The organism is Arthrobacter sp. B055-34 (assembly GCF_059090425.1).
Window position 1 is genome coordinate 277,882 of sequence record NZ_JBNHFQ010000002.1, and the last position, 56,107, is coordinate 333,988.

At 64.5% G+C, this 56,107-nt stretch carries 52 protein-coding genes and 2 pseudogenes (1 of these 54 cut by a window edge); 21 read left to right on the top strand and 33 right to left on the bottom strand.

Translation table 11 applies throughout. From position 1 onward, the window contains the following. On the bottom strand, positions 1–288 hold the beginning of the coding sequence (locus AC5RWO_RS04485; protein ID WP_498729705.1) for a putative protein N(5)-glutamine methyltransferase. 513 nt of this gene lie to the left of the window's left edge; 288 of the gene's 801 nt are visible here — the first part of the coding sequence; its start codon is at positions 286–288; its stop codon lies off the left edge, out of view. A gap of 113 nt (positions 289–401) precedes the next feature. Between AC5RWO_RS04485 and AC5RWO_RS04490 the strand changes: the two genes are divergently transcribed. Further along, a complete protein-coding gene (locus tag AC5RWO_RS04490; RefSeq protein ID WP_498729706.1) occupies positions 402–821 on the top strand; it encodes a VOC family protein in 420 nt (139 codons plus the stop codon). A 129-nt stretch (positions 822–950) separates the two neighbouring features. Here the strand turns inward: AC5RWO_RS04490 and AC5RWO_RS04495 are convergent, their stop codons facing one another. Together AC5RWO_RS04495 and AC5RWO_RS04500 are read right to left on the bottom strand one after the other, a co-directional pair. Next, positions 951–1,835, bottom strand: coding sequence for a glycoside hydrolase family 25 domain-containing protein (locus AC5RWO_RS04495; protein ID WP_498729707.1), 885 nt, complete (start codon positions 1,833–1,835; stop codon positions 951–953). 83 nt (positions 1,836–1,918) lie between these two features. Next, positions 1,919–2,500, bottom strand: coding sequence for a sugar O-acetyltransferase (locus tag AC5RWO_RS04500; protein ID WP_498730091.1), 582 nt, complete (start codon positions 2,498–2,500; stop codon positions 1,919–1,921). Positions 2,501–2,616: 116 nt separating this feature from the next. Between AC5RWO_RS04500 and AC5RWO_RS04505 the strand changes: the two genes are divergently transcribed. Beyond that, on the top strand, positions 2,617–3,549 hold the full coding sequence (locus AC5RWO_RS04505) for a 5'-3' exonuclease (RefSeq protein WP_498730093.1): 933 nt from the start codon (positions 2,617–2,619) through the stop codon (positions 3,547–3,549). Positions 3,550–3,581: 32 nt separating this feature from the next. Here AC5RWO_RS04505 and AC5RWO_RS04510 read toward each other — a convergent pair whose 3' ends face one another. From AC5RWO_RS04510 to AC5RWO_RS04520, 3 genes are all read right to left on the bottom strand, one after another. Further along, the gene (locus AC5RWO_RS04510) at positions 3,582–5,024 is read right to left on the bottom strand and encodes an MFS transporter (RefSeq protein ID WP_498729709.1); all 1,443 of its coding nucleotides are present in this window, start codon (positions 5,022–5,024) and stop codon (positions 3,582–3,584) included. A gap of 146 nt (positions 5,025–5,170) precedes the next feature. Next, complete coding sequence (locus AC5RWO_RS04515; RefSeq protein ID WP_498729711.1) at positions 5,171–5,743, bottom strand: GNAT family N-acetyltransferase; 573 nt, start codon at positions 5,741–5,743, stop codon at positions 5,171–5,173. Then, positions 5,740–6,246 (bottom strand): hypothetical protein, encoded by a 507-nt coding sequence (locus tag AC5RWO_RS04520; RefSeq protein WP_498729713.1) that lies wholly within the window; start codon positions 6,244–6,246, stop codon positions 5,740–5,742. Before AC5RWO_RS04520 ends, AC5RWO_RS04515 begins: the two co-directional genes overlap by 4 nt. A gap of 569 nt (positions 6,247–6,815) precedes the next feature. On the opposite strand from AC5RWO_RS04520, the gene AC5RWO_RS04525 reads away from it, so the two are divergent. Then, positions 6,816–7,925 (top strand): fatty acid desaturase family protein, encoded by a 1,110-nt coding sequence (locus AC5RWO_RS04525; RefSeq protein WP_498729714.1) that lies wholly within the window; start codon positions 6,816–6,818, stop codon positions 7,923–7,925. Positions 7,926–8,332: 407 nt separating this feature from the next. Continuing rightward, entirely contained in the window at positions 8,333–9,067 is a 735-nt protein-coding gene (locus AC5RWO_RS04530) for a GAF and ANTAR domain-containing protein (RefSeq protein ID WP_498729715.1), read from the top strand. 572 nt (positions 9,068–9,639) lie between these two features. On the opposite strand, the gene AC5RWO_RS04535 is transcribed toward AC5RWO_RS04530, so the two are convergent. The 4 genes from AC5RWO_RS04535 to AC5RWO_RS04550 form a co-directional block, all read right to left on the bottom strand. Continuing rightward, positions 9,640–10,371, bottom strand: coding sequence for an alpha/beta fold hydrolase (locus tag AC5RWO_RS04535; protein WP_498729717.1), 732 nt, complete (start codon positions 10,369–10,371; stop codon positions 9,640–9,642). Positions 10,372–10,567: 196 nt separating this feature from the next. Beyond that, a complete protein-coding gene (locus AC5RWO_RS04540) occupies positions 10,568–11,467 on the bottom strand; it encodes a diacylglycerol/lipid kinase family protein (RefSeq protein WP_498729718.1) in 900 nt (299 codons plus the stop codon). Positions 11,468–11,639: 172 nt separating this feature from the next. Next, positions 11,640–13,025: a protein kinase domain-containing protein gene (locus tag AC5RWO_RS04545; RefSeq protein ID WP_498729719.1), complete on the bottom strand. Its 1,386-nt coding sequence runs from the start codon at positions 13,023–13,025 to the stop codon at positions 11,640–11,642. Positions 13,026–13,171: 146 nt separating this feature from the next. Further along, the gene (locus tag AC5RWO_RS04550; RefSeq protein ID WP_498729720.1) at positions 13,172–13,426 is read right to left on the bottom strand and encodes a hypothetical protein; all 255 of its coding nucleotides are present in this window, start codon (positions 13,424–13,426) and stop codon (positions 13,172–13,174) included. A 240-nt stretch (positions 13,427–13,666) separates the two neighbouring features. Between AC5RWO_RS04550 and AC5RWO_RS04555 the strand changes: the two genes are divergently transcribed. Further along, on the top strand, positions 13,667–14,404 hold the full coding sequence (locus tag AC5RWO_RS04555) for a TetR/AcrR family transcriptional regulator C-terminal domain-containing protein (RefSeq protein ID WP_498729722.1): 738 nt from the start codon (positions 13,667–13,669) through the stop codon (positions 14,402–14,404). A gap of 26 nt (positions 14,405–14,430) precedes the next feature. Here AC5RWO_RS04555 and AC5RWO_RS04560 read toward each other — a convergent pair whose 3' ends face one another. Continuing rightward, positions 14,431–15,249: a CPBP family glutamic-type intramembrane protease gene (locus tag AC5RWO_RS04560; RefSeq protein ID WP_498729723.1), complete on the bottom strand. Its 819-nt coding sequence runs from the start codon at positions 15,247–15,249 to the stop codon at positions 14,431–14,433. Between the two features lie 115 nt (positions 15,250–15,364). Here AC5RWO_RS04560 and AC5RWO_RS04565 point away from each other — a divergent pair, with 115 nt between their 5' ends. Continuing rightward, positions 15,365–15,625: a GlsB/YeaQ/YmgE family stress response membrane protein gene (locus AC5RWO_RS04565; RefSeq protein ID WP_498729725.1), complete on the top strand. Its 261-nt coding sequence runs from the start codon at positions 15,365–15,367 to the stop codon at positions 15,623–15,625. 114 nt (positions 15,626–15,739) lie between these two features. Here the strand turns inward: AC5RWO_RS04565 and AC5RWO_RS04570 are convergent, their stop codons facing one another. The 5 genes from AC5RWO_RS04570 to AC5RWO_RS04590 all read right to left on the bottom strand — a co-directional run bounded on the left by AC5RWO_RS04570 (position 15,740) and on the right by AC5RWO_RS04590 (position 24,555). Next, the gene (locus AC5RWO_RS04570; protein ID WP_498730094.1) at positions 15,740–17,638 is read right to left on the bottom strand and encodes an ABC transporter ATP-binding protein; all 1,899 of its coding nucleotides are present in this window, start codon (positions 17,636–17,638) and stop codon (positions 15,740–15,742) included. 233 nt (positions 17,639–17,871) lie between these two features. Next, on the bottom strand, positions 17,872–19,605 hold the full coding sequence (locus AC5RWO_RS04575) for an ABC transporter ATP-binding protein (protein ID WP_498729727.1): 1,734 nt from the start codon (positions 19,603–19,605) through the stop codon (positions 17,872–17,874). 175 nt (positions 19,606–19,780) lie between these two features. Then, entirely contained in the window at positions 19,781–20,761 is a 981-nt protein-coding gene (locus AC5RWO_RS04580; protein WP_498729729.1) for a S1C family serine protease, read from the bottom strand. A gap of 97 nt (positions 20,762–20,858) precedes the next feature. Continuing rightward, positions 20,859–23,255 carry a multicopper oxidase domain-containing protein gene (locus tag AC5RWO_RS04585; RefSeq protein ID WP_498729730.1) on the bottom strand — a complete coding sequence of 799 codons (2,397 nt, stop codon included), beginning with the start codon at positions 23,253–23,255 and terminating at the stop codon, positions 20,859–20,861. Between the two features lie 148 nt (positions 23,256–23,403). Beyond that, positions 23,404–24,555, bottom strand: a complete 1,152-nt coding sequence (locus AC5RWO_RS04590; RefSeq protein WP_498730095.1) for an MFS transporter — start codon at positions 24,553–24,555, stop codon at positions 23,404–23,406. 172 nt (positions 24,556–24,727) lie between these two features. Between AC5RWO_RS04590 and AC5RWO_RS04595 the strand changes: the two genes are divergently transcribed. Further along, complete coding sequence (locus AC5RWO_RS04595; RefSeq protein ID WP_498729732.1) at positions 24,728–25,372, top strand: hypothetical protein; 645 nt, start codon at positions 24,728–24,730, stop codon at positions 25,370–25,372. Between the two features lie 12 nt (positions 25,373–25,384). Here the strand turns inward: AC5RWO_RS04595 and AC5RWO_RS04600 are convergent, their stop codons facing one another. Then, on the bottom strand, positions 25,385–26,281 hold the full coding sequence (locus tag AC5RWO_RS04600) for a dihydrodipicolinate synthase family protein (RefSeq protein ID WP_498729734.1): 897 nt from the start codon (positions 26,279–26,281) through the stop codon (positions 25,385–25,387). Between the two features lie 139 nt (positions 26,282–26,420). Between AC5RWO_RS04600 and AC5RWO_RS04605 the strand changes: the two genes are divergently transcribed. Continuing rightward, positions 26,421–27,239, top strand: coding sequence for a nitrilase-related carbon-nitrogen hydrolase (locus tag AC5RWO_RS04605; protein WP_498729736.1), 819 nt, complete (start codon positions 26,421–26,423; stop codon positions 27,237–27,239). A 437-nt stretch (positions 27,240–27,676) separates the two neighbouring features. On the opposite strand, the gene AC5RWO_RS04610 is transcribed toward AC5RWO_RS04605, so the two are convergent. Further along, on the bottom strand, positions 27,677–29,125 hold the full coding sequence (locus AC5RWO_RS04610) for an MFS transporter (RefSeq protein ID WP_498729737.1): 1,449 nt from the start codon (positions 29,123–29,125) through the stop codon (positions 27,677–27,679). Positions 29,126–29,492: 367 nt separating this feature from the next. Between AC5RWO_RS04610 and AC5RWO_RS04615 the strand changes: the two genes are divergently transcribed. The 3 genes from AC5RWO_RS04615 (at position 29,493) to AC5RWO_RS04625 (ending at position 31,083) form a co-directional block, all read left to right on the top strand. Beyond that, a complete protein-coding gene (locus AC5RWO_RS04615) occupies positions 29,493–29,942 on the top strand; it encodes a hypothetical protein (RefSeq protein WP_498729738.1) in 450 nt (149 codons plus the stop codon). 342 nt (positions 29,943–30,284) lie between these two features. Beyond that, a complete protein-coding gene (locus AC5RWO_RS04620) occupies positions 30,285–30,638 on the top strand; it encodes a hypothetical protein (RefSeq protein WP_498729739.1) in 354 nt (117 codons plus the stop codon). A 217-nt stretch (positions 30,639–30,855) separates the two neighbouring features. Beyond that, entirely contained in the window at positions 30,856–31,083 is a 228-nt protein-coding gene (locus tag AC5RWO_RS04625; RefSeq protein ID WP_498729740.1) for a hypothetical protein, read from the top strand. Positions 31,084–31,237: 154 nt separating this feature from the next. Here the strand turns inward: AC5RWO_RS04625 and AC5RWO_RS04630 are convergent, their stop codons facing one another. Next, on the bottom strand, positions 31,238–31,663 hold the full coding sequence (locus AC5RWO_RS04630; protein WP_498729743.1) for a MarR family winged helix-turn-helix transcriptional regulator: 426 nt from the start codon (positions 31,661–31,663) through the stop codon (positions 31,238–31,240). A gap of 216 nt (positions 31,664–31,879) precedes the next feature. Here AC5RWO_RS04630 and AC5RWO_RS04635 point away from each other — a divergent pair, with 216 nt between their 5' ends. Then, a complete protein-coding gene (locus AC5RWO_RS04635) occupies positions 31,880–32,182 on the top strand; it encodes a DUF4193 domain-containing protein (RefSeq protein WP_498729744.1) in 303 nt (100 codons plus the stop codon). A gap of 89 nt (positions 32,183–32,271) precedes the next feature. Here the strand turns inward: AC5RWO_RS04635 and AC5RWO_RS04640 are convergent, their stop codons facing one another. Together AC5RWO_RS04640 and AC5RWO_RS04645 are read right to left on the bottom strand one after the other, a co-directional pair. Beyond that, positions 32,272–32,433 (bottom strand): hypothetical protein, encoded by a 162-nt coding sequence (locus AC5RWO_RS04640; protein ID WP_498730105.1) that lies wholly within the window; start codon positions 32,431–32,433, stop codon positions 32,272–32,274. A gap of 402 nt (positions 32,434–32,835) precedes the next feature. Continuing rightward, the gene (locus AC5RWO_RS04645) at positions 32,836–34,551 is read right to left on the bottom strand and encodes a PucR family transcriptional regulator ligand-binding domain-containing protein (RefSeq protein WP_498729746.1); all 1,716 of its coding nucleotides are present in this window, start codon (positions 34,549–34,551) and stop codon (positions 32,836–32,838) included. A 93-nt stretch (positions 34,552–34,644) separates the two neighbouring features. Here AC5RWO_RS04645 and AC5RWO_RS04650 point away from each other — a divergent pair, with 93 nt between their 5' ends. The 6 genes and pseudogenes from AC5RWO_RS04650 to AC5RWO_RS04675 all read left to right on the top strand — a co-directional run. After that, complete coding sequence (locus tag AC5RWO_RS04650; protein WP_498729748.1) at positions 34,645–36,174, top strand: amino acid permease; 1,530 nt, start codon at positions 34,645–34,647, stop codon at positions 36,172–36,174. 46 nt (positions 36,175–36,220) lie between these two features. Then, positions 36,221–37,927 carry a flavin monoamine oxidase family protein gene (locus tag AC5RWO_RS04655; RefSeq protein WP_498729749.1) on the top strand — a complete coding sequence of 569 codons (1,707 nt, stop codon included), beginning with the start codon at positions 36,221–36,223 and terminating at the stop codon, positions 37,925–37,927. 78 nt (positions 37,928–38,005) lie between these two features. Continuing rightward, positions 38,006–38,473 (top strand): thioredoxin-dependent thiol peroxidase, encoded by a 468-nt coding sequence (bcp, locus tag AC5RWO_RS04660; RefSeq protein WP_498729750.1) that lies wholly within the window; start codon positions 38,006–38,008, stop codon positions 38,471–38,473. A 93-nt stretch (positions 38,474–38,566) separates the two neighbouring features. After that, complete coding sequence (locus AC5RWO_RS04665) at positions 38,567–38,707, top strand: helix-turn-helix domain-containing protein (RefSeq protein ID WP_498729751.1); 141 nt, start codon at positions 38,567–38,569, stop codon at positions 38,705–38,707. 21 nt (positions 38,708–38,728) lie between these two features. Beyond that, on the top strand, positions 38,729–39,037 hold the full coding sequence (locus tag AC5RWO_RS04670; protein ID WP_498729752.1) for a helix-turn-helix domain-containing protein: 309 nt from the start codon (positions 38,729–38,731) through the stop codon (positions 39,035–39,037). Positions 39,038–39,073: 36 nt separating this feature from the next. Then, positions 39,074–39,178, top strand: a pseudogene (locus AC5RWO_RS04675) (IS3 family transposase); the annotation flags it as partial. 62 nt (positions 39,179–39,240) lie between these two features. Here the strand turns inward: AC5RWO_RS04675 and AC5RWO_RS04680 are convergent. Then, complete coding sequence (locus AC5RWO_RS04680) at positions 39,241–39,825, bottom strand: RloB family protein (RefSeq protein ID WP_498729753.1); 585 nt, start codon at positions 39,823–39,825, stop codon at positions 39,241–39,243. Beyond that, complete coding sequence (locus AC5RWO_RS04685) at positions 39,822–41,237, bottom strand: AAA family ATPase (protein ID WP_498729754.1); 1,416 nt, start codon at positions 41,235–41,237, stop codon at positions 39,822–39,824. Before AC5RWO_RS04685 ends, AC5RWO_RS04680 begins: the two co-directional genes overlap by 4 nt. Positions 41,238–42,035: 798 nt before the next feature. Here AC5RWO_RS04685 and AC5RWO_RS04690 point away from each other — a divergent pair. After that, positions 42,036–42,248: an IS3 family transposase gene (locus tag AC5RWO_RS04690; RefSeq protein WP_498730096.1), complete on the top strand. Its 213-nt coding sequence runs from the start codon at positions 42,036–42,038 to the stop codon at positions 42,246–42,248. Here AC5RWO_RS04690 and AC5RWO_RS04695 read toward each other — a convergent pair. The 6 genes and pseudogenes from AC5RWO_RS04695 to AC5RWO_RS04720 form a co-directional block, all read right to left on the bottom strand. Further along, a pseudogene (locus AC5RWO_RS04695) lies at positions 42,182–43,491 on the bottom strand (ISL3 family transposase). The gene AC5RWO_RS04690 and the pseudogene AC5RWO_RS04695 sit on opposite strands and share 67 nt — an antisense overlap. A gap of 338 nt (positions 43,492–43,829) precedes the next feature. Continuing rightward, positions 43,830–45,185 (bottom strand): allantoinase AllB, encoded by a 1,356-nt coding sequence (gene allB, locus AC5RWO_RS04700; RefSeq protein ID WP_498729755.1) that lies wholly within the window; start codon positions 45,183–45,185, stop codon positions 43,830–43,832. Beyond that, entirely contained in the window at positions 45,186–46,358 is a 1,173-nt protein-coding gene (locus AC5RWO_RS04705) for a glycerate kinase (RefSeq protein ID WP_498729756.1), read from the bottom strand. A gap of 7 nt (positions 46,359–46,365) precedes the next feature. After that, positions 46,366–48,144 (bottom strand): glyoxylate carboligase, encoded by a 1,779-nt coding sequence (gene gcl, locus AC5RWO_RS04710; RefSeq protein WP_498729757.1) that lies wholly within the window; start codon positions 48,142–48,144, stop codon positions 46,366–46,368. Between the two features lie 135 nt (positions 48,145–48,279). Next, a complete protein-coding gene (locus AC5RWO_RS04715; RefSeq protein ID WP_498729758.1) occupies positions 48,280–49,158 on the bottom strand; it encodes a 2-hydroxy-3-oxopropionate reductase in 879 nt (292 codons plus the stop codon). A 65-nt stretch (positions 49,159–49,223) separates the two neighbouring features. Next, entirely contained in the window at positions 49,224–50,006 is a 783-nt protein-coding gene (locus AC5RWO_RS04720) for a hydroxypyruvate isomerase family protein (RefSeq protein WP_498729759.1), read from the bottom strand. Between the two features lie 197 nt (positions 50,007–50,203). Here AC5RWO_RS04720 and AC5RWO_RS04725 point away from each other — a divergent pair, with 197 nt between their 5' ends. Together AC5RWO_RS04725 and AC5RWO_RS04730 are read left to right on the top strand one after the other, a co-directional pair. Next, positions 50,204–50,695, top strand: coding sequence for a DUF2975 domain-containing protein (locus tag AC5RWO_RS04725; RefSeq protein WP_498729760.1), 492 nt, complete (start codon positions 50,204–50,206; stop codon positions 50,693–50,695). Then, complete coding sequence (locus AC5RWO_RS04730; RefSeq protein ID WP_498729761.1) at positions 50,695–50,922, top strand: helix-turn-helix domain-containing protein; 228 nt, start codon at positions 50,695–50,697, stop codon at positions 50,920–50,922. The genes AC5RWO_RS04725 and AC5RWO_RS04730 overlap by 1 nt, the downstream gene beginning before the upstream one ends. Before the next feature lie 77 nt (positions 50,923–50,999). Here AC5RWO_RS04730 and AC5RWO_RS04735 read toward each other — a convergent pair whose 3' ends face one another. From AC5RWO_RS04735 to AC5RWO_RS04750, 4 genes are read right to left on the bottom strand one after another with little or no spacing between them, the layout of a single operon-like run. Then, positions 51,000–51,821: a bifunctional allantoicase/(S)-ureidoglycine aminohydrolase gene (locus AC5RWO_RS04735; RefSeq protein WP_498729762.1), complete on the bottom strand. Its 822-nt coding sequence runs from the start codon at positions 51,819–51,821 to the stop codon at positions 51,000–51,002. Further along, positions 51,814–53,103, bottom strand: a complete 1,290-nt coding sequence (locus tag AC5RWO_RS04740) for a DUF6986 family protein (RefSeq protein WP_498729763.1) — start codon at positions 53,101–53,103, stop codon at positions 51,814–51,816. The genes AC5RWO_RS04735 and AC5RWO_RS04740 overlap by 8 nt, the downstream gene beginning before the upstream one ends. Further along, positions 53,103–54,707 carry a malate synthase A gene (gene aceB, locus AC5RWO_RS04745; RefSeq protein WP_498729765.1) on the bottom strand — a complete coding sequence of 535 codons (1,605 nt, stop codon included), beginning with the start codon at positions 54,705–54,707 and terminating at the stop codon, positions 53,103–53,105. The genes AC5RWO_RS04740 and aceB overlap by 1 nt, the downstream gene beginning before the upstream one ends. Positions 54,708–54,721: 14 nt before the next feature. Next, a complete protein-coding gene (locus tag AC5RWO_RS04750) occupies positions 54,722–56,107 on the bottom strand; it encodes an NAD-dependent malic enzyme (protein ID WP_498729767.1) in 1,386 nt (461 codons plus the stop codon).

Below are 56,107 nucleotides of genomic sequence, written 5' to 3' on the forward strand. Positions count from 1 at the left end.
CACGCGACGAGCCAGGTCGATGGCATTGGAAGCCAGAAACTCCGTGCGGCGGCGGGGCACAAACACGCCCGGTTCCACGGCAATCCGCAGCCCGCAAAACTCCGCCCAGCCGAGGATCTGTTCCAGCGGCAGCCCGGCGATCCGCCGGCCCAGCATGTCCTCCAGCGCCGCCGGCGTCAGGGCAGCAGCGACCAGCAGCTGCGCCTCGTCCTCGGCGAAGACACAGCCGGCCGCGCGCAGCCTCTCCGCGACAACGGCCTGGGCGCGCGATGACAGCTGAACTGGCATGGAACCAACTTTCGGTCACCCCGTAGTCTTCCCTACCTGCAGCCGCTGGTAAATAATCAACCTTGGACAGCACACCAGCATGACCAACACATGACCAACAAAGGAGTTCGATCATGGCAACGCGCCTCAACCCGTACCTCAGCTTCCGCGACAACGCCCGGCAGGCGATGGACTTTTACCACTCTGCCTTCGGCGGCGAACTGACCCGCAGCACTTTCGCTGAATTGCATGCCAGTGACGATCCGGCCGAAGGGGAGAAGATCATGCACTCCATGCTGGAAACCCCGAACGGCCTCACCCTCATGTGCGCGGACACGCCGAACGGCATGGCCTACAACCCGGGCGACAACATTTCGGTGTCCCTCAGCGGCGACGACGAAGCCGAGCTGCGCGGCTACTGGGACAAGCTGACCGAGGGCGCCACCATCGCCGAACCGCTGGAGAAGGCTCCCTGGGGCGACACATTCGGCATGTTCACCGACAAATTCGGCATCAACTGGCTGGTCAACATCGCCGGCCAGCCCCAGCAGTAGGTCCTCTGCGCGAGCAGCCCCGCGTTCGATCCGGCCGCTTAGGGCGTTCGAACGTGAGAACGTCCCTTGCTGCCCGCATTTCTGCGTGTAAGGGACGTTCTCGTGCTTTAGGGACGTTCTCGCTGAAGGCTAGATGCAGGAGTAGTCGTAATCGAAGCCGCGCGAGACAAACTGCGTGACGGAAACATAGCCGCCGGGTGTGAGCGGCGGGGAGGCGCAGTTGTTCTTGGCCCCGTTGGCTGTCCGGGCGCCGGCCAGCCAGCTAGGGAGACCGGCCAGGCTGCTGTCCGCACTGACCTGGCCGACGATCTGGCCCCACTGGAAGTTGGTCGAGTAAATCCCGACGTCGGCGCCGGTACTCTCGAAGTAGTCGGTCATGCCCTCCAGATCGGCGGCATTCGCGGCCTTGTCAGCCGACCAGCTGTTCTCGGTTTCGACGTCGAGCCACCAGAGATAGTCCTCGGGGTTGCTGATGCCGCGGATGTTCGCGTCGTCGTAGGCCTTGGCCCAACCGTACATGTAGGCGCAGGCCGCGTCTTCGGCACCGCTGCACTTACCGTAAGGATTATCGACGACGTCGGAATCGGGATCATCGACGTCCTCCGGGTAGACGTTGCTGTCCGGCCACCAGGAACCGGCGTGCCCGGCGTTGGCGGTGTTGACGTAGAGCGCCACATCAGGCTGGCCGGTGGCGTCCGTCAGTGTCTCTTCCTCCGCCCAGGCCAATTGCTCGGCAAGGCAGGGGTTGGTGTTGTTGGCCAGGCCGCCGGTCACGCCGATGATGGCGAACGCCGGATTTTCCGGAAGCGTCTTGCCGCATTGCGGCCAGGAGACATCATTGCCGAGCAGGTCGGGGCTGCCACCGCTGTCGCCCTTGCCGCCGCCTTTGTTTGGGGCGGCATCTGCAGCCGGGGCGGCGCCAAGGCCTACAGCTGACACAAGCAGGCACAGCATCAGCGCCGGCAGCCATCGTTTATATCGCCGGACACCGGACTTCGAATCTTCGTTGATCATGACGAGCCTTTCACTGCGTAAGCGGAGGAGAATCCACTGGCGAAAAGCTTCCCCCAGCCGGAGGGCGCCGTCAACATATTTCCTTAGAGTTCGCGGACCACCCGCACCGGGTTGCCCACGGCTACGACGTTTGCCGGCAGGTCCTTCGTGACCACTGCGCCTGCGCCGATCACGGTGTTTTCGCCGACCGTAACACCCGGCAGGATGATCGCTCCGCCGCCGATCCACACGTTGTCCCCGATGGTGATGGGCTGCGCTGCCTCCAGTTTGTCGCGGCGCGGCTTCGGCTCCACCGGGTGGGTTGGCGTCAGCAGCTGGACGTTGGGACCGATCTGCACGTCGTCGCCAATCGTAATCGCAGCGACGTCTAGGGCCGTGAGGTTGTAGTTGATGAAGGTCCGCGCACCGATGCTGATGTAGCGGCCGTAGTCCACGAACAAAGGAGGCCGGACCTCGGAGTCCTCGCCGATCGCGCCCAGCAGGTCTTTCAGGATCTCTCCTGCCGCGGCGCGGTCACTGGGCCAGACCCTGTTGTAACGGTCCGCGAGTTCGATCGCCCGGGTGCCATCCGCGGCGAGCTCCGGGTCGTCGGCAATGTAGAGATCGCCCGCGACCATCCGCTCGCGCATCGATCGCTCGTCACCGGCAAAGTAGTCTTCCATCAGCAGCCCCTTTCGTTAGCGCTATGGCTCCACGGTAGCCGCGGCAGCGGAGGGCTGGGCACGAGCAAACAGAAACCGTGAGGCCCTGACATCCCGGCGCATCCGTGTCAGGATCAGTTATGCCCGATCGACTGATGCTCCTTGACACTGCGTCGCTGTACTTCCGTGCCTTCTACGGCATGCCCGATACGATCCGCCGTACGGACGGCACCCCCGTCAACGCCGTCCGCGGGTTGCTCGACATGATCGCGCGGCTCACCACCGACTACACCGCGACGCATCTGATCGCGTGCTGGGACGACGACTGGCGCCCGCAGTGGCGGGTGGACCTCCTCCCCACTTATAAGGCGCATCGAGTCGCAGAAGTGGTAGCGGGTGCTCCGGACGTGGAGATCGTGCCGGCCGGGCTGGAGGCGCAGATTCCGATGATCCGCCGGGTGCTGGAACTGGCCGGTATCGCCGTCGTCGGGGCGCTCGAACACGAGGCCGACGACGTCATCGGCACCTACGCGAGCCACGCCGACCTTCCGGTCGACGTGGTCACCGGCGACCGCGATCTCTTCCAGGTTGTCGACGATGCCCGGCAGGTGCGTGTGATCTACACAGCGCGCGGCATGAAAAACCTGGAGGTCCTGACCGACGCGGTGGTCGTCGGCAAATACCGCGTGCTGCCCGAACAGTATGCCGACTACGCGCTCCTCCGGGGCGACGCCTCCGACGGGCTTCCGGGTGTCGCCGGCATCGGCGAGAAGACGGCCGCATCGCTGCTTGGAGAGTACGGTTCTCTCGACGGGCTGCTCGCGGCGGCGGACGCGGGAAGCGGACTGTCCGCTTCCGTCCGTTCGAAGCTCAACAAGGCCTCCGATTATCTGAAGGTTGCGCCCGCCGTCGTGAAGGTCGCACGCGACCTCAAGCTGCCGAGCGTCGAGGAGGCCGGCGCGCAACTCCAACCCGTCGACGGCGATTCACGTACCGAACTCGAGCGGCTGGCCACCGATTGGAACCTCGGCGGCTCCGTGAAGCGGTTCCTCGCAGCACTCGACCAACACTGAATAACGGCTCCGCCGAATACCCTGCAGACAAATCAGGCAGCGTCATCGGTATCGCCGCCAGGTGCACCCTGCACATCAGCCGCCAGCGGCGCGCTCTCCGGGGCATTGGCATACGCAACCGAGAGCCGGCGATACGACTGCGTGAGCAAAGCTGCGAGCCCCAGCACGATCGACGCGATCCCGGACACCAGGAACACCAACGCAATCCCGCGGGCGTCCCCCTCACCCAGCAGCCACCCCCAGGACTGCCTCCCGGGCTGTGAATTCATGTAGGGAATGATCCAGAACTCGGCCAACGGCGCGATCATGAACGCGGTGATCGGGGCGGCCGCCGCCTCAAACGTCATGGCGAATCCAAAGACCCTTCCCTGGGTGGCGTACGGAACCACTTTCTGGATCACGGTCTGCTCCGCGGCCTCGACCGCCGGGATGATCATCATGAAGATCCAGATGCCCACCGCATAGAGCCACCACCACTCGCGGATGGTGAACGTCGCACCGAGTACGCCGGTGCAGGCGACCAGGATCAGCATGCTGCGAATCGGGTTCTTGCCCAGCCCGAACTTGGCCACCAGCCCACCGCCGATCAGGAAACCCGTCGCCGTCACACCCAGCACCACGCCCCAGATCTCCACGGGGAAGATCGTCAGGCCGTACGGGTCCATGAGTGCCATGAACACGCCGCCAGTCAGGTTGTTGAAGGTGGTGAACAGGATCAGCGCGAACAAACCCTGGGTCGCGCGGACGGCCGCGACGCCCGCACGCAGCTCGGCGAAACTCTCGCGCTCCTGAGCACGCACGATCCTGGGTTCGGGAATCTTGAGGATAAGCAAGTGCACCAGCACTACACCGCAGGCGACCAGCGCGATGATGATCGTCCCGCCCATGCCCAGGATCCCGATCGCCAGTCCACTGAAGACGGAGGTGATCATGAACGCGAGCCCCTGCACGGTTCCGACCAGGCCGTTGGCATTGGCCCGGCGCTCGGTCGGCACCAATAGCGTCACGGTGGTGGACAGGGCGATGTTGCGCAGCTGTTCGATGACGGCGCCGATGAGCACCACGAGGGCAAAAAGCCAGAACCAGAAGCCGGTCAGGCTCAGCAAAGCGTCCTCCGGAACCAGCAGGAACATCAGTCCCGCCAGCCCAAAGCAGGCCACCGTGAACAGCGTAGAGCCCACCATTACCGCGTGCTTGCGGTAGCGGTCCACCAGCACACCGAAGAACAGGCCGAAGAACGCGACGAGCAGCATGTAGGCGCCGCCGATGAGACCGGTGGCCAGCACGGAACGGGTTTCCAGATACACCCAGAAGGTCAAACCGAACCAGAGAAAGCTGGTGATCACGTTGGCAAGGGCGGTATTGACCAGCACATGCATGAACGTGCGGTGCCCCGCTTCCGGCGGCGTCGCATTGGTGACGGCTTGCCTGTCTGCCGTTTCAATGTCTGCGGAGGACGGATCTTCCTGCGGCATGTTCCAAGCGTAAAACCGATGTAAGGCCGTTGAAAGAGCGCGGGCAGATATCCATGGCACCCCTAATTTGGTCCCGGCTATTGGAGCCCAGAGGCCTCTGGCGATACCCGCGCTGCGGAAGATCGGCCGCCAGACTGACGGCTTGTTCAGCGAAGGTCGAGCCGCATGAGTACGCGGGGGAACCCATTTAGCACCGAGTCGGTGTCGGCTGCCTTGATGAACCCAGCCCGCTCGAAGAGCTTGCGTGTTCCCACGTATGCCATGGTGAGGTCCACCTTCTTGCCTTCGTTGTCGACCGGATATCCCTCGATCGCAGGCGCCCCATGATCACGTGCAAATTCGACGGCGCCTGTGAGTAAATGGTGCGAGATGCCCTTGCCGCGATGCCCCGGCCGCACCCGGATGCACCACACCGCCCAGACGTCGACGTCGTCCACATGCGGGATCTTCCGGTTGCGGGCGAAGCTGGTGTCCGCTCTCGGATGCACGGCGGCCCAGCCGACCACCTCGTCGCCGTCGTAAGCGAGCACTCCTGGCGGCGGATCCTGTCGGCACAGACGCTCCACAAGCTGCCCACGCTCCTGCCCACGCAGCGCCAGATTGTCCTTCGATGGAATGCGATAGCTCAGACACCAGCACACGTCCGCATCCGGCCGCTTGGGGCCGAGCATCGTCTTCACGTCGTCGAACGCCGTAGCCGCACGTACCTCAATCGTCATACATTCACGGTGGCACCAACGCCCGATGCTGACAATGGCCGTCGAAGACTGCGAGTGCCGGTTAGAGGTGGCACGAGGACGAGATTGCCGTTGAGCGGGAAGAAATTGCCTCGTCTCAAATAAGTTGAACCACGTCGCCTGGAATTGCGCGGAGCCAACGAAAGTGAGACACATTTGCCGATTTGTCTCACAGGAAGTGGCGCTGGCGTCAAGTCGTCGGTTTCAGCGCTTAACGTTTGCTTCTTGCCCAGTTTGGCCCACGGGACAGTAGCTATTGCCGTGTCAAGGTCAGCCGCTGATTTGCCCTCTGCGCTCCTGTTCGCCAAGGCTACAGAGCGGGCGAAAACTGAGTAGCGATAGGGGTGTCCGAAACCGCGATCACTGATCGTGATTTCTACCGTTCCAGCAGTCTCGTGTTGGCCCTCGAAAGTTGCCACGTGGGCTACTTCCCTAAGGCTGCTGGTTTTTTCGATCTGCGCGATAACAGCCTCAATATTTTCCATGCCGCGTTCCTTTGGCCGGCGGTATGGCGCTGATGTTACCGTGTCCGTCCCCATTTCACCGGCCACATCACAAATAGGCCAACAGAGCGATAATCGCGCGTACGACGACGGCTGATGCTGTGTCCGTTTTTCGCCAATCGTCCGTTTCTTCACCAAGCCACGGCAACGGACGAGACGATGGAAGCGGCGCTGGAGTCAAGTAGTCGGCTTCAGCGCTTCATTCTGCTGCCGGAATCACGACAGGTCTCCTATCCGGTGGCTCGTATCCCGCGGTAGGCGCTTTCGACACAAATCGACGCCGCCGGAGCATCTTCGGCGCCATCTATTTTCCCGCCGGCGGCAGCGACTAGCCCGGCACGGGGTCCCTCGTCTCAAGGTACGACCGGAACGTCGGCTGGTACGAATAACCCAAGCCCGGGAGACGTCTGCCCTCCCGCTTCATCCGGCACATGCCGCGCGGCACGTGCCGGATTTACTGGCGTCCGTGCGGGACCTGAGCGTATCCTCAGGACAGGGCCGGTAGTTCATGCAGAGGACGGCACCCGGCACCTGGCAGTTCCGAGGTACCCATGGACTCCCATCCCACCGCGTCCCGGCCGGAACCAGTGACGGCCGTTCCCGGCCCGGGCACCGGCGAGCCGAATGCTGTTGCCGCCGGGTATCTCGCGCTGGCAGCCCGGATGCGCGAAGCCGGTCTGATGCGGCGGCGCCGCGGGTACTACATCACTGTGTTCACCGTCCTTATGCTCGCTCTGGCCGGTGCATGGGCCGGGTTCGTGCTGCTGGGGGCCAGTTGGTTCCAGCTGTTCATCGCCGCGGGTCTGGGGATTCTTTTCACCCAGTTCAGCTTCCTGGCCCACGAGGCGGGCCACCGGCAGGTCTTCGCCTCGAAACACGTGAACGAGTGGGCGGCCCGGGTGATCGGCACCGGCTTGGTCGGTATCAGCTACGCCATGTGGGTGCGCAAGCACACCAGGCATCATGGCTTTCCCAACCAGGTGGATAAGGACCCGGACATCCACACCGGAGCCGTCGCCTTCCACCCCGACGCGGCCGCCGCCAGGCGCGGGATCATGGTGCCGGTCACCCGGTGCCAGGGCTATCTGCTGTTCCCGTTGCTGCTGTTCCTCGGTTTCAGCCTGTACGTCGACTCGGTCAAGTTCCTCTGCCGCCGCGCGGACGTGGACCACCGGTGGTTCGAGGCCCCGCTTCTGACCGCCCGGTTCGCGCTGCTGCTCGGCGTCGTTTTCTGGTTCCTCCCCGCCGGCATGGCCGCCGCGTTCGTCGGCGTCCAGGTCGCGGTCTTCGGGTTCTACATGGGCGCCTCCTTCGCACCGAACCACAAGGGCATGCCCATCTACCCCAAGACTGCCCGGCCCGACTTCGTCACCCGGCAGGTCACCGCATCCCGCAACATCAGCGGCGGCATCATGATGGACCTGCTCATGGGCGGGCTGAACCGCCAGACCGAACACCACCTGTTCCCGGACATGCCCCGGCCCAGCCTTCACAAGGCGGCCCCTCTGGTGCGCCGGTACTGCCGCTCCCACGGCATCCCCTACACCGAAACCAGTCTGATTTCCTCCTACGGCACCATCGTGCGCTACCTCAACAGCGTTGGCGCCGCCGCCGGCGACCCCTTCCACTGCCCCGTCGCCGACATCTACCGCCCCGACTAACCCAGCTCTGCCGGCGTTGCCACTGGCGTATCGCCCAACGCCCGCACCTATGCGACTTTGCCTTTGCCTTTGCCGATTGAGTACACACGGATTCAGGGATCAACCTGCCGCTCAGTGCATGGCGGCGGCAGCAGCCCGGATGCGTTGGCGGACGATGGAACTGCTGGCGAGTATCTGGTTTTTGCCCCAACCGCGGATAGAAGAAGAGACGATGGAATGGCGTTGGAGTCAAGCAGCCGGCTCCAGCGTTATGCTCTTGGCCGCGTTGCTGAGGCTGCCGCGGGACGCCGCGGGCCGCTACCTGCCGGGCTTTTGTTCGCCTTTCGTCTCCCGCGGCCAGTCGCCTGCCCTCCTTCAAAGCAGTTAAGCTGATGGTCACGTGCAGTTGGGGGAATCAGGAGAGACACATGACGGAGAACTGGCTGGAAGAACCTCCCGCCGCCCAATGGCATGACCTGCTGCTGGACAGCCATGACATTACAAGCTTTCTCAACGACTTTACCCAGATGATTGCCGGACACCTCGCCGGAGACGGCGACGAAGTATGGTGCGCCGTAACCCTGCTGCGCGAACGGAAATCCACATGTGTTGCCAGCAGCAGCGACCGCGCCGCGGCATTGGACGAAATTCAGTACAGTTTCGGTGACGGCCCCTGCCTCACTGCGGCCCGCGAACACAGAATCGTGCATGTCCCCGACATGCGGCTGGAGAACAGATGGCCCGGCTACAAGGACGCAGCTGCCGCCAACGGCATCATCTCGGTCCTCGGCTTGCCGTTCGAACTCGAAGACGGCGCCCGGGCAGGGCTCAACGTCTACTCAGACCAACCGGATAAGTACGATGACGCCGCTATCGAGGAGATCCACAGGGAAGTCCTGATCGCTTCCAAAGCACTCCGGCTGGCAATACGAATGGCGCGCTACCAAGACAGGGAAGCTCACATGGACGCGGCCATGCGTTCCAGGACAACCATTGATCTGGCCGTCGGAATCATCATGGGCCAAAACAAGTGCAGCCAGGACAACGCGTTCAACGTCCTTAAAACCGCGTCCAGCAGCCGGAACGTCAAAATCCGAGACCTCGCCGCAAACATCGTCGCCGGCCTCGGCAAAGGCCCCGCCAAAACCCACTTCGACGGATAACCCATACGTCCTAATCAGGACAGCCGAACCATCCTGGGGACTGTGGAAATAACGTTGTGGCTTGCCGGGAGAAACGGAAGCACCCAACGCAACTGCATTGCGTCCTATCACCCGGCTATCTGACCCACCGGCATGGGCAAGGACTGCACCGAGGCTGCCGGTAGATCATCAGGGCAAATCTCGCCGCTGTTGGGTGGGACCGGCCCACCGCCCGTCCCACACGACGGGCATGAGCGCCGGGCGTAATAAGCGTCACCATGTCTGCCGGAGCCGTGCACGGCACTGGCGGGACCTCCGAATAACTACGACTGCCGGAAGGCTATTGAGCCGGCCTTTGGTCGATATCGCCTGCTCCTGCGCGATCAGGACGAGCTCGCCAGGTTCGGCCACGGTGCGATGCGACCAGGTCCGCCCGATGCCCAGTTGATTCGAGTTATTCCAATTAATCCGTTGTGTCCGCGATAGTTGGTTTCTTTACCGGGCCACGACACTAGACGGGCCGATGGACGTGACGCTGGATTCAAGGAGTCGTCTTCAGCGCCTGCAGGTTTTAGGACCCTGCTCAGGCCGCGCTAGGAATGGATGAATGCCTGGATGCTGGCGGCAGTTCTGGCAGCTGCCCCGTGCTGGACGATGTGCGGCTTGCCCTGTATTTCCAGGAAACGGCCGCGCGCTGCGATGGCGGCCAGTTTCTGGCACCAGGGCCGAGGTGCTACCGGATCGTGTGAGCCCCGGATTACCAGCACGGGCTGGGCGATCCGGATAAGCCTCGCTTCCAGATCGTAGGACATCATTACCGGAAGTTCGGTCAGATACCAGCGCATGCCGCAGCGGACGTAGTCGGTGAACACGATGGCGTTGCCCGCCGGGCTTTCCGTGAGCGAGTTGACTCCCAGCTTGAGGGCCTGGAGCAGGACGCTTCGGCGCGCTGAATCGACCACGGGGCCGATCAGCACAACATGCGAGACCAGGTCGGGGCGCAGAAGGGCAAGTTCCGCGGCGAACTGCGTGCCCATGGAATGTCCGACCACCACGACGGGTCCGGTGCCCAGCTCATCGAGTGTGCCCGCGATGACCGCGGCATATTCGGCGACGGAAATCTGCCGGTCAGGTTTGGCGGCTGCGCCGAACCCCGGCAGGTCGAAGGAATGCACATCTCCGTGTCCAGCCAGGATCTGCTGCAACCTTCGGTAATAGCGGTGGGACATCCCGATGCCGTGCAGCAGCACGAAAACCGGGGTATCCGACGTCGTGTGCGGGCCGGCTAAAGAATACACGTGTGCGTCCAGGGATCCTGTGGTCACGAGCCTTGCCGTGAGCGCGCTGTTCGCCCCCGCGCCGGTTTCGTGCGTCCATGAAAATCCGACCAAGGCCGCCCTGCTTATCCGGGTAATGCCCTGCATCAGTAGACCTTTCGTGAGCCCTGCGAAGGTGCCGGCCGAGTAGGGTTCAGTCCGTGGCCGGCGGTCGGCACCTGAATCTTCCGTTCCTGCAATGCGCTCACCCGAGAATGGGCAGGGCGGACGGGGCGCACTCAACCTTGACGAAGGTTCCGGCGTCAACGGACTTCACTTCACCGTCGATCTGGTACGGCAGGGGCTTGAGCGTGGTGAACTCGTAACTGCTCACGCTTGGCTGGTCTCCCAAGCCCTGGGTGGTGGCGCGCAGGGCCTTCAGCAGGACCCGCCACTTTGGCATATGCGGGAAGATGACCACTTCAAATTTTCCATCCGAGAGCTTATCGTCGGCCTCGCTGAGCGTGGCGTACTTCGCCATCTCGGCAATATTGGCGAAGACGATGCTGTCGAACTTCCGGCGCTTGCGGTCGGTCTGGCGTATTTCGAAGGGCTGAAACTTTGAAAACGTGCGCACCACGGAGAACATCTCCTTGAATGCGCCTTTACTGCCCTTTTCCAGATCGATCGCCATTACCGGTGTGAGGCCGAATCCGACATAGGAGTGCGCGTAGACGGCTGGCATATCCGTCCCTTGTTCTGTGTGGATGCGCAGCAGGTCGATATGGCGTACCTGGCCCTGGGCGATGGCTTCTGCCAGCGGCATGGTGCCCGTGGTCCGCCGGTGGTCATTCGCGTTTCCGGCGGCCATGACAGCACAGACCGCATCTGGGTTGCCGGCCTGCATGACACCGTTGACCACTTCGTTGTACCCGCCGTCGCCGCTAACGGACACGATAAGGACGTTCCCGCCAGCGGCGGCAGCATCGCGGGCCAGCGTGATGGCATGTCCGGCATGCCCGGTCGGCTGCAGCTTGATCTCCGTTCTGTAGGTCAGCAGCTCTCCCAGTCGGTCGCGGAGCTGCCCTGCCAGTTTGGGCGCGTCACCGGTGCTGTTGGGATTGAAGATGATGACGATTGATTCAAAAGTCCGTGCAAGATCCATAACCACTCCAAGTATTTGAGTCGGGAACCATACCGGTCACCCTCCTCCATCAAAAATTGTAAGGCCGGATGATTCCGCGGACTTTGGAACGAAAGGCCCTGTAGATATACGCAGTCTGCCGGAACGCCTGCGCCGTTGTGCCATCTATGGGCGGGTCCGGCACCAGGCCCGGCTAGGCCATGACGGATATCGGTTGGCCCGCGGCAATGCTGTGCCTTGTCTCCAGGCGCAGCTCCAGATCATTCATCACGATCGCGGCCAGGTCCTCCAGTGTGCGGGCGTCCCCGTCGGTGAATTCCCGTGGTTCGCGGTCGATCACGCAGAGGGTTCCGAGGTTGTAACCGTCGGGTGTTCGCAAGGGGACACCGGCATAGAACTGCAGCCCGAATTCCCCTGCCACCAGGGGATTGGCCAGGGTCCTGGGATCGGTGGATGCGTCCGGGATAATCCACGGGCCGTTTTGAAGAATGGCTGAGGCACACAGCCCCGGATCCCTGCCGATTTGTTCGACGTCCGTGCCGTGATGGGTTTTGAACCAGATGCGGTCATGATCCACGATGCTCACGATCGCGACGGGCACGGAGAATACCCGTGCCGCGATCGCTGCCACCCGGTCGAACATGCCGTCGGGAAGAGTGTCCAGAATCCGGTACCGGTGCACGGCCTGCATCCTGGACTCCTCATCCTCCGGCCGGGAGGAGTCAACCCGGCGCCTCCCGGCGCCCCGGGAAATTTCCTGCCGCAGTGCCAGAGAGACCTCCAGGGCGGACGGCCTGGAGGAGGGGTCGCGGGAGAGCATTGAAGTCAGCAGTCCGGCCCACCGGGGGGCAAGGCTGGCCGGGACCTGCGGAGGATGCAGCAGTCGGGCCAGTGCCGACTGGATCGGAGCACCCGGAAAGGCCACCTCGCCGGTCAGCGCTTCAAGAAGGACCAGTCCGAGTGAATACACGTCGCAGGGCGGCCCTACTGGCTCCCCGGCAGCCTGCTCCGGACTCAGGTAGTGCGGCGTTCCCGAGGCGACCCCGTCGTCGCGCCCGTCGTCTCCCAGGATCATGGCGACACCGAAATCACTCAGCTTGGCACGCGGCCTCGGATCCTGGTGGTTGTAGTCAACCAGGAGGACGTTAGCAGGTTTGACGTCCCGGTGGACGATGCCGTGGTGATGGATATAAGCCAGGCCGTCAGCAAGGTCGTGGCCAATCAGTGCCACATGCGCGGCCGAGACCGGTGACTGTGCGCGGCGACGGCGAAGATCGGGGCCGCGGACAAGCTCCATGACCAGATAGGCAACGGATGCGTTCGCCGGGTCTACGCCGGCATCGAATAGCGTTACGAGCGCATGGTGGCTCATCCCGGCCAGAATCCGTACTTCGGATTCCTGCCGGCGGGCCTGCGCGGCGTCGCCGTGCCGGCCTTCATGGAACACCTTGACCGCCACGTCCCGATCCAGCAGCTGATCGACCGCGCGGTATACGGTGGATTGTCCCCCGCGGCCGACGAGTTCCTCGACCCGGTACCGCCCGCTGAGCAGTTGCCCGCGTTCGATCATGTCCATCATCGGATTTCCCTCAAGTCAACGGCCCTGCACGCTGAACGCAGTCCCTGTGCGGGACGAACGCCAAGTCGACAGAACCAAGTCATTACTACCAGTGCCGGATTTTGCCGCGCCGGGACAGCCTCGCAGCGCGCGCCCTGAACCGGGGTTCAGGTCAGTCTTGGATAACTGGCCAGGAAGTAATCAGCGGCGGCCGGGCCTTTCATGCACAGGCCGTTGGGCCCGGCACCGACGCGGATCTTCATGGCAGCTCGGAAGGATTTCTCCGTGCGGCGCTTCGCTTGTGTGATCTGGCACCAGCTGACGTAAAGACCGTAGAAGGGATCGGGAGCGAGCGTGCAGTCCGATTCAAGATCAGGGGTGGTGGCTTCCTGCAGAAACTGGTCGAAGTGGGAATGTGCCATGGTGGCTCTTTTCCTCTTGGGTGCCTTGGTGCCGCCGTTTCGCTACAGCAGCAATGACTTCGGAGCCGTGCACCAAACTCCGAAGCGTCCGCCGGCCCCTGACTGGGGTACCGGGCGGACAGGACGACGCCGAAGCAACGTCCCTACACCGTAGACTTTAGGCGTAGACTACGGGTAATGCAAGCTCGGCGGACTGAAAAGCAGCCCACCTTCCTGCCGCTCCCATCAGGACGGAAAACGATGTTCCCCTCGAACGACACCCGGCAGGACCATGCCCTCCGCCGCAGGGCGAGGCTGACCCGCGAGGTTGTGCTTACGGCCGCACTGGAACTCGTGGACGCCGAAGGCCTGGAAGCCCTGACGATGCGCAGACTCGGTCAGGAATTGGGCAGGGATCCGATGAGCCTGTACCGCTACGCCGAGAACCGTGCCGCCCTGCTGGACGGCGTAACGGAACTCGTCCTGAACGAGCTCGCCATCGTCCCGGATGACCGGGACTGGCAGGCGCAGCTGCGCCGGATCGCCCACGACCTGCGGCTGCTGGCGCTCCGGCATCCCAACGTCGTGCCTTTGCTCGTGACGCGCCCTCTTTCCACACCGCTTGGATTACGGCCTCTGGGCACGCTGCGCCCGCTGGAGCAGATCCTGTCATTGCTGGCCGAGGCCGGGTTCGGTCCGGAGGACTCCCTGCACGTTTACCGGGCCTACTATGGCTTCCTTTACGGTCATATCCTCAACGAACTGCAGGAATTCATCGTGGACCCCGAAGAAAACGAAGCCCTGCTCCGCCTCGGCCTGCACCGCTTACCAGCAAAGGAATTTCCCCGCCTGCGCGCCCTGGCACCGGCCTTGGCCGACTACGACGGCGCCGCCGAACTCGATCAAGGACTCAGCATCCTGCTCTCAGGCCTCGCATCCCGCCTCCCGCCCGACACTCGAACAGGGCCGACTCCCTCACATATCGATAGCAGCGAGTAAGACGGTGAGCTTCCCAGGACCGAAGCTCAGTACAAGAAAATCGGCAGCCAGTCGCGGTTGTGCGCGTGCACCAGCGCAAGGAACAGGACGAAGTCGAAGATCAAGTGCACTGACACGACATACGTCAACGACTTCGTTAATTTGAAGGTGTAGCCCTGCAGCAGCGCAAACGGGAACGTCAGCAGCGGACCCCAGGCCTGGTAGCCGATCTCCCACAGGAAAGACGAGAAGATCACGGCTTGCAGAATGTTGGCGAGCCAGTCCGGAAAGTGCCGCCGCAGCAGCGTGAACGTGGTGCAAATAAAGAACAACTCGTCCCAGATACCAACAGCATTCACTCCAAGAAAGAGCCGCCAGAAGATGGTTGGGTCGGATGCGTCCGGCCAGTTTAGGTAGACTTCAGTGCTGATCAAGTACGCAGGCAGAATGAGGTAGCCGAGCGCAACAACACCTATCAGGTACAGCTTTGCCGTCAGCGGCCACTTACGGCCCGTGTTCACCGGAAACTTAATGATCTCCTCGCGGTAACCAAACCGCGATACCAGCCATGGCACCAGCACGGCCAGCGTGAGCGCGCCACCCATCAGCGCCATGTGCGGGATGCTCAAATCAGCGTTCAACGGAACCAGGCTGATGATAACCATTCCCGCTGCAACCAGCGCGAGATGCCGCACGAACTCACGGTCGATTAGCGCGGCGGTGACCAGGCTGCTCGCGAGCATGCTGTAGCCAATAAGGTTATTCTCGACGCCGAAAAGCAGCACTCCGGACACTGAGAGCAGCACCGCTGGCAGCAGCTTCCAGCTAAGCGCGGTGCGGACTGGTTCAGTCGAAATCGATGTCACTCCACAAGCATGTCAGCGTCGTCCATGGCGCGAAACCACTCGCGCGTGATCGTCTTCATTTTTGCCAATAGGTACTAAGTATGCTTACGTTTAGTGCAACTTACTAGGAGGCAACATGATTGGTTTTATCATTGCTGGGCTCGTCATCGGAGTACTTGCACGTCTGATCAAGCCCGGGAAACAGCATCTGGGCATGATCGCCACGCTGCTTCTGGGCCTGGTCGGTTCAGTCATAGGCGGCGTGATCGCGAACCTGCTGGGCACCGGTGACATTTTCGAGCTGAACATTCTCGGATTCGTTGTTGCCGTCATCGCAGCAGTACTCTTGATCGGCGTGGCCGAAGGCATGGCCGGCCGCCGGAGCGTCCGCCGCTAGAGCTAACTTCGGGTTAGAGATTGATGGCCAGTGGCCGGGTGCGATACGGGCACCCGGCCACTGGCATTTTCTGCAGGAGACACCGGTGGACAGGTCTTTCGAACTCGTTAGTCACTACACGGTGTCTGCCGCTGCAGCGAACTGGGACATGTAGAGCCGGTAGTAGGCGCCCTGGGCCTCAAGCAGTTCGGTGTGATTGCCCTGCTCCACGATCTGCCCGTCTTCCATCACCAGGATGATGTCGGCGTCGCGAATGGTGGAGAGCCGGTGCGCGATCACAAAACTGGTCCGTTCCGTGCGCAGGGCCGCCATGGCGTGCTGGACCAGCAATTCGGTCCGCGTGTCCACCGAACTCGTGGCCTCGTCCAAAATTAACAGCGACGGGTTGGCCAGGAAGGCGCGGGCAATGGTTATCAGCTGCTTCTCACCGGCGCTGACGTTGTTGCCTTCTTCGTCGATCACCGTGTCGTAGCCATCCGGCAGGGCCCGCACAAAGCGGTCCACATAGGTCGCCTTCGCTGCCTCGAGGACCTGCTCCTCGGTGGCGTCGAGGTTGCCGTAGCGGATGTTCTCCGCGATGGTGCCACCGAACAGCCAGGCGTCCTGCAGCACCATGCCCACCTTGGAGCGCAGCTCGGCCCGGCTGAGCTGGGTGATGTCCACGTTGTCCAGGGTGATCCGGCCGGAGTTCAGCTCGTAGAAGCGCATCACCAGGTTCACCAGCGTGGTCTTGCCGGCGCCGGTGGGCCCCACGATCGCCACCGTTTCGCCGGGCTTCGCGGCGAAGGACAGGTCCTCGATCAGCGGCTTGTCCGGGGTGTAGCTGAAGCTGACGTGCTCGAACTCCACATGGCCGTCTGTCTTGGCCGGCAGGGACTTGGTGGCCGTGTCCGGGTCCTGCTCCTCGGCGTCGAGCAGTTCGAACACGCGCTCGGCGGAGGCCACGCCGGACTGCAGCATGTTGGCCATCCCAGCCATCTGGCTCAGCGGCTGGTTGAACTCGCGCGAGTACTGGATGAACGCCGTCGCATCGCCGAGGGTCATGGAGCCGGAGGCCACGCGCAGCCCGCCTACTACCGCGATCCCCACGTAGGACAGGTAGGAGATGAACTGCATGACGGGCATGATCATGCCGGAGACAAACTGCGCGCCGAACGAGGCCTTGTAGAGTTCCTCGTTCTTCTCGTCGAACTGCGCCAGCGATTCCTTCTCCCGGCCGAAAACGCGCACCAGGTCGTGGCCGCTGAAGGACTCCTCAATATGCCCGTTCAGCTGCCCGGTGTTCTTCCACTGGGCGGCAAAGAGCTTCTGGCTCCGCGCACCGATCAGGCCGGCGCCCACGGCGGAGAGCGGCAGCGCGATCAGGGCGATCACGGCCAGTTGCCAAGAGACGATGAACATCATGACCGTGATGCCGATCAGGCTCAGCGCGGACATGATCAACTGCGCGAAGGCCTGCTGCAGCGCCTGCTGGACGTTGTCGACGTCGTTAGTTACCCGGGAGAGCAGGTCGCCGCGCTGGCGGGTGTCGAAGTAGTTCAGCGGCAGCCGGTTCAGCTTGTCTTCCACGTCGCGGCGCAGGTTGTAGACCACGCGCATGACCACCTTGTTCAGCACGTAGCCCTGCAGCCACATGAAGAGCGAGGACACCACGTACATGCCCAGCACCATCGCGATCAGCCGGCCCAACAGCTCGAAATCGATGCCAGCGCCGGGCGTGATTTCCATCCCGGACAGCAGGTCCGCGAACTGGTCCTGCCCCTGCGCGCGCAGCCCCGCGATCACCTGTTCCTGGCTGGCGCCGGCGGGCAGGTTGCTGCTGATGGCGCCGTTGAAAATCACGTCCATCGCGTTGCCGAGGACCCGCGGAGCGATGACATTAAGTACGACGGCGATGATCACCATCGCGAGCACCACGGCGATGGCTGCCTTTTCCGGCTTCAGCAGCCCGAAGAGCCGCTTGGCGGACGGCCAGAAGTGCTTGGCCTTCTTCGCCGGTGTGCCGCCGAACATGTCGCCGTCGGCCTCGGTGGGCTGGAACTCCTCCTCAAGGACCTGCGCCTCGGCATCGGCGGCCGCGCCGGGAGTGGGTGCCACCACCGGGTCGATGGTGGGCCCGTCGATGGGGCGGTCGATGGCGGGGCCGTCGCTGGGCGGCCCCTCGAAGGTACGCGAGCCGGTCGCGCGGCCGTCAGATGTGCGGCCGTCGTCCTGCCGGAGGTCCTTGTCCGTGTCCTTGTCCGTGCTCATGCCACCTCCTCCGACTGGGTCTGCGATTCGACAATTTCCTGGTACGTGGGCGAAATTTCCAGCAGTTCCTCGTGGGTGCCGCGGGCCACGATCTGCCCGTGCTCCATCACCAGGATCTGATCCGCCGCCGTGATGGTGGTGACGCGCTGGGCCACGATGATCACCGTGGCGTCCTTGGTCTTCGCCTTCAGGGCCGCCCGCAGCCGCGCATCCGTAGCCACGTCCAGCGCCGAGAACGAGTCGTCAAACAGGTACACCTTGGGCTTGGCCACCAGCGCCCGCGCGATGCACAGCCGCTGGCGCTGCCCGCCGGACACATTGGTGCCGCCCTGCGACACCGGCGAGTTCAAACCGTGCTCCTTGGCCAGCACGAAATCCGCGCCCTGGGCTACGGTCAGGGCTTCCCAGACGTCGTCGTCGTGCGCTTGCGGGTTGCCGAACCGCAGGTTGTGCGCGATGGTGCCGGAGAACAGGTACGGCCGCTGCGGCACCAGCGCTACGCGGTCCGTGATGTCCGTGCGCGCCATGCTGGTGATGGGAATGCCGTCGAGCAGGACCTCGCCGCTGCCGACGTCGAAAAGCCGGGGCAGCATGGAAATCAGCGTGCTCTTGCCGGAGCCGGTACTGCCCACAATGGCGGTGGTCTGCCCGGGCCGGGCGGTGAAACTGACATCGTTGAGTACCGGGGCTTCGGCGCCCGGATAGGCGAAGGAGACGTTCCGGAATTCCACCACGCCGGCCTTATCCGCCGGCTGCAGCGGCTGCTCGGGCTCGTGGATGGAGGGCTTGACGCCCAGCACCTCGCCGATCCGCTCGGCGCAGACCGAGGCGCGCGGAATCATCATGGCCATGAACGTACCCATCATGACCGCCACCAGGATCTGCAGCAGGTACTGCAGGAACGCAGTCAGCGCGCCCACCTGCATCTCCCCCGCGTCCACCCGCAGGCCGCCGAACCACAGCACGGCCGCCGTGGCCAGGTGCAGGATCATCCCGATCGCCGGGAACATCAGCACAAACAGCGAGCCCACGGCCAGGGACACGTCCGTCAGTTCGCGGTTGGCCTTGCCGAACCGTTTGGCCTCGAACGGCTCGCGGACAAAGGCCCGCACCACGCGGATGCCGGTGATCTGCTCGCGCAGCACGCCGTTGATGTTGTCGATCTTGGTCTGCATGGACCGGAACAGCGGCATCAGGCGCCAGACCAGGAAACCAACGACGACGAACAGCGCCGGCACGGATACCCACACCAGCCAGGAGAGCGCAAGGTCCTCCCGCAGCGCCATGATGATGCCGCCGATGCACATGATGGGTGCCGCCACCATGAAGTTCAGGCCCATCAGCACCAGCATCTGGACCTGCTGCACGTCGTTGGTGCCGCGGGTGATCAGGCTCGGAGCGCCGAACTCGTTGACCTCCTGGGCCGAGAAGCCGGATACCTTGTGGAAGACGCCCTTGCGCACATCCCGGCCGACGGCCATGGCCGCTTTGGACCCGAACCAGACCGCGGCGATCGCCGTCGTTACTTGGATCAGGCTGACCCCGAGCATGACTATGCCGGTGTTCCAGATGTATTCGGTATCGCCGCGGGCCACGCCCTGGTCGATGATCTGGGCGTTCAGACTCGGCAGATAGAGGGCCGCGATGGTCGCTGCGAGCTGCAGGATGACCACCGCCAGGACCAGTGACAGATAGGGCCGTAGGTAGTGACGGACCAGTTTGATCAGCATGAAGCCGGTTCCTCGGGATCGTGAGTGTTTAGCCAGGGTGCGGGGGTGCCGCGACAGACGGCGCCGGTTGCCGGACGGCGCCGCAGATAAAGCCGCACCCTAGCGTATGCCTGCGATCGGGAACTGTCTATCAGTCGAAAGGACGATCTTTGGGCGGGCGCTGAGGCTCGGTCAGTTAGACGGATTCGGTCATCTCCTCCGGCACGGCGATGACGTCCACCAGCGCGCCCGAGCGCATGACGGTGACGGGGAAGGGCACACCGATGGCGTCCGAAAAGAGCAGCTTCTGCAGGCTTTCGGCGCTGGCCACCGGACGGCGGCCGGCGCTGACCACCAGATCGCCCTGCTTCAGGCCGGCCTTGGCGGCCGGTGAACCGGGAATGACCTCGACGACGCGCAGCGCGTGGCGCTGCCCGTTGCGCAGCTTCACGGTGGCTGGCAGCTGCACCGGGGTGCTGACCAGGCCAAGGTAGGCGCGCCGGACCCGCCCGTCGGTCAGCAGTGCGGAAATGATGCGGCGCGTGGTGGCGTTGATGGGGATGGCCAGGCCCAGACCGGCGCCGGCCACGGCCGTGCTGATGCCGACCACATACCCGCGGCTGTCGGCGAGCGCGCCGCCGGAACTGCCCGGGTTGAGCGCAGCGTCCGTCTGGATGACGTCTTCGATCACCCGCCTGCTGCCGCCGGACCAGGCAGGCATCGAGCGGCCGAGACCGCTCACCACTCCTGCGGAAACGGAGCCGTTCAGCCCCAGCGGGTTGCCAACAGCAATGACCAACTGTCCCACCCGCAGCGCTTCGGCATCACCGAGCCGGGCAGGCGCCGGCGTGGCCGACAGTCCGCGGAGGACGGCCAGATCGGACAGCGGGTCGGCGCCGATGATGTCGATGTCCGCGGCGCTTCCGTCCGCAAATACTGCCCGCCCTGCATTCGCGCGGGCGACCACATGCGCGTTGGTCAGCAGGTAACCGTCTTCGGTGAATACCACGGCCGAACCGGCACCCACCCGGACCGGACCGTTGCGGCCATGGCGCGCCATCTCGATGGCAGCCACGTGCGGGGTAACGGACTCCGCCACGCGGATGACGGTCCGTGAGTAGGCATCAAGCGGGTCTTCGGCGCCGGGGGCTGGACCGGCGCCGGGTGTTGCGTTCACAGCGCACTTCCTCGAACAGTTGGTGATCTATTAAAACCACCTCGGGTCCGTGGTTGATCCGGCAGGCGCTACGCCTTCGGTGAACGCTTCGCGCCTCCTATTCAGCGTTGATGGTTATCGTCTTGGTGGCCCGCACCTGCCCAGGCACCCAGGACAGGAACTTGATGTGCATGAGGTACTTGCCGCGCGCGGGCGGGCGCAGCAGGAAGTCGTACTTTTCCGCCGCGCCGGAAGCTATCTTGCTGGTGCGGAGCGGATATTTGCTGGACCAGACGGGCGTGGACGGGCCGTTGGGATCCGCGGTGTTGCGGAAGGGACGCCCATCATGGGCAATCAGGTCGGCCATCGCCACCGGTTTCCCCTTCAGATCGGTGAATTCCGTCAGGGTAGGGAAATAGTCCACGTTGACCATACGGACCAGGGTTGGTGCGCGCCCGCTGCTCTTCAGATTCGCTTTCATGCTGGAGAAGGCCCATACCCGTCGGCCGCCCGGCCGCTTGGGAACGACTCCGCCCAGGGTATAGAAGTGCTTGGCTTTGAACCGGTTCAGGCCGGCGTCCTCGCCGGAGAGTCCTGCTGCATGGTTCTTCTCATGCCAGCTCGGGTCCACCGAGTAGGGCAGCAGCACTGTTTCGGTGGCAATGTCGTACTCCGGGCCGTCAACGAAAGCGCGTCTGGTCCCCGGCCTCGGCGGCTTCACGCGGTCAATGGCAGGGTCGACGATGACCACGCCGAACATACCCATCTCGACATGCAGTGGCGTATTGACGTGGCAATGGTAGAAATACGTGCCGGATCCACCGCGGTTCGGATTTCCTGCTTCGCCCACGTCCGGCCTGAGTTGGTAGGTGTAGTCACCGGTGACCTCAAAGGAGGTGTGGCCCACGCCGTCGTTCCTTGGATCGGGCTCAATGCCATGCCAATGGATGGTGTGCACGCGCTTGCTCGGCTCAATGGTTCCGTGGAAGATCTCGCCTTCGGTGAACCGCGCCAGCGGACCCGGCAGACCCCGGTCCTTGCTGTCAGTAGCAAAGCTCCACACTTCATGTTCAGCGCCATCCGGGAATTCGAGCTTACGGCTGAAGAAGTCGAATGTCATCGAGACGTCGGGGCGCTGCCGGAAAAGGGTTTCCGGGCTGCCCTCATGGGGCTGGTCGGAAGCGAAATCCACCTGGCTCTCGTATTTATGGTGGGCCTCGGCCTCCTGCTCTCCGGCCAGTACCCAGTCTGCGACCAGGCCGCCAGGGTACAGGCCGCCGGCCGCCGTCTGCGAAGGTTCCGCATGGCAATGCATGGGGTACCGCCAGTCTTCCTTACGGGCTTCCCAAACGGCGTCGACACAGTCCGGCGGACGCACCATCGGCAGGATCGCTTCTTTACGTTCAAGAGGCACAAGGGAAACGGTATCTTCCCACTGCTGGAGGCTGACGTGGCCGTCCGCCATCACAGTCCCCTTCTCACGCGGGAAGTCCCGCCCGTTCTCCCGGACGGTCCAGACATGATTGCCGTGGTAGTGCAGCTGGTGTCCCACGATGCCGGCATTGACCATCCGGATCAGCTGTCCGGTCCGGACCGTTCCCGTAGCCGGCGACTGGCTGAAGTTCCGTACATCCGTCAAACGGGGAAACCCGGAGGGAAGGCTGTCTTCCTCCCGCTCTTCGTTCAATTCAGGGTCATCGGAGACGCCGAGGGACCGGAAGCCGGCCTCGTCATTCAGATTGAAGTAGCGCGGAGCTACGTCGGTTCCGATGCTGTCGAGCTTGCCGCCCCGCGAGGCAACGCTGGCCCACTCCGGCACCACGTTATGGCACATCCACAGCCATTGGCGCTCGAACTCCGGACCGTTCGGGCCAAGATGCCAAGCCCGGGCAGGGTCGATAACTACCAGTGCGCCGTAGAGGCCCAGTGTTCGTTCAACAGCACCGTTGGTGGGATCTGTATAGAGGTACGTTCCCGGAGCGGGGGCCGCCAAGTGCAGAGTCGCCGTCGCGCCGGCGGGAATGGGTCCGCTGGTCTTGTCGCCCCTGTCCGGACCTGCGCCGTGGATCATCAGTTCGTGGGGCTGCGAAAGACGGTTGTGGATGCGCAGCCTGATGGTACTTCCCACCTCCGCGATAATGGTCCGCTCCGGAAAATAGCTGGCCCAGTATCGGCGTTTCGGCAGGTAGTAGTACTCTTCCTGCGGATCCGAACGTTCCGGCGCGGGCCTGCCATGGGGCGGCAGCGGCCGGCCCAGCGGATAGGTACGGCTCTCGACCACCTGGCCGGACGCGGTAAAGATGCGCGGGGATATCCTCAGGCTCGGGTTCGGGTCCGACGCCGCCGTCTGGCGGTCTCCAAAACCACGGTGGTAGACCAGCGCGCCGTCGACCATGGGCACAAAGCCCTCGTTGATGTAGAGATCCAGCACGCCAGCCGAACCAGTGGAACCGGTCCTGACGTTGGTGGTGGGCGCCGTTCCGCGCCGCAAAAGATTGGATAGACCGTTCCCCATGACTAAAGCCTCTCGATGCAAGTACTAATCCCCACAAGAAGTACTGCACCTAGTACGTCACCCCCATCTTGGAAAACCCTTGATCCGGAGGCTCCGGTTAGGTTTACGACGGCGGATCGGGCAGGCCGGCGACCAGCTCCTCTAGCGGCTATTTCGCCTCGGAACCGTGCAAGGCGAGCACCGCCGTCGTACCTGCGAACAGCGCGAGGACGGCGGCAAAGATGGCGACGCCGGACCAGCCGAACAGCACGAAAAATAGGCCGCCAGCCCAGCCGAGCAGGCTCGAGCCGGCGTAGTAGAACAGGTTGTAGAGACCGGAGGCCTGGGACTGGCCCACGGTGGCCAGGCGCGGTGTCCAGCCCGACGCGACCGAGTGTGCGCCGAAGAATCCTCCGGTGAAGACCACCAGGCCCACCAGGATGACCGGCAGCGAGTCGGCCAGCGTGATCGCCAGTCCCGCGATAATCACCGGGATGCTGGCGAGCAGCACCCGCAGCCGCCCGAACCGCACCGTCAGCCCGCCCGCCAAACGCGAGGACACCGTGCCGGCCAGGTATGCCAGGAAGAGCAGGCTGGCCAGCGACGTCGGCAGGTTGAACGGCGGCGCCTCGAGCCGGAAGCCAAGGTAGTTGTAGACCGCGACGAAGCCGCCCATCAGCAGGAAACCCTGCGCGTAGAGTGCCAGCAGCCGTGGCGAGCGCAGGTTGATGAGGATCCGCTCGGCCAGCTTGGGCCCCTGCCCGCGGACCACCGGCCGGAAACCGCGCGGCGCCGGGGCCAGCCGGACAAAGAGGACCGCGGCGGCCGCGGAGAGCAGGCTCACCGCGAGCACGCCCGCGCGCCAGTCGGTAAACTCCGCCACCGGCCCCGCCACGAGCCGCCCGGCGAGGCCGCCGATGGTCGTGCCCGCGACATAAGTGCCCGCGGCCACCGCAGCGTGCAGCCGCTGGACCTCCTCGTTCAGGTACACCAGTGCGACGGCGGGGATCCCGCCCAGCGCCGCACCCTCCAGAAAGCGCAGCGCCAGCATCGAAGGAAACGTCGGGGCGAGCGGCAGCAGCAAACCAAGTACGACGGCGGCACTGATCGCCCAGGTCATCGTGCGTTTCCGGCCGGCGCGGTCGGCGATGGCGGACCACGGGATGACCGCGAGCGCCAAGCCGATGGTGGCGGCGGAAACGCTCAGGGCAGCGTCGGCCGCCGAAACCTGGAAGTCGCGGGCGATGCCGGGCAGCACGGCCTGCACCGAGTAGAGCTGAGCGAAGGTGGCCAGTCCGCCGAAGAGCAGCGCAATCAGCATATGCCGGTAGGCCCTGCTGCCCTTCGGATGCCCCGGCCAGGGCTGCTGGTCCGCCGTCGTCACGCTTTAGATGCTAGGCGTCTTCCGGGCGCCGTCGTTAAACGTGGCCGGCACATGAACCCGGTAGGCTGGTCCGGGCCGGATGGGCCGTGGGACTTCACAGGGGGAAGCTGTGCGTAACGCCAGGCGTGGAACGGTCATGATGCTGGCGGCCGCGGCCCTGCTGGCCGGCTGCAGCGACAACGCCCCGGAACCTGCACCAACGCCGACGGCGACTCCCACCTGCCCCGCAGTGGACCCGGCCTCGGTGCAGGCCGAGCCAATCGACCAAGGCTCCGCGGCACAGGTGGCCGCCAATGTACTGGCCAGTTACACCGCTTGGGCCAATGCCGGCACCGAACTAGCCGCCTCCCCGCCGTGGAGCGGAGCGGCCCTGCCGGGGAGCTGCGCCGAAGACCTCGCCCAGCTCCACCGCGACGCCTATGCCGGCACACTCTTCGTCACCCGGTCGGACGTGGCGTGGGAAGCGTATTACGACGAGCAGCGCGACCTGACCGAACGGAACATCGCGCTGGCTATGAAAGCGGGCGACCCCACCAACGGCGAATACGAACTCATGAGTATGAAGGAACACTCCAGCACCGACGCCGGCACCTTCCTGAAGTTCGACGCCGCGTACATTCCCCCACGCGGGGAAGGATTCCCGCCCGTCTCGGCCGAGACCGTCAAGGCCCAGGAATGGTACGTGGCCTTGGTGCCATGGGACGGGTTCATGATCATCGACTACATTGAGCTCAAGGACTCCGCCGACAACTGACCCGGTGCCGCACTACCGGTCGAGGCCGAGGTCCTGGATAGTCCCGGCCACACGGGCACGCTGCTCCTCGTTCAGCCCTTGGATCGGCAAGGGCAGACTCCCCTTCGGTACGAGTCCCAGCTGTTCCGCGATGGCTGCGACAACCCGGATGCTCCCGCCGAACTCGGCGAACAACTGCCACAACGGGGCGAGCCGTTCAGACTCGGCGAATGCGTCGGAGACCCGTCCTTCCAGGGCAGCGCGGGTAATCCGCAGGGCCGGCGCGGGCAGGGTGCCGGCGATGACCGAGTACCACGTGTCACAGCCGGCGGCCAGGCCCGCTGCCGCCTTGGCATCGCCGGATACCCCGATGGTCACGTGCGCCGGGACAGCTGCCCGGATTCCCTGGATCCGTGCCCGTGCTTGCTCTGGATCGTCCGGAACACCGGGGATTTTGATGGAAGCGATACCGGGAAGTTCCGCGATGCGCCTGTAGAGCTCGGTGGTGAAGGTGAAGTGCGTGGTGCCCGGATTGTCATAGACGATGACGGGCAGCGATGAATTGACGGTGACCGTCCGGAACAGTACGAACACGTCGTCGTCGGTCAGGGGCTGGTACGTCATGGGCGCGAGCAGGAGGCCGGAAGCGCCTGCCTGCTCGGCCTTTTCAGCGTTTGCGAGGACCTGCGAGGTCCGCAGCGCCCCGATGCCAACGAACACCGGTATTCCATCGGCGTGCTCAACAGCCCGGCGGGCTACGCGGCTTCGCTCCTCACCACTGAGGTAGGCGTAGGACCCCGTGGATCCGAGCGCGGTGATGGAATCCACCTTCGCGTCCGCGAGCCGTTCGACCAGGCGGCTGAAAGCAGCCTCATCCACCGCGTCATCTGACAGAGGGGTCAGGGGGAAGGCACTCAAACCTGCGAACATCGTTGTCTCTCCTGTTGGTCGAGGGTCCTGTGCGTTTCATCCCTGCGCGACTTGGGGCAGGTGCAGTTTATCCTGCCGTGCTGCGCCATTTCCGCTTAGGCTGATTCCGGCGGGTACTTAAATATAGAAGGAGGACCGGATGCGGATCGCGGTGATGCAGGCTGCCGGCGAGGTGCTGAACGTCGCGGGGAATCTTGCTCTGGTTGCTCGCGCCGCAGCCGAGGCGGAGGCAGCGGGAGCCGACGTCTTGGTCACCCCTGAACTGTTCATCTGCGGTTACGCACCTCTGGCCATTCAGTCCTCCCTGGGTCCGGAGTTGTCCCGCGCTATCGACGACGGCGCCGCCCGAATTGCGCGCGAACACCGGATCGGGCTGGTCTACAGTGCCCCGGCAGCAGCCACGGGCGGCGGCTGGCACATTACCGCTGCGCTGCTGGACCGGGCCGGGAATGAGCTCCTCCAGTATGCCAAGGTGCATTTGTTCGATCGCGAAGAACAGCAGGTTTTTGTGCCGGGCGAAGCTGCGCCGTCGGCGGTGGATTTCGAGGGCACCCGGGTGGGCCTGCTGATCTGCTACGACGTCGAATTCCCCGAGCCCGTCCGGGCCTTGGCCGACGCCGGCGCTAACGTGGCGCTGGTGCCGACGGCGCTCGGATCCGGCTTCCAGGACGTGCCCGGAATCCTGCTGCGGGCCCGCGCCCTGGAAAGCCAGCTGGCCATCGCCTACGCCAACCACACCGGGGCGTTGCCCGCGGACGCCGGCCAGGAGCTGCTGCTTGGCGGCCTCAGCGTGATCGTTGGCCCCGACGGCGCCTTGCTCGCCCAGGCAGGAACCGACACGGCGTTCGAAGTCCTGTGGGCAGACATCACCGCCGACGACGTCGCTGCTGCCCGCCGCCACGTGCCCTACCTTCGTGACCGCCGCCCTGCGCTTTACCGTGCCTGGCAGCAGCCGTAGCCCTACCACTAGCATTGCTGGCCGCGGTTCTTATGCCTCTTCAGATGCAAAGCGGAACGGCTGCGGCCGCGCTCGGCCTTTCTCCGGCTGAATGCCAACATTGCCGCCGGGCCACGTCCGATGTCTTCCGGGTCTTGGTATCGTCGTCGACCCGGCCTTCCTGAGAAGACGTGCCTCCGCGCCTGTTCCGGGATCTGTTGCTCCCTGCTGATGCCCGCCGCTTGTGTGGACAGTGACACGAACCCCCGGTCAGCAGGACGATGCTCCCCTGCATCGCTTGTCTCCTCAACCAAAGGCGGAAGAGTCAACGCCGATAAAAGCTGAATTGATGGTCCCGCCATGGAGGGACTGCGCGGCCGATCGCTGGAGGCAGGCAGTTGGCCTCGCGGTTGGACACCTCCGGCCACCAGCTTGGACATGAGGAGGAGCCGAGGTTCTCAGGTGGTCGGTCCCGCCGCATCCGCCATCGTGCCGGACTTTTCGTGTTCGGGGGTAGGGCGGGGGTTGAGCGTGGCAAGTGCCAGTACTCCTGCGGCGACCAGTAGACCGGCCGCGGCTGTTAGTGCCGTGCTGTAGCCGGCCGTGAGAGCGGCGCCTGTGGCGGCATCTGCGTACTCCTGTCCGATTGAAACGGTCGCGGCGATTCCGGCCAGCAGGGCCAGGCCGAGCGCGACGCCTATCTGCTGGGCGGAGTTGAGCAGGGCCGAGGCGATGCCGGCCTTGTCCGGGTCGACACGGTAGACGGCCGCTTGGGTGAGCGCGATGATGCCGAGGCCGAATCCGAGCGCGAGGACGAACATGGCCGGTGCCAGATGCAGCCAGTAACCGGAGTCGACGTCGATAGCGGAGAACCAGAGTGCAGCCAGGGCGCTGAGGAGCGCCCCGGCCCCGGCGATGTAGCGCGGAGCGATCCGCAGCAGCAGTTTCGGGGCGCCACCGGCGCCGAGCACGAGCCCGGCCGCGAACGGCAACCAAGACAGACCTGTTTGGATCGGGCTGAGCTGCTGGACCTGCTGGAGGTAGAGGGTGATGACGTAGAAGGAACCCATAGGGCCGATGGCCAGCAGCAGCATCGCCGCATAGGCGCCGGCGCGGTTGCGGTCCCGGAACAGGCTCAGCGGGACCAGGGGGTTGCGGCTGCGGGCCTGAGTGAGGGTGAAGACGATAAGCAGGACGACGGCGGCCCCGAGCAGGAGCAGCGCGGCCGGGTCGGTGATTCCGGCCTCGCCGAACCGGGTGATGGAGTACACGAGGGCGACCATGCCGCCGGTACCGAGCACCCCGCCGATAATGCCGAGCCGCCCCTGGTGGCGGTCCGCGGCGACGAGGGTGCGGCTGCCCACGAGCACGAGCAGGCCGATGGGAATGTTGATGAAGAACACCCACCGCCAGCCGAGGGTGTCCGTCAGGACACCGCCGAGGAGCAGCCCGATGACGATGCCGAGGGCGGACATCGCGGCGTAGAGGGACAAGGCAGTGTCGCGCGTCTTGCGGTCGGCGAAGGTCGTGGCGATTAGTGCCAGGGCGTTGGGCGCGACCATCGCTGCCCCCACACCCTGCGCAGCGCGGGCGACGATAAGCATCTCCGCGTTCTGTCCGAGGCCTCCGGCCAGTGAGGCCAGCACGAAAAGTGCGATGCCCAGCTGCAGGATGCGGCGCCGGCCCCATAAGTCACCGGTCCGGCCGCCCAGAAGCAGAAGGGCACCGAATGCGAGGATGTAGGCGTTGACGATCCAGGGCAGATGCACCGCATCCACGCCCAGCTCCCGTTGAATGCTCGGCAGCGCGATATTCACGATCGAGTCATCCAGCACCAGCATCAACTGCGCTGTCGCGATCACCAACAGGGGCATCACGCCTGCCTGCTGCCTATTCCTTATTGCCACACTTCTCCTTCATCCGCTACAGGGAAGTTTGCCTTGTTCATCCGGGCTGGCCCCGCCCGTAAGCCTTCCAGCCCTCGGAGGCATGGAACTGCCGCCTGAGCGAGTACTTCAGACTCCACTATGTGAGCTCCTCAGGCGGCCCGTTTTCATATTGGTACCGGCTGATGGAAGTGTTCACGAAGGAGGTGGAAACCATTGGAACGACCGAAGGCCGATCAAGGGACCGGCGACCCGTGGGCGGCTCTGTGAGCAAGGCCACGGGCATATCAGATCGGCGATCGGAGAGGCGCCGTGGAATGCGCCAAAAACCGGTGCTCCCTGCCCTCCCGCGCGGGACAATGACAGGCACCGGTGGGAAAATGGGTTCATGAGCGTCAATGTGTCATCCCGTGAAGCGGCCGGGGACAGCTCGCCTGAGTCAACACTGCGGCTGACATCCGTGGTGGCGGTTTCGCGGGAACTCTACGCCGCTGACGCCCCGGCCAGATACACGGTCTCGGCCGCGTTTTCCCGGCGTGTCCTTCCCGCCGAAGCGAGACTGATCAAGGGACCCGCGGCCCACGAGCGGCTCACCGAGCAGGGCTACGGACACGTCAGCCTGGTGATAGACGAGGCGCGGCTGCAGATCGTCAACACCAGCCTGGAAGAGCTGAAAGCCGGCCTGGCCTCCATCATCGGTTCCCTGATCAGGGACATCAGCGAGCAGACCCGCCGGGAGCAGGAACAGCGGGACGAAGAGGTGCTGTCAAAGCAAAGGGCGGATGAGGCCCGCCGGCAGGAAATCGAGGCCCTGGCCCACGACATTTCCTTCGACTAGCTTCCGTACGGTAGCCGCTGTGCTTTTTTACCGTGGTTGCAGAACCGGGTTGTAAAGGGTTCCGCTGAGCCCGGGTTCCGGCAGTTACGCCCTTGACTCGGGGACCTGTTCCTCTGGGTCCTACTGGGTACCGGCGGGGTGAAACCGTGTGGCAACCGGCTATCTCCCGCCGGCCGTCCCTGGATCCGCAAAGCCGGTCTGCAGCGGCGGCAGCGGCCGGTATCTCATGTTTTTCCTGTCATGGAAGTCGCGTTGGCCGGGGACGACCCCTTGGAAACGCCGCCCTGTTCCCCTCCCTGCCCCGGTAGCCTGAGAAGTCGGTGCAGTATTGAGGAGAGCAAAGTGCAGGAGTTTTTCGCGGCCGGCGGTGAAGGCCACCAGGTTGATGCGTCGGTGGCCGCGTACGTCATGAACACGCTGGTCGGTCAAGGCCATTTGTCGCAGATGAACAGGATCGGGGCGATCACCGCCGTCACCGTCGACCTGAAGCCGGGCGAATTTCAGACAGTCCTTTGGGACTGGCGCGCACAGCAAGACCCGGACGTCGGCTGGATCGTTGCGGAATTCAAGACGCTGGAGCAGGCCGAGGGCTTCCATTTCGCCCTGATTCAGTCGCTGTACCACGGAGAGTTCGGCAGCAGCCTGCGCGACGAAGCCGCCCGGTTCCCCGACGCGGGGACAATCCTCCCGGGCTGAAAGCGGGGCGCCGAACGCAGATAACGGTGCTGGCGTCCGAGACGTGGCGGGCTGGAGCTTAAGAGACTTGCCACCCGGGGATGGCCGGAGACAGGTTCGCCTCCGGGTCCTGACAATACCTGCCCTGATCCGCCTGGGCTTTTCCCGTGGCGGCGCAGGAGCAAGGGGCGAACTCGCAGCCGGCTGCGGACGGCCGGCTCTGACATTTGAGGGGACAATGGATTCCATGATTGTGACGACGAAAAGGAAGATCACGGCCACCACGGCCGCGGAAGCACAGCAGTTGCTCGATATCGTCGTGGACGAGCTTCGGGGCCTTGCCGTTAAAGAGGGAACTCACGGCATCCTGGTTACCAGGACCGGACCGGGCCAGTTCACTGTTGAAATGAGCGAAGACGTGCCTTACGGCATCACAGAAGAAGCCTTGGCAGACACTACTTCCTGAACGGCTGCACCGCGGCCAGACCAAACATCAACATTAATACCGTGGCGACCTTCCGCGCAGCACGTTGCCCCTATCGGCCGTAACCGGTGAGTGTTTGTGTATCCGGTGACGATTTAGGGCACCCCGGCGGCAGGAGGGCCGGCTTCCGGCTCTGTCAGTCCCAGCGGGCGGACCCAAGCCTTCGGACAACAGTGACCAGCAGCTCCCGCAATTCCTTCGTAGCGACTTCCCCTCCCAACAGCATGTTCAGCTCAAGCTGACGGGCTTCGTCCAGCGCCCTCTTGCCCGGCTCGGAGATAGCGACCTGATGGCTGCGCCTGTCAGCCACGCCAGGTACCCGGGTCACGTGCCCGTGGGCCTCCAGCCTGGCCAGGGTCTTTCCGATGGTCTGCGCCTGCACACGGATTCCGCCAGCAAGCCGGGCCTGCGTCATCGGGCCTTGTGCGTCGAGAACTTCCAGCGCAATGAAACCCGCATGAGTCAGGCCCGCGCCGGCGAGGTTCTCATCCCAGGCATGCTCAACCAACCGGGCGGCGGTCGAGAGCAGCCGCGGCGTTGGCCAGTTATTCAGATCCGGCATCCTTCCACTATAATCAGCATGCTTACCAAAAGGGGCAGGCTTCCATACCCGGTCCACCAAGTGACTCCGCGGCCCGATATCAGCAACGCCCGCAACAGCGCATATGACAGCGTCCCACCCTTTGGATTTCACGTGGACTCTGGCTGTGGAATAACAGCCGGGTGCTGTACGTTGTACCGCGGTCATCCAATTCTGAAAGAAAAGAGAACAAGCCAAGTGGCAACCGATTACGACGAGATCCGTCCCGACGTCAAGGAGTCCCAGGAGAAGTCATTGGGGGCCGTGCAGTCCGCAAATGCACCCGGCGCCCGCAGCGTCACACTGGAACTGGATGAGGCCGACGGCTTGGACGGAGCCGGTGTCCCCGGCGGCGAGTTCATCACCGAGGAGCTCAACGTTCAGGTCATCCCGCAGGCCGACGACGAATTCACCTGCTACTCATGCTTCCTGGTCAGGCATCGCTCCCAGATCGCCCGGCAGCAGGACACCCACGCCTACTGCGCCGACTGCGAGAACTGAACCCGCCCGCGCTGCTCCACTTACCCCCGGATGGTTGCTGAGGCAAAGCCGATAACGGCGCTTACGACAAGCCTGCAGGAGCAGGAAGGCTAATCGGCCGTGCGGATGACTTTTTTGTCGACGAATTCGTCCATGCCGTACTTGCCCAGTTCGAGGCTGACGCCGGAGCGCGTGATGCCGCCGAACGGCAATTCTGCTGCCCGGCTCTTGGATGATAAGGGCCATACCGGCCTCTTGCCCGTCGGCCACACGCTGCGCCTTCTCCGGATCATCGGTGTGCACAGAGGCGCGCAGGCCGAATGGGGAGTTGTTGGCCAGCTCGATCGCTTTGGCTCGGTAGATGGTTGGAAGACCATGGCGAAAAGTCCGAAGAGTTCCTGCTTGGAAAGGAACATCGGCGGGTGGCGCCGGTTAGCACGGTCGACTGGAAGAAGGCCGAATCGCCGCCGACTTTGCCTCCGCCGGTCCAGGCGACTACGCCTTTGGCGACCGCGGCATCCACCTGCTTGGCCAGGTTGTCAGCGGCCGCTTCCGAGGACAGCGGGCTCAGCTAGGTCTTGAGATTGGTCGGATCGCCGGGGGTGGTGGCAGCGAGGCAGCTGCTGAACTCTTCAACGACCTCGTCGTAGACGTCCTTCCGATATTGGAACTAGCTATGACGGATCAGGCAGCAGATCCGGCGGGCTGTAGTTCAGTGCGATCAGGAGTTCGGCCCGCGTCTGCGCGTCGGCCAGGTCGCGTCCCAGCAGCTCCCCCACCTGGCCGATCTGCCGCCGAACACTGTTGCGGTGCAGGCCCAGCGCCTTGGCCGAGCCATCCCAACTGCCGTTCGCCTCCAGCCACGCCCGCAGCACCGCCAGCAGGGCGGAGGCGCGCTCCGGCTCCAGCTGCCGCAGCGGGCTGAAGCTCCGGTTGAACAGCATCGACCCGGCCTCCGGACCCAGCAGGCCGGTGACGGAGAACTCGATCTGGTCAGCCCTGACACTGCGCCCGGCAATCTGTGCCTGCTGCCGCAGCGACGTGGCCCGATGGTAGGCCTCGGGCAGCTCCGGCAGTTCGGCCGTATCGGAGATGACAAGGTGCCAGCCAAGTTTCTCCACCTCTGCCACCACCGCGTCGTCCACCCGCAGCCTTGTGATGGCGGCGAACCCGTAGTCGGTGCTTTCCACCAGCTTCGTGTCGAAGATCCGCCGCCACTGCAGCAGTCCGCGGACCGGATCCTCGCCTCCTGTCCCGTGCGAGGCGCCCGCTTTTTCCGTTGGTTCCAGAGCCGGCCCGCCCGCCCGGAAGCCCTGAACCACACGGAGTTCAGCATGGCGTGGCGCGGCCACACTTTGCGCCACCAGCCTGCCGACCGCCTGCGAGTGCCGGGACCCCGCCGTCGTTGTTTCCGGGTGCAGCAGCAGTGCCGTTGCCAGTTGGCTGGGTGCCAGAGAGCCGACAGTACGTTGACGCAGCAAGGCTTCCAACAGCCCGACGGCGGTCTCGACAATGTTCCTCTCCACCGGTTCCAGCGGGTTCCCCGCACCGACAACCAGGGCCCCCAGGTTCGCGTCCCGGGTGCTGCGGAGCGGATACCCCACCACCCGCCGAGCCCCGGGCGCGTCAAAGCTTTCCAGTTCGACCCGCGGACCGCTGCCGGCGAAGAGCCTGGCTAGCATCGGTTCCAGTTCCGCGGCCTCGGGCACGCCGACTTGCAGTGGCGCGGGGACGGCGCGCGAGCGGACGCGCCGGTTGGCGCCGACCAGCACTGCCCACACCGGGACGTTCCGCACCAGCGCCTCCAGCAGTTCGGCCTCGGGACGCGGAGTCAGCACGGCGCGCATCAGCTGCCTGTTTGCTTCCGAGAGCAGGCGCAGCACCCTGAGGTTCTCCGCCTCCAGCAGCCGGGCGAATTCGAGCCCCAACGCGGCAAAGGGAACTTCTTCCGGAATCGCCACCAGCGTCAGGGAGTGCTTGCGGCAGGCCTCGGCCAGGGTCTGGGGGACGTCGCTGAAGTAGGGGCTGATACCGAAACCAAGGGCGCAGACTTTCGCCTGCACCAGCCGTTCGATGTACCGGTCCACGGCTTCGGGGGTCCCGCCGTCGTCGAGGAACGGGAGTCCGGCGGTCAGGACGAATTCGCCCTCCAGCAGGTACGGGGCGGGGTCCTCCAGCTCGCTCGGCTCGACCCACCGGACCAGGGCCGGTTCCGTAGCGCCCTGCCGGCCGTCGTGGACCACCGTCAGGGTGTCCGGCAGCCGGTCCAGGAAGCGTTCCAGCGAGACCGCCGCGAAGGCTCCGGCCGTGCTGCCGCTAAACTGGTCGGCGCCCGCCGGTACAGGCCGGGCGTCCTCCCCGCCACCGGCGGATGGTGCAGAATGTCTCATGCGAGAAGAGTGTAGGTCATTTTGCCCCAGCTTGTTAGCTGTCTCACATGGCACGCTGGTGGAACGGAAGAAGCCTCCAGATTGGAACCGAGAATGATCGACACCCCTCCCGCAACGAAGCGCCGGGGCCTGCCCCTGGGCAGCCAGTTGCTGCGACGCAAGCCGCTCGGCCAGATGCTCAACGAGGCCGGTACCGGCGCTGACGGCAGTTCCGGCGGCCCCCGCCTGAGGCGCAGCCTCGGCGTTTGGCAGCTGACCATGATCAGCGTCGGCGCCACCCTGGGCACCGGCATCTTCGTAGTCCTCGGCGCCTCGGTTCCGCTGGCCGGACCCGCCATCTGGATCTCGTTCCTGGTGGCGGGCTTCGCGGCGCTGCTCTCCGCCATTTCCTACGCGGAGATGGCCGGCGCGGTCCCCGTCTCCGGCTCCAGCTACTCCTACACATACGCCACCATGGGTGAAGGAATCGCCTGGATCTGCGGCTGGTGCCTGGTCCTCGAATACGCGGTCTCCGTGGCTGCGGTGGCGGTCGGCTCCGCCGAGTACGTCAACGAGATGCTGCAGACGTTTGGCCTGGCGCTGCCGGCCGCGATTGCCGCCCCGCCCGGCGCCGAAGGCGGGGTGCTGAACCTTCCGGCGGTCGCCGTCGTTGTCCTGGCGATGGTCCTGCTGGTGCGCGGCGCCAAGGAAAGCGCCTGGGTGAACACCGTCATGGTGGTCATCAAGATCGCTGTGCTGCTCATGTTCATCGCCATCGCGTTCACGGCCTTCCGCGCCAGCCACTTCGAAACCCTGATGCCGATGGGCGTGGCCGGCATGTCAGCGGCAGCGTCGCGCCTGTTCTTCTCCTACATCGGTTTCGACGCCGCCTCCACCGCCGGCGAGGAAGCCAAGAACCCGCAGCGTGATCTTCCCCGCGCCATCATCGCGTCGATGGTCATCATCACCGGCATCTACATCCTCGTCGCCGTCGCCGCCATAGGCGCCCGCGAGTGGACCTGGTTCGACGGTACGGAAGCCGCCTTGGTGCAGATCCTGCAGGAGCTGACCGGCAACCCGTGGATGGCGCTGGTCTTCGCCGTCGGCGCCGTGGTGGCGATCGCGAGCATTGTGCTCACCGTGCTGTACGGCCAGACGCGGATCCTGATGTCTATGTCCCGGGACGGCCTGGTACCCAAGGTCTTCGGCCGCGTCTCGCCGCGGACCGGAACTCCCGTGGCGGGGACGTTGATCGTCGGCAGCGCCGTCGCGCTCACGGCCGGACTGGTCCCGCTCGGCGAGCTGGCGGATGCCACCAGCATCGGTACGCTCTTCGCCTTCGCGCTGGTCAACCTCTCCGTGATCTACCTCCGCCGCTCCCGGCCGAACCTGCCGCGGACCTTCCGGGTACCGTTCTATCCACTGACCCCGATTCTGGGTACCGTCATGTGTATCTACCTCATGGCGAACCTCGGCTCCAGCACCTGGTGGGTCTTCGCGGTGTGGATGCTGGTAGGCGCCGCCGCCTACTTCGGCTACGGCCGCCGCCACTCCCGGGTGGCGCAGCTAAGCCGCAACGATTACGAATACCTTTCCGCCCAGGATCCCGCCGCCGAGCCCGCACCGTCGGCAGCCGGCCGCTGATTCCCGGCCCCTTCCCCACCACCCGAGCAACCGAAAGCTAAGCACCATGACACTGGCCACCGAACTCCACGCCCCGGCCGCCGCGGACGAGAATCCGATCACCATGCTGAACCCGGACTTCCCGTTCAGCTACGACCACTACCTCGCCCACCCCGCCGGGCTGGGTTCCGTCCCGGAGCACCTGCACGGAACGGAAGTGGCCGTGGTGGGCGCCGGGCTGTCCGGACTGGTGACGGCGTACGAGCTGATGAAACTGGGGCTGAAGCCGGTTGTCTATGAGGCCGGCTCGATCGGCGGCAGGCTGAAGACGGCCGCATTCCCCGGGGCTCCCGACGTCGTTGCGGACCTGGGCGGCATGCGCTTCCCGGTTTCCGGCAGGGCCTTCTACCACTACGTGGACAAGCTCGGGCTGGAAACCACCGAGTTCCCCAACCCGCTGTCCGGGCCCACTACCAGCACTGTCATCGAGCTGGGCGGGCAGAAACACTACGCCGAGCAGCCCGAAGACCTGCCGGAGTTCTTCTGCGAGGTGGCCGATGCGTGGAAGGCGGCGCTGCGCGAGCACGCGTCCTTCGACGAGATGCAGCAGGCCATCCGGAAACGCGACACCGCCCGCATCAAGGAACTGTGGAACGCGATGCTGCCGGAGTTCGACGAGCAGACATTCTACGGATTCATCGCCGCCAGCCGCGCCTTCAAGGCCGCCGGATTCGAACACCGCGAGGCATTCGGCCAGGTCGGTTTCGGCACCGGCGGCTGGGACACGGATTTCCCCAACTCCATCCTGGAAATCCTGCGCGTGGTCTACACCGACGCCGACGACCTGCATCGGGGCATCGTCGGCGGAGCCCAGCGGCTGCCGGAAGCGCTCTGGAACCACGCACCCGAGGACTGTGCCTTCTGGCCGGCCGGGACCTCGCTGGCCAGTCTCCACCGCGGCAGCGCCCGCGGTGCCGTGGCAAGCATTACCCGCGCCGCCCCCACCGACGAAAATCCCGACGGCGACATCGTCATCGCGGACAAATGGGGCCACAGTGCCAGCTACCGCTCGGCGGTAGTGACCTGCCAGACGTGGCTGCTCTCCACCCGGATCCACACCGAGGAAGCGCTCTTCGAGCCGGGCCTGTGGACCGCCATCGAGCGCAACCACTACATGCAGTCCTCCAAAACCTTCGTGATGGTGGACCGGCCGTTCTGGAAGGACCGCGACCCGGCGACCGGCCGCGAAGTGCTCAGCATGACCCTGACCGACCGGCTCCCCCGCGCCACCTACCTGCTGGACAACGGGCCGGATAAGCCGGCGGTCATCCTGCTCTCCTATACCTGGAACGACGACGCCCTGAAGTGGCTTTCGCTCGATGCCGACGAGCGGGTCCGGCTGATGCTGCACTCGCTGGCGCAGATCTATCCCGAAGTGAATATCGCCTCGCACATTGTCGGCGAGCCGATCACCGTCTCCTGGGAGGCCGACCCGAACTTCATGGGTGCGTTCAAAGCCAACCTGCCCGGCCATTACCGCTACCAGCAGCGGTTGTTCACGCACTTCAAGCAGGACCAACTGCCTGCCCGGCAGCGCGGCATCTTCCTCGCTGGGGACGACGTTTCCTTCACGGCGGGCTGGGCAGAGGGTGCCGTGACGACGGGACTGAATGCGGTCTGGGGCGTGGTCAACCACCTCGGCGGCAAGTGCGCGGAAGACAACCCGGGACCCGGCGAGCTGCTGGCGGAGCTGGGCCCGGTCACTCTGGACTAAGGTGGTCCGTAGAGAATAGACTGGAAAAAGTTCTCGCAATGCAATAAAGAACTTCCGCAATACGAAAAGGACTGCTCCATGACGCAACTCCAGCCAGGAACCCCCGCCCCGTCCTTCACGCTGCCCGATGCCTCCGGCAGCAAGGTGTCGCTGGCCGACTACGCCGGCCGCAATGTGGTGGTCTACTTCTACCCGAAGGCCGCCACCCCGGGCTGCACCACGGAAGCGTGCGATTTCCGCGACAACCTGAACTCGCTGCAGGCCGCCGGTTTCGACGTCGTCGGCATCTCCCCTGACGCGCCCGAAGCGCTTCAGGACTTCGCCGAGGCCGAGTCACTGACCTTCCCGCTCCTCTCTGACACCGGCAACGAGGTGGCCAAGGCCTACGGCTCGTTTGGCGAGAAGGAGTTCAACGGCAAGACGTTCACCGGCACGCTGCGCAGCACCGTCGTCGTCGATCCTGAGGGCAACGTCCGCCTGGCCGAGTACAACGTGGACGCCAAGGGCCACGTGGCACGGCTGCGCGAATCGCTCGGCGTGAACTGACACCCCAGCTAATACTGATGGAGGCCTTCCCCCGCTGAACTGCTCGCCGAAAGTTGGACTGAGAATTTAGTTCTAATTTTCGGGGAGCAGTTTATGTATAAGGTCAGTTCGTTATCCGAGGAGCAACGCGAGGCCGCGGTAGCGTTGTTTGAAACCGGCTGGGGTGCTAAAGCTGTAGCGACGAGGCTCGGGGTGGGCGAGCAAGCGATCCTCCGGTTACACGACCGATGGTGAGTTCGCGGAGGTACGACGCTGGTGACCAAACCAACGAAGCGGTTGTTCTCGTTCGAGTTCAAACTCGAAACTATGCAGCGGTATCTTTCAGGAGAGGGCAGGGTCGCCCTAACGAAAGAGCTCCAGCTGTCCTCTCCGCAGCTGATCGATAGGTGGGCTCGTCAATACCGAAGCGAGGGCGAAGACGGACTACGCCCGGAGCCGAAGGGCCACCCGAGAACAAATCCCGGGACCGCGCAAAAACCCGAATCAGAATTACAGCGAATGCCCCGGATCCTCCGGTTGATCTCAAAGCCGCAATTATCAAGGTTTTCAAAGGCGTCGCACTGAGCAAGCGTGCGTGGTAGAAGAGTTCTTCCTTTGGCGCAGCAGCTGAAGGAATACATCCGCTGGTACAACACCGAAAGGATCTCGACAAAACTCAAGAGTTTGAGCCCGGTGCAATACCATGCTCAGACCCTTGCGGCGTAGGCTCTTACTTGGCCAGTCCAACTTTCGAGGACCAGTTCACCAGGGGAAGGCCTCCCGATAGTTTAGGAGCGCACAAGATAGTCCAGGAGTTCATGCATGGCACTGGACGGGCACGAGCCAATGCAGCCACAACAGGATGCCCTGTCCGCGGCCAGCGCTCGCTCGGAGGCACGGGGGAACTCGTTTACCGGGAACGATGCGGACACCGACTTACCGTTGTGCCCAGCTTCCTTCAGAAGGCGCTGAATGGCTGCGCCAGAGTCGGCTCGACGATGATCCTGCATATGCCAAAGAAGCCAAATCTCGAAGCAGGGATTCGACACTACGATGCGAATATTCTGCGCGGCGGCCTCAGCTATACCCTCTACCAAAGTAGTGTGTTCATCCACGTCCACAACTACCCATACGGAGTCGTAGGTTTCATCATCTGCATCCCGCTTCGACACTGCAGCCTTGACCACGCTGAGCGGATCCCGGCCGATCCCCTTGACAGCAGTCGGCCAATGATGGACCCCCTTCGTCCTCAAATATTGCCCAAGAAGCTCAAAGTACTGCTTTTCCGTCTGAGTTCCTTCAGTAACAACAAGTACCCGGGTACGCTCTCGACGTTTCTTAGGTTTTCGGCCTATGTCCCGGTTGGGCTTCACACTTCTCCAACTTTCGAGGGGACTGACGGCCTGACCAAGTCTGACGCCAGTGACGGCACTACAGCAGGAATTGCCCCATATCGTCCCGCCAAATACTTTCGTGCAAAGTTTTCGTTGGTACGAGTGGAAAAGTCCGCCAGTGAATATAGGTCAGTCGTACCTTCTGTTTTCTCGGTAAACCACACCTCGTCATCGCGGAGTGGCGTCAGTGAGGTCGGTGATAGGTAGTAAGTGTCGTGCGTGGTGAATATGATCTGGGCCCCATTGGGGTTCGTTTCTGGATCCCGGAACATTTGCAGAAGGGCTTGGGCGAGCTGGGGGTGAAGACTGGCATCAAGCTCGTCGACTAGGAGCACACGACCTTTCCGCAGGCATTCCAATGCGGGAACGGCCAGGGCTAGCCATGACATGGTTCCAGTGCTTTGCACGTGCTCGCTCAGAACAAAGTCTTTACCGCCGTAGCCGACGTGGCGAAACTCCAAGTTCCTCTGCAGCGTGTCCTCAAGCTCTGCGCTTATGGAGTCATCCGAATCATCGGACTCCACATGTTCTGACCTATCATCATCGTCCTTGGAGTCCTCATCGGATAGGTCGACAGCCATGATCGCTTTCATGATTCTACGCATGCGCTCAGGCATCTCTTCTGTTGCTACCTCCACATTAGAGATTCCCACGTCAGCCATACGAAGGAGCGCGATGATATCCGAAAATAGAACCTCACCAGAAATCAGTCCTGCAGTAATTTCACCGACGCGATTACGTCGGTCGACTTCGCTGAAGCGTGTGACCACGATACCGTCTGTCAGCTGCTCGTGAAAGTTCATGAGAAATGGATGCTGCATGGCGGCAGCCTTCGACAGAAAAAGCTCAGTTTTTCCCGTGGCTCTAACGATGTTTGCTGAACCGCCCCTGAAAGATGGGCCGAACTTATATCCGTCTTGGTGATGAGGATTGCGTTCGAAGAGAATGCGGGGACGGCCCTCCGGGTATGAGTACATCCACTCCGTTTCGACTCTTTGTCCCAACGTGGAAAAACCATATTCGTAACGAACGTCGTCAATTACAACATCGACAGAGTAGCTGGAGGGCCGATTTTTTGAATCTTCATCCAAGGCAAAAGGCTGATGAGGAACACCTTTGTTCTTGCCGGTCCAGTATGTCGCCGAGTATGCGACTGCGTTTCTAAAAAAGGAAAGAGCGTTAATGATCGTCGACTTGCCGGAAGCGTTAGCGCCATATATGCCGCACATCCGCAAGGTCGAGTCGGACCAGCTGGTCGCGGGAAGCACGCCCTTGTGCTGCGACGACAGGAGGGAAAGCTCCACTTCGTGGCGGATGCTTCGATGGTTTTCTACTCTAAAACGTAGGAGTATCACAAGGACAGTATCAATCCCGTGGCTGTTTTTGTCCATTTTTGTCCAGGAGCGGCGTGAAGTACGCATTCGTTTAGGATTTTGGCGCAACGTTCTGTCGGACTGGCAGTACGTGCTCCCGCAGGCGGAACCCGGCGCCGTCTACTGAACTGATCTTTGCGGAGTCCCTCTCCCCAACGCCAACCGTCCGTTCACGCATCTGCCGGAATAGCAAAGGGCCGCTAGACCCCTGACGATTCAGGGCTTCTCTTAGCGTGGTCCTGGTTCGCCTCCATCGGCGCTGCCCCGGCTGATGGTTCAGTCGGTTAGGTGTGGCGATTTCTACCGAACTGGCTACTGGTTATGGCGGGAACCGTGCCAGGACCGCCTACTTCCGAGCGCGGCCTTAGAAGATTGCGGCCCGTATGCTGGGGCCGCAATCAACCCCGATCAGGCCACGGCCAGAGCATTGCCGTCTTGCCGGCTCTCCGTGGTTCGTGGTGAAAACGGGTACCGGGCCAGTTATGTGAAGGGCCCGTAGCCCTGCTGTGATGGATGTTCTCGACGCATTCATCACTGACAGGAACTACGAGCCTTGACCGAGCTTACTGCCGCGCGCCCCGATGCTGCCACCGCGATCTTCAACCTGCCCGATTACCGGGTTCTCCACGCCGACATCCTGACCTTCGGCCAGCGCCCAGGACTCCTGACATGGCGACACTTCGGGACGGCGACAAGCCACTCGTGCACTCGGATCAGGGTTTTCAGTACCAGCACGTCTCGTGGCGGAAACTCCTGAAGGACGCCGGCGCCGTCCAATCGACGTCCCGCAAGGGCAACTGCTATGACAACGCGGTGATGGAGAACTTCTTCGGACACCGCAAGGAAGAACTCTTCAACCACGCACGCTTCCTCAGTAGCGACGCCTTGGTGCAGCAGCTGAAGGAATACATCCGCTGGTACAACGCCGAAAGGATCTCGACAAAACTCAAGAGTTTGAGGGCTCATCGGAATCGAGAGTGTAATCCGGGTCTGAGTCCTCCGGCTTCGAGTAGTGATCTGGCGATGTAGTTGGTTAGGTTGCGGAATCCGAGGGCTGAGCCGCGGAGGTGTTCGAGTCGCCCTGTTAATCGCCTCGGTGGGGCCGTTGCTGGTCCCTGGTCGGTCGAAGAACGCCAGAATGTCGGGCGCACGTCGCTTCAAGGTCCGGCCGAGCGTGATCAGCTCTGTCAGTACGGCGGGAACTGAGCGGCTGAGGGCATGGATCACTGCTTGCATAATCTTCTTCCCGGCTTTCCTATCCGGTTCCCTGTAGGCGCTGATCATGCGTTGGTAGATGCCCCAGGTCGCTTCGACCTCGACGTGCCTGTCATCGGTGAACAAGTCCGTGAGCCGTGCGGTCTGCTTCTCGGTGAGCAGCCCGGCGCCGGTGTGCAGCGTCCTTCTGGATTGGTAGAGCGATTCGCCCGCGCGGCCGCGGTGCCCGTGTATCTGCTGCTGGACCCGCTGCCGGCACCAGTCCAGGGCGTCGCCGGCCAAGCGGACGACATGGAAGGGATCCATCACCGGTGCCGCGTCGGGCAGCTCTTCGGCGGCGGCTGTCTTGAAGCCTGTGAACCCGTCCATGGCCACGACCTCGATCCCGTCCCGCCACTGCTGAGGCCGGTCGCCGAGCCACTGTTTGGACACCTGCTTCGAGCGGCCCTCGACCATGTCCAGCAAGCGCGCCGGTCCCGTGCCGTCCCGGATCGGGTGAGGTCGATGATCACGGTGACGTACTTGTCCCCGCGCCGGGTATGGCGCCAGACGTGCTCGTCCACGCCGATGACCCTCACGCCGTCAAAGCGGGCTGGATCATCGATGAGCACGCGCTTGCCTTCTGCCAGGACAGCGTTGTTGGCGGTATGCCATGACACTCCCAGGCCTGCCGCGATCCGGTTGACGGTGAGGTGGTTGATGACGATGCCTTCCAGCGCCCACCGCAGCCCCTGGCGGGAGATTTTCGCTCGTGGCTCGGCTGATTTGGAAGTATCTTGCCGCCACGTCCGCCCGCAGCCGGTGCACCGGTGCGACGGACCCGCACCAACAACGTCGTCGGCCGCCAGCCGAAGGGCTCATGCGCGAGTCTTCGCTTCACGGTATCCCTGGGCATGCCTGGAGAACCGCAGCCATGGCACCAGTCGTCCGGGTCATTCACCCGGCACTCCAGTACCACGTACCCGGTACGCACTTGCTGACCGACGGCTTCCAGACCGAGTTCATCGAGACGGCAGAAGGTGGTCAGGTCAGGAGCATCGAAGGTAGCGTTGGGCATGTCGAGGTCTTTCGGACAGTGTAGGAACTTCCATCATCGAAAGACCTCGACTTTTATCCGGGCACCGACGCGCCAACGCTATTTACACCCTCGATTCCGATGAGCCAGTTTGAGCCCGGTGCAATACATGCTCAGACCCTTGCAGCGTAGGCTCTTTCTTGGCCAGTCCAACTTTCGAGGACCAGTTCACGAGGGGAAGGCCTCCATTTTCTTGCCTGCGTTCAGTATCCAGCGCTGGCAGCATTTTGGTCGGCAGACCGGGACCGTAGCCGCGGCCTGCCGGGCTTAGAGGGACGACGCCGGAGGGGCGCCGCGGAGGGGCGGATCGGCCCCGGACTTCAGGCGGTGCCGCGGCGGATCAGCCGGCCGGTGGGCGTCTCGCCGTCGATCTCCGCGCCGCGCAGGAACGTCCGACGGACGACGCCGGCCAGCGGCTTGCCGTCGTAGGGCGTGATCGGGTTCTTGTGCTTGAGCTTCTTCGCGTCCACCACGAAGCTCGCGTCAGCCGCGAAGACGGAGAAGTCGGCGTCGTAACCCAGCGCCAGCTGGCCCTTCCGCGTCATCCGCGCAAGCTCGGCCGGGCGGCGGGACATCCAGTCCACTACCTGTTCCAGCGGGATCCCCCGCTGCCGGGCCTCGGTCCAGATCAGCGAGATCCCCAGCTGCAGCGAGGCAACGCCGCCCCAGGCCACGCCGAAGTCGCCGTTCTCCAGGTCCTTCAGGTCCAAGGTGCTGGGCGAATGGTCCGAGACGATGCAGTCGATGATGCCGTCCTCGAGGCCCTTCCACAGCAACTCCCGGTTGGATGCCTCGCGGATGGGCGGGCAGCACTTGAACGCCGTCGCGCCGTTCGGGATTTCTTCTGCCAGCAGCGTCAGGTAGTGCGGGCACGTCTCCACGGTGAGCTTCACGCCGTCGCGCTTGGCACTGGCGATCATCGGCAGCGCGTCCGAGGAGGACAGGTGCAGGATGTGGGCGCGGGCGCCGGTCCAGCGGGCCCGCTCGATCACCTCGGCAATGGCCACATTCTCCGCGCCGCGCGGGCGGGAGGCCAGGAAACGCTGGTACTGGTCGCCCTCGGCATGCGGCGCACGCTCGATGGCCCGCGAATCCTCGGCGTGGACGATCATCAGCGAGTCGAAGTTCTTCAGCTCCGCCATGTCCTTTTCCATCTCGTCCGCGTCCAGCGGCGGGAACTCGTCCACGCCGGAGTGCAGCAGGAAGCACTTGAAGCCGAAGACGCCCTCGTCGTGCAGCGGCCGCAGGTCTCCGGTGTTGCCGGGCACGGCCCCGCCCCAGAAGCCCACGTCCACAAAGGCCTGATCCCGGGCGGCGTTGCGCTTTTCCTCCAACGCGGCGGCGTTGACCGTGGGCGGGATGCTGTTGAGCGGCATGTCGATAATGGTGGTCACGCCGCCGGCGGCAGCGGCCCGGGTGGCGGAGGCGAAACCCTCCCACTCGGTGCGGCCCGGCTCGTTGACGTGCACGTGCGTGTCCACCAGCCCGGGGATCAGCGTCTCGTCGGCGGCGAGCTCAAGAATCTCGCGGCCGCGCAGCCCATTGCCCAGCGGTTCGATGGCCACTATCGAGCCATCCCGCACGCCGACCTCTCGTGCGGCGACCCCCGCCGTCGTCAGGATCCGCTCGCCCCGAATGACCAGGTCGTATTCCCGTGAAGTTCCTTCGCCGCCCACTTATGCTCCCCTCTGAGCTTCCAGTTCCCTGCCGCCCGCGGTATCACCCGCCAGCAGCCGCCGTCCGATCTCCGCGCCGATGCGTTCGAGCAGCCTGCCCGCCTCGGTCATGCAGACGGAGACGTCACTTTCAAGATCCGTCAGGGCGTACGTTTGCGCAAGCCCTGCCGATTCCAACTGAGTGTCCGACAAAAGTGTACGGCCGCAGACCGCGAAAACGGGCACGCCGGCCGCCGCGGCTTCAGTGGCCACACCGATAGGCGTCTTGCCCTCCAGGCTCTGGGTATCCAGGCTGCCCTCGCCCGTGATCACCAGGTCCGCCCCGGCGAGTTTGTCCCGCAGGCCGGTCAAATCAATAACGACGTCGATGCCGCGCCTCCGCTGCGCCTCCAGCACTGCCAGTGCCGCGAAACCAACGCCGCCGGCGGCACCGGAGCCGGGCAGGTGCGCCATGGCGGCCGTGCCCGCTCCCAGTTCGGGCCCGAGGACCCGCACAAACTGGGCCAGGGCGGCGTCCAGCGTTGCCACGTCCTCCGCCGAGGCGCCCTTCTGCGGGCCGAAGACCGCGGCGGCACCGTTCTCGCCCAGCAGCGGGTTGTCCACATCCGAGGCGAGCACGAAGGAAACCCTGGCCAGCCGCGGATCCAGGCCGGACAGGTCCACCTCGGCGAGCCGCGCCAAAGCCGCGCCGCCGCGCGGAAGGAAGCGTCCACCGTCGTCCTTCAGGATGGCACCCAGGCCTTGGAGCAGCCCGGCGCCGCCGTCGGTGCAGGCGCTGCCGCCCACGCCGAGGACGATGCTGGTGCAGCCCAGGTCCAGGGCCGCGCTGATCAGTTCCCCGGTGCCGCGGCTGGTGGCGGTGAGTGCCTGCAGCCGGCCGCCGGGCAGCACATCCAGCCCGGAGGCCGCGGCCATTTCGATCACGGCCTGTTGGCCCTTGACCGCGATGGCCGCCTCCAGCGGCATGCCGGTCGGTCCGGCAACGGTGGCGAGATGCCGCGTGCACCCGGCGCCGACGGCGGCCTGAAGGGTGCCTTCTCCGCCGTCGGCCACGGGAACGTTGGTGACCTGGATGTCCGGGGCGACCGCCCGCAGGCCCCGCTCCACCGCCGCGGCCACTTCCGGGGCGGTGAGCGAGCCCTTGAACTTATCCGGTGCAATCACCACTTTCATGGCAGGTTCAGCCCTGCAGAGCCATGATGGCGGTGGGAGCGTCGGCAGCGGTCTCGGCCACGCCTTCGAACTCGTTCACGTTGTCCAGTTCGGTGCCCATGGAGATGTTGGTGACGCGTTCCAGGATGACCTCCACGATCACCGGCACCTTGTACTCGGCCATCAGCGCGCGGGCCTTGTCGAAGGCGGCGGAGAGGTCTTCCGGGTTCTCCACCCGCACGGCCTTGCAGCCCAGGCCCTCGGCCACCTTGACGTGGTCCACGCCGTAGCCGTTCATCTCCGGGGAGTTCACGTTCTCGAAGGCCAGCGAGACGTGGTAATCCATCTCGAAGCCGCGCTGGGACTGGCGGATCAGGCCCAGGTAGGAGTTGTTGACCACCACGTGGATGTACGGCAGCTGGAACTGCGCGCCCACGGCCAGCTCTTCGATCATGAACTGGAAGTCGTAGTCGCCGGACAGGGCCACCACGGTCTCGTCCGGCTTGCCGCGCACCACACCGAGGGCGGCCGGAGCGGTCCAGCCCAGCGGGCCGGCCTGGCCGGCGTTGATCCAGCGGCGCGGGCCGAACACGTGCAGCAGCTGTGCGCCGGCGATCTGCGACAGGCCGATGGTGGACACGTAGGTGGTGTCCTCGCCGAAGGCCTTGTTCATCTCCTCGTACACGCGCTGCGGCTTGATCGGCACGTTCTCGAAGTGGGTCTTGCGCTGCAGCTTGCCCTTGCGCTCGGCGCATTCGCCCGCCCAGCCGGAGTAGTCCGGCAGCTTGCCGGCGGCCTTGCGTTCCTTGGCAACCTCGAGCAGGATTTCCAGTGCGGCGCTGGCGTCCGAGGTGATGCCCAGGTCCGGCGCGAAGACGCGGCCGATCTGGGTGGGCTCGATGTCGATGTGCACAAACTTGCGGCCCTTGGTGTAGGTGTCCAAGCCGCCGGTGTGGCGGTTGGCCCACCGGTTGCCGATGCCGATCACAAAGTCGGAAGCCAGCATGTTCTCGTTGCCGTAGCGGTGCGAGGTCTGCAAGCCCGCCATGCCGGCCATCAGGCGGTGGTTGTCCGGAATGGTGCCCCAGCCCATCAGGGTGGGGATGACCGGGATGTTAAGCAGTTCGGCCAGTTCCACCAGCTGCGCGGAAGCGCCGGCATTGATGATGCCGCCGCCGGCCACGATCAGCGGGCGCTCCGCTGCGGTGAGCATGTCCAGCGCCTTTTCGGCCTGCTTGCGCGAGGCCTTCGGCTTCTCCACCGATAGCGGCTCGTACGTGTCGATGTCGAACTCGATCTCGGCCATCTGCACGTCGATGGGCAGGTCCAGCAGCACCGGTCCGGGACGGCCGGAGCGCATCAGCTGGAAGGCCTTCTGGAACGCGCCGGGAACCTGCGCCGGCTCCAGGATGGTCATGGCCATCTTCGTCACCGGCTTCGCGATGGTCTCGATATCCACCGCCTGGAAGTCTTCCTTGTGCAGCTTTGCCACCGGCGCTTGGCCGGTGATGCAGAGGATCGGCACGGAGTCGGCCCAGGCCGCGTACAGCCCGGTGATCATGTCGGTGCCGGCGGGGCCGGAGGTGCCCACGCAGATGCCGATGTTGCCGTCGGCGGCGCGGGAGTAGCCGTCGGCCATGTGCGACGCGCCCTCAACGTGGCGGGCCAGCGTGTGGCGGATGCCGCCGTGGGCGCGCATGGCGGAGTAGAAGGGGTTGATGGCCGCCCCGGGCAGGCCGAACGCCTCGGTGGCGCCCTCCTTTTCCAGGATGGCGATGGCAGCGTCTACGGTGCGCATCTTGGTCATGGGAATCTCCTTGAAAGCCTGTGGTGGAGCCCTTGGGCGGGCTGTTTTTGGGTGTGTTCGGTGGAGCCGGCATCGCCAAATTACGACGCCGGCTGCTTATCTTGGGTGCGGTTCCGGCCTGCCGCCGGGGTGCTTTTACTTCCGGCCGGAAAGCTGCAGGACCTGCTTGAACAGGCCCGAGTGGTCCAGTCCGCCGTCGCCCTGGTTGACGGTGGCGGCGACCAGCTGTGCAACAGCGGCGCCAAGCGGGATGGCCACGTTGGCTTCGCGGGCGGCGGAGGTGACGATGCCCAGGTCCTTGTGGTGCAGGGCGAGCCGGAAGCCCGGGTCGAAGTTGCGGTCCAGCATCTTCTGGCCCTTCTGCTCCAGCACCTTCGAGCCGGCCAGGCCGCCGCCAAGCACCTTGAGTGCGGCGTCGGTATCCACGCCGTAGGCCTCGAGGAAGGCGATGGCCTCGCCGAGGACTTCAATGTTCACGGCGACGATCAGCTGGTTGGCAGCCTTGACCGTCTGGCCGGAACCGGAGGGACCCACGTGCACAATGGTCTTGCCCACGGCGTCGAAAACATCCTGCGCGGCTTCGAAGTCGGCCGCCTCGCCGCCGACCATGATGGAGAGCACGCCGTCAATGGCGCCCTGCTCGCCGCCGGAAACCGGGGCGTCCAGCGGACGGATGCCTGCGGCGCGGGCCTCTTCGGCGAGGCGGACGGCGACGTCGGGGCGGATGCTGCTGGCGTCGATCCAGAGTGCGCCCTGCTTGGCGTTGGCGAAGACGCCTTCCTCGCCGGTGACCACGGCTTCCACGTCCGGCGAGTCCGGCACCATGGTGATAACGACGTCGGCGTCCTTCACTGCGTCGGCGATGCTGTTGGCACCTGTGCCGCCTTCGGCTGCGAGCTTGTCGATCTTGTCCTGGCTGCGGTTGAAGCCGGTAACGCTGTGGCCGGCCTTGACGAGGTTGATGGCCATGGGCAGGCCCATGATGCCGAGTCCGATAACTGCAACGTTGGTCATGATGAAAGTCCTTTGCTTCGTGCTGGTCGGTAAGAGTCTGTGCTGAGAGTCGGTCAGGCGGGCGGTTAGCGGATGAGCCAGCCGAAGGCCTGCTCGGCCGGTGCCTTGTACTCGAGTCCGATGGGGCCCTGGTAGCCGAGCTGGCGGCTGCGGGAGATCCATTCGCCGAGCGGCAGTTCGCCGGTTCCGGGGGCGCCGCGGCCGGGGTTGTCCGCGATCTGGATGTGGCCAAAGTCCTTGGCATGGTTTTCGATGACTGCCGCCACGTCGTCGCCGTTGACGGCCAGGTGGTAGAAATCGGCGAGGAGCTTGATGTTCTGCGGGCCCTCGGCGTGGACCTTGCCGATCACATCGAGTGCGTCCTGCGCGGTCTTCAGCGGGTAGCGCTCCGCGCCGGAAACAGGCTCGAGCAGGACGGTCCCGCCGATCGCGGCGACGCCCTCGGCCGCGGCGACGAGGTTGGCCAGCGCCACCTCATCCTGCGCCTCCGGGGTGTACTCGTCCAGGCGGTTGCCGTAGAGCGCGTTGAAGGCCTTGCAGCCCAGGCGCTCACCGATACCGGCGACGACGGCGATGTTGTCCCGGAATTCGGCGTCGCGCCCCTTCCAGGACACCAGGCCGCGGTCCCCGCCCGGCATGTCGCCGGCGTTGAAGTTGAGCCCGGTGAGCTGGACGCCGGCGTCGTTGATCGCGCGTTCGAATGCCGCGACGTCGGCGTCACCGGGAACGGACTCGGCGAACGGCCACCAGAACTCCACGCTGTCGAAGCCGGCGGCGACGGCGGCCGCGGGGCGTTCCAGCAGGGGCAGTTCGGTGAAGAGGATGGAGCAGTTCACGGTGTAAGACATTGGTATTCCTCGGGATTCACTTATTCCAGATTGTGGAAGTTTACTTTTGCTCTACGAAAAGCGTAACGAGTGACCGCGAGCACTGTCAAGCTTCTTTTCCGTAAAACGGAAACTCTTTTCCACCAATCAGTCGCCTAGTTGCTTGTTCTACTGTTTCTCGATAGATTTACCTTGTTATTCGACATAAGGAGACACCATTGGGAAAGCTAACGGTCCTGGCGTTGCGCCTGGTGCTCACCCTGCTGCTCGCCGGCTCGCTGTTCATCCAGGTGTGGATGGTGCCGCTGATTTCCACTGATCTGGCGGAGGCCGGCGCGCCCACCGCAATGCGCATCCTGTTCCTCGTGATCGTGGTGCTGGGCATCGTCACCGTGCAGGTCACCATGGTCTGCGTCTGGAAGCTGCTGACGATGGTGCGGCGGGGAACGGTCTTCTCCCACCGCGCCTTCCGGTACGTGGACACCATCTTCGGCGCGGTAGCGGCGGCGTCGGTCCTCATGTTCGGGCTTGCCGTGCTGCTGGCACCTGGCGGTATTGCTCCCGGCATCGTCCTGTTGATCTGCGGGGCGTCCCTGCTGATCGCCGGGATGGCGCTGATCGTCCTCGTGCTCCGGAAGCTCCTGGCGCAGGCTGTAGCCCGCGACGTTGAAGCCAAGCACCTGCGGACCGAGCTGGACGAGGTGATTTGATGGCCATCATCGTCGACATCGACGTGATGCTGGCCAAGCGCAAGATGCCCGTGGGCGTGCTCGCGGAACGCGTCGGCATCACCCCCGCCAACCTCGCTGTGCTCAAGAACGGCCGTGCCAAGGCGGTGCGCTTCACCACGCTCGCCGCCTTGTGCGAGGTACTGGAGTGCCAGCCCGGAGATCTGCTGCGCTGGGAGCCCGGCGAGCCAGAGGAATCCCCGAATTAAGACAAAATAGCTCCGCCCCCGGACTCTCAAACGGGGGCGGAGCAGTCTTGTCCGGCCGCAGCGGCCGGTTGTGATTGTCAGAGGACGATCTGGCGGTTCACGTCCTTGTACAGCAGGTAGCGGAAGTTGGATGGACCGCCGGCGTAGCAGGCCTGCGGGCAGAACGCGCGCAGCGACATGTAGTCGCCCTCCTGAACCTCGACCCAGTCCTCGTTCAGCCGGTAGACCGCCTTGCCTTCGAGCACGTACAGGCCGTGCTCCATGACATGCGTTTCGGCGAACGGGATGGAGGCACCCGGCTCGAACGTGACGATGTTGATGTGCATGTCGTACGCCAGGTCATCCACCGGCAGCATCCGGGTGGTGCGCCACTTGTTGTCCGTGCCCGGCATCGGGTTCGGCTCCAGGTCCTGCTCGTTGCCGAACACCGGCTTCGCGGTGTAGCCCTGCAGGGCCTGGTAGGCCTTGCGGATCCAGTGGAACTTGGCGGCAGCACCGCCGTCGTTCTTCACCTGCCACTGGGAACCGGCCGGCGCGTAGGCAAAGCCGCCGGGGGCCAGGACCCGGTTTTCGCCTTCGATGGTGACGCTGAGTTCGCCGTCGACCACGAAGATGAAGCCCTCCACCGTGCTCTGGGCCTCGGGCTTGGCCGAACCGCCGCCCGGGGCGACCTCCATCAGGTACTGGGCGAAGGTGGTGGCACCGCCGGCGACCGGGCGGTTGAGGATCCAGACGCGGGTGTCCTCCCAGTCGGGCAGCACGCTGGTGACGATGTCGCGCATGACGCCGCGCGGGATCACCGTGTAGGCCTCGGTGACGATGGCGCGGTCGGTCAGCAGGTCCGTCTGCGGCGGGTGGCCGGCCGGGTTGGCGAAGTACTGCGTGTTCTGCTTAGTCATGGGTTTCCTCGCTGGTGGAAGCGGATTGGGGATGGGCGATGGCCTCGAGCTGGGCGACGGACACCTCGGCCAGCCGCTCGAACTCGTTGCTTTCGACGGCGCCGCAGACCAGTCCGCGGTGGAGGAAGCGGGCCAGGGCGCGTGCCGTTGCCGGTTCATCCATGATGGCGCTGTCGATGCCGTGGACATAGTTCTTCAGCCGCACCGCGGCGGCCTCGAAGCCGTCCCGGTAGAAGGCGTAGGTGGCCAGGAAGCGGGTGGGCAGCTGGGCCGAGTGCAGGTCCCAGCCCTGGTAGATGCCGCGTTCCAGGTGCCGGCGGACCAGGCGTGCGTGCAGCGCCCAGGCCTTGGCCACGTTCTCCGCGTCGCCGAGCGGCAGGATGTTGGTTGACCCGTCCGAGAGGTGCACGCCGGTGCCGGCCACGGCCACCTGCATGACGGCCTTGGCGTAGTCCGCAGCCGGGTGCTCCATGGACTGGTAGGCGGCCGCGATGCCCAGCGATGCGCTGTAGTCATAGGTGCCGTAGTGCAGCGAGCTGACCCGGCCGGCGCCGGCGTGGATCAGCTGCGCCACCGGTACCGTGCCGTTCGCGGCGAGGATCAGCTGCGGGGTTTCCATCTGCACCTCGAAGCGCAGCCGTCCCGCGGGCAGGTTGTGCGCCTGCTCCAGCTGCTCGCAGGCGAAGACCATGGCCTGCACCTGGGCTACCGTGCTGACCTTGGGCAGCGTCAGCACCAGGCCTTGCGGCAGGCCGTGCTCTCCGGACTCCTCCACGAGGGCACCGATGAACCGGTCCAGCGTGCGCAGGCCGCGGGCGCGGGTGGGCTCTTCGAAGCACTTAAACCGGATGCCGATGAACGGCGGCGCGGTGCCGGCGGCGACGGCCTGCGCCACGAGGGCACCGGCCTTCAGCGCGTCGGCGTCCTCTTCCTCGTCCGGGCGGTTGCCGTAGCCGTCCTCGAAGTCCAGCCGCAGGTCCTCGATGGGCTCGCTTTCGAGCTTGCGGCGGACCAGTTCGGCCAGCTGGGCACTCTCCCCCAGGCCGAGGGAGGTGGCCAGCTGCTCCAGGCCGCCGTGTTCCTTCACCGCGGCGAGCGCGTCGCCGCCCCAACGCGCGGCCAGGCCCAGGGCGAAGGAGTCGGCCGGGACGTAGACCGTGTGGACCGGCTGGCGGCCGCTGCCCTCGCCCGGGTAGGCGGCGGACAGCAGCTCGTCGGTGGCGGCCAGGTCCGCGTCGATCCTGGCGGTAACGGCGCTGGAGAGGGCGAGCTTGGCCGCCATCAGGAAACCAGCTCGTAGGCCGGAAGCGTAAGGAACTCCACGAAATCGCCTTCGCCGATGGTCAGGTCCGCGATCAGCTTGCTTGCCGGCTCGTAGTACTTGGCGAACTTGTCGGCGTCGTTAATTTCACCGCGCAGTTTCTCGGTCTCCTCGGTGAGGATGCGCTCCACCAGTTCGCGCGTCACGGTGTTGCCGGTGTCGGCCAGCGTGACCTTGTTGTGCAGCTGCTGCCAGACCTGGGTGCGGGAAATCTCCGCGGTGGCGGCGTCCTCCATCAGGTTGTGGATTGCGACGGCGCCGTTGCCGGAGATCCAGACGGCGGTGTAGGCGACGGCCACGTAGAGGTTCAGGCGCAGGCCGGCCTCGGTGACCTCGCCCTGGGCGGAGGACACGTCCAGCAGCTGGGCCGCGGTGACCTCGACCTCGTCGCGGAGGCGGTCAACCTGGTTGGGCTTCTCTCCCAGCACCGAGTCGAAGATCTCGCGGCAGACCGGGACCAGGTCCGGGTGGGCCACCCAGGAACCGTCGAATCCGTCGTTCGCTTCGCGGGTCTTGTCGGCCCGGACCTTGGCGAAGGCCTGTTCGGTGACTTCGGGTTCCTTGCGGTTCGGGATGACAGCGGCCATGCCGCCCATGGCGAAGGCGCCGCGGCGGTGGCAGGTCTTGACCAGCAGCTCGGTGTAGGCCCGCATGAAGGGCGCGGTCATCGCCACAGAGGCGCGGTCCGGCATGACGAAGCTTTCGCCGGCCTCGCGGAAGTACTTGATGATGCTGAACAGGTAGTCCCAGCGTCCGGCGTTCAGGCCGGAGGCGTGCTCGCGCAGTTCGTACAGGATCTCGTCCATCTGGAACGCGGCCGGGATGGTTTCGATCAGCACCGTGGCGCGGACCGAACCCTGCGGCAGGCCCAGCTCGGCCTCGGCGAAGGAGAAGATGTCGTTCCAGAGCCGGGCCTCGAGGTAGCTTTCGGTCTTCGGCAGGTAGTAGAAGGGACCGTCGCCGCGCTCAAGGAGGTACTGGGCGTTGTGGAAGAAGTGCAGGCCGAAATCCACCAGCGCGCCGACGGCAGGCTGGCCGTCGACCTGGATGTTCTTTTCCGGCAGGTGCCAGCCCCGGGGGCGCATGACCACGGTGGCCAGCGGAGCGTCGGTGCGCAGCCGGTATTCCTTGCCTTCGGGCGAGGTGAATGAGAGCTCACCGCGTGCGGCGGCGGTCAGGTTCGCCAGTGCGTCTACGACGTTGGGCCAGGTGGGGGTGGAGGCGTCTTCCAGGTCGGCCAGCCAGACCTTGGCGCCGGAGTTCAGCGCGTTGATGGCCATCTTCGCCGGTGATGCCGGTCCGGTCATTTCCACCCGGCGGTCCTGCAGCTTCTCCGGTGCCGGTGCAACCTTCCAGTCGCCCTCGCGGACATGCTTGGTTTCGGGCAAGAAGTCCAGCCCGCCCGAGGCCGCGGCCTTCTGCCGGTTGGTCACGCGCTCCGCCAGCAGGCCGTCACGGGTGGCGGCGAACTTCTGGTGCAGCTTTTCCACGAACCCCAGGGCTTCGGCCGTCAGGATCCTCTCGGCTCCGGGTACTGGTGCATTGTTGGTCACGGTGAGAGTCATGATGTTGCCTTCCTTTACTTGGCCGCTGCGGCCGACGCTACAGCTGCGGCGACGTCGGGTGCCACGTGGGGGTCGAAAACACTGGGAATGATGAAGCTGGCGTTGAGCTCTTCGGCGGACACGCGGTCCGCAATGGCGTGGGCCGCGGCGACCAGCATCTCGGGCGTAATGTCCGAGACACCGGCGTCGAGCAGCCCGCGGAAGAACCCGGGGAAGGCCAGCACGTTATTGATCTGGTTGGGGAAATCGCTGCGTCCGGTAGCGACGACGGCGGCGTACTTCGCGGCGATCGCCGGATCCACCTCGGGATCGGGATTGGCCATGGCGAAAATGATGGCGTCGTCGGCCATCGTGGCCGCCTGTTCCTCGCCCAGCACGTTCGGTCCGCTGACGCCGATGAAGACGTCGGCGCCGGCCACGGCATCGTGCAAGGTTCCGGTGTAGTTGTCCGGGTTGGTGTTCTCGGCCAGCCAAGTCCTGTGCGCATCGGTGTAGGTCTCGGTGCGGCTGATGGCACCGTTGCGGCCGCAGGCAATGATGTTCAGGGCGCCCTGCGCCTTCAGCAGCTGGATGATCGCGTTGCCCGCGGCGCCGACGCCGGCCACCACAATCTTCACGTCCTCGATCTTCTTGCGGACTACCTTCAGCGCGTTCTGCAGCGCGGCCAGCGTGACGATCGCGGTACCGTGCTGGTCATCGTGGAAGACCGGAATGTCGAGCTCATCGCGCAGGCGCTGTTCGATCTCGAAACAGCGCGGAGCGGCGATGTCTTCCAGGTTCACGCCGCCATAGACGGGCGCCAGGGCCTTGACGATCTTGATGATCTCCTCGGTGTCCTGGGTGTCCAGGCAGACCGGCCAGGCGTCGACGTCGGCGAACTGCTTGAACAGTGCGGCCTTGCCCTCCATCACCGGCAGCGCGGCGGCGGGGCCGATGTTGCCCAGACCCAGTACGGCGGAACCGTCCGTGACCACGGCGATCGTATTGCGCTTCACCGTCAGGCGGCGTGCGTCGTCGGGGTTCTCGGCGATCGCCATACAGACACGTGCGACGCCGGGGGTATAGGCGCGGGACAGATCGTCGCGGTTGCGCAGGGGAACCTTGGGGACGACCTCCAGCTTGCCGCCGAGATGCATGAGGAAAGTGCGGTCGCTGACCTTGCGGACCTGCACGCCGTCGAGCTCGTCCAGGGCAGCGCTGACACGCTCGCCGTGGGCGGCGTCAACGGTGTTGCAGCTGATGTCCACGACCATGGTGTCGTGGTGGCTTTCGGTCACGTCAAGCGCCGTGATGGCTGCACCGGCGGCGGCAACAGCGGCTGCGAGCTCGCTGGTAGCGGTGAAGCTGGCAGGGGTTTCCACACGCAGGGTTATCGAGTACCCGGGGCTGGGAGTCGCCAT

Excerpts from the sequence above, each read along its gene's own strand:
- AC5RWO_RS04490 (WP_498729706.1), top strand. The coding sequence starts at position 402 with ATGGCAACGCGCCTCAACCCGTACCTCAGCTTCCGCGACAACGCCCGG.
- AC5RWO_RS04495 (WP_498729707.1), bottom strand. The coding sequence starts at position 1,835 with ATGATCAACGAAGATTCGAAGTCCGGTGTCCGGCGATATAAACGATGG.
- AC5RWO_RS04505 (WP_498730093.1), top strand. The coding sequence starts at position 2,617 with ATGCCCGATCGACTGATGCTCCTTGACACTGCGTCGCTGTACTTCCGT.
- AC5RWO_RS04510 (WP_498729709.1), bottom strand. The coding sequence starts at position 5,024 with ATGCCGCAGGAAGATCCGTCCTCCGCAGACATTGAAACGGCAGACAGG.
- AC5RWO_RS04515 (WP_498729711.1), bottom strand. The coding sequence starts at position 5,743 with ATGACGATTGAGGTACGTGCGGCTACGGCGTTCGACGACGTGAAGACG.
- AC5RWO_RS04520 (WP_498729713.1), bottom strand. The coding sequence starts at position 6,246 with ATGGAAAATATTGAGGCTGTTATCGCGCAGATCGAAAAAACCAGCAGC.
- AC5RWO_RS04525 (WP_498729714.1), top strand. The coding sequence starts at position 6,816 with ATGGACTCCCATCCCACCGCGTCCCGGCCGGAACCAGTGACGGCCGTT.
- AC5RWO_RS04530 (WP_498729715.1), top strand. The coding sequence starts at position 8,333 with ATGACGGAGAACTGGCTGGAAGAACCTCCCGCCGCCCAATGGCATGAC.
- AC5RWO_RS04540 (WP_498729718.1), bottom strand. The coding sequence starts at position 11,467 with ATGGATCTTGCACGGACTTTTGAATCAATCGTCATCATCTTCAATCCC.
- AC5RWO_RS04545 (WP_498729719.1), bottom strand. The coding sequence starts at position 13,025 with ATGATGGACATGATCGAACGCGGGCAACTGCTCAGCGGGCGGTACCGG.
- AC5RWO_RS04550 (WP_498729720.1), bottom strand. The coding sequence starts at position 13,426 with ATGGCACATTCCCACTTCGACCAGTTTCTGCAGGAAGCCACCACCCCT.
- AC5RWO_RS04555 (WP_498729722.1), top strand. The coding sequence starts at position 13,667 with ATGTTCCCCTCGAACGACACCCGGCAGGACCATGCCCTCCGCCGCAGG.
- AC5RWO_RS04565 (WP_498729725.1), top strand. The coding sequence starts at position 15,365 with ATGATTGGTTTTATCATTGCTGGGCTCGTCATCGGAGTACTTGCACGT.
- AC5RWO_RS04570 (WP_498730094.1), bottom strand. The coding sequence starts at position 17,638 with ATGTTCGGCGGCACACCGGCGAAGAAGGCCAAGCACTTCTGGCCGTCC.
- AC5RWO_RS04575 (WP_498729727.1), bottom strand. The coding sequence starts at position 19,605 with ATGCTGATCAAACTGGTCCGTCACTACCTACGGCCCTATCTGTCACTG.
- AC5RWO_RS04585 (WP_498729730.1), bottom strand. The coding sequence starts at position 23,255 with ATGGGGAACGGTCTATCCAATCTTTTGCGGCGCGGAACGGCGCCCACC.
- AC5RWO_RS04590 (WP_498730095.1), bottom strand. The coding sequence starts at position 24,555 with ATGCTGATTGCGCTGCTCTTCGGCGGACTGGCCACCTTCGCTCAGCTC.
- AC5RWO_RS04600 (WP_498729734.1), bottom strand. The coding sequence starts at position 26,281 with ATGTTCGCAGGTTTGAGTGCCTTCCCCCTGACCCCTCTGTCAGATGAC.
- AC5RWO_RS04605 (WP_498729736.1), top strand. The coding sequence starts at position 26,421 with ATGCGGATCGCGGTGATGCAGGCTGCCGGCGAGGTGCTGAACGTCGCG.
- AC5RWO_RS04615 (WP_498729738.1), top strand. The coding sequence starts at position 29,493 with ATGAGCGTCAATGTGTCATCCCGTGAAGCGGCCGGGGACAGCTCGCCT.
- AC5RWO_RS04625 (WP_498729740.1), top strand. The coding sequence starts at position 30,856 with ATGGATTCCATGATTGTGACGACGAAAAGGAAGATCACGGCCACCACG.
- AC5RWO_RS04630 (WP_498729743.1), bottom strand. The coding sequence starts at position 31,663 with ATGCCGGATCTGAATAACTGGCCAACGCCGCGGCTGCTCTCGACCGCC.
- AC5RWO_RS04645 (WP_498729746.1), bottom strand. The coding sequence starts at position 34,551 with ATGAGACATTCTGCACCATCCGCCGGTGGCGGGGAGGACGCCCGGCCT.
- AC5RWO_RS04650 (WP_498729748.1), top strand. The coding sequence starts at position 34,645 with ATGATCGACACCCCTCCCGCAACGAAGCGCCGGGGCCTGCCCCTGGGC.
- AC5RWO_RS04655 (WP_498729749.1), top strand. The coding sequence starts at position 36,221 with ATGACACTGGCCACCGAACTCCACGCCCCGGCCGCCGCGGACGAGAAT.
- bcp (WP_498729750.1), top strand. The coding sequence starts at position 38,006 with ATGACGCAACTCCAGCCAGGAACCCCCGCCCCGTCCTTCACGCTGCCC.
- AC5RWO_RS04665 (WP_498729751.1), top strand. The coding sequence starts at position 38,567 with ATGTATAAGGTCAGTTCGTTATCCGAGGAGCAACGCGAGGCCGCGGTA.
- AC5RWO_RS04685 (WP_498729754.1), bottom strand. The coding sequence starts at position 41,237 with ATGGACAAAAACAGCCACGGGATTGATACTGTCCTTGTGATACTCCTA.
- AC5RWO_RS04690 (WP_498730096.1), top strand. The coding sequence starts at position 42,036 with ATGGAGAACTTCTTCGGACACCGCAAGGAAGAACTCTTCAACCACGCA.
- AC5RWO_RS04705 (WP_498729756.1), bottom strand. The coding sequence starts at position 46,358 with ATGAAAGTGGTGATTGCACCGGATAAGTTCAAGGGCTCGCTCACCGCC.
- gcl (WP_498729757.1), bottom strand. The coding sequence starts at position 48,144 with ATGACCAAGATGCGCACCGTAGACGCTGCCATCGCCATCCTGGAAAAG.
- AC5RWO_RS04715 (WP_498729758.1), bottom strand. The coding sequence starts at position 49,158 with ATGACCAACGTTGCAGTTATCGGACTCGGCATCATGGGCCTGCCCATG.
- AC5RWO_RS04720 (WP_498729759.1), bottom strand. The coding sequence starts at position 50,006 with ATGTCTTACACCGTGAACTGCTCCATCCTCTTCACCGAACTGCCCCTG.
- AC5RWO_RS04730 (WP_498729761.1), top strand. The coding sequence starts at position 50,695 with ATGGCCATCATCGTCGACATCGACGTGATGCTGGCCAAGCGCAAGATG.
- AC5RWO_RS04735 (WP_498729762.1), bottom strand. The coding sequence starts at position 51,821 with ATGACTAAGCAGAACACGCAGTACTTCGCCAACCCGGCCGGCCACCCG.
- AC5RWO_RS04740 (WP_498729763.1), bottom strand. The coding sequence starts at position 53,103 with ATGGCGGCCAAGCTCGCCCTCTCCAGCGCCGTTACCGCCAGGATCGAC.
- aceB (WP_498729765.1), bottom strand. The coding sequence starts at position 54,707 with ATGACTCTCACCGTGACCAACAATGCACCAGTACCCGGAGCCGAGAGG.
- AC5RWO_RS04750 (WP_498729767.1), bottom strand. The coding sequence starts at position 56,107 with ATGGCGACTCCCAGCCCCGGGTACTCGATAACCCTGCGTGTGGAAACC.